We start from the raw sequence: 57,671 nt of genomic DNA on the forward strand, positions 1-57,671 counted from the left end.
GACATTTGTAATCTTTTTGTAATATTGCTATGAAAAAAATCTCTAATCAACCCCCATAAAAAAACATACTATTTGTAAATATTTCAAAAAAACATATTACAGAACAGTTTAATGTGTTATAATTCCATATTGTAATGTCGAAAAGTAATGAAATTCTATGAAATATTTCAACAATCTTAGACAAAACAAAACTATATGGGGGTACCAAAATGGAAGAAACGATTTCCCTGAAAGAGATATTCGGGGTTTTGAAAAAGCACTTTTTAAAGATTACGGCCTTAGTGTTTGGCTTTGCGCTTGTCGCTGCACTTATAAGTTATTTCGTATTAACACCTACTTATCAATCCAGCTCACAGTTCATTGTAAATCAGAAGCTACAGGATCCGTCTGAACTCAGTACAAACAACATACAAACAAACGTCCAAATGATAAATACTTATAATATAATCATAAAAAGTCCTGCCATTTTAGACGATGTGGTGGAGCAATTAAACTTGCCTTATTCTTCAGCAACACTTTCTGAAAACATTCAAGTATCCAGTGCGGATAATTCTCAGGTTGTTACCGTAACAGCTACAGACGAAAATCCGGCAACAGCCGTGGATATAGCCAATGTAACGGTATCTACCTTTGAAACGAAAATACCGGATATTATGAATGTCGATAATGTAAGCATACTGACAGAAGCGCAACTTAGTCCGAACCTGACACCGGTTGCGCCAAACCCGATCCTTAATATTGCCATTGCAATTGTACTTGGCGCAATGTTTGGTGTAGGTATCGCCTTCTTGCTTGAATACCTGGATAACACAGTTACTACAGAAGAAGATGTCGAAAAGAAATTGGGGTTGCCAGTACTTGGTGTCATCTCATTAGTGAGTGAAGAGGATATCAGAGGTAACCAATTCAACTTTGAATCAAGCCGGAAGCAAAGGAGTGGCTACGATGGCGCGCAAAAGAAATCAATTTAAAGCAAGCAACAAGATGAGAAATCTCATCACTAAGCTAAACCCTAAATCACCGGTGTCTGAGCAATATCGTACGATTCGTACGAATATCCAGTATGCCTCCGTGGATAACGAAATTAAATCACTGCTTGTGACCTCTTCCGGACCGAGTGAAGGGAAATCTACGACGATTGCAAACCTCGCAGTTGTGTACGCTCAAACCGGTAAGAAAGTATTGATGATTGATGCCGACCTTAGAAAACCGACGGTACATTATACGTTCCGCCTTGATAACTTAAGAGGATTGAGCAATATATTGGTTGGTGAGAATACATTAGTTGAAACAGTCAATGCTTCCGATGTGGAAAACCTGGATGTCATTTCATGCGGGCCGCTCCCTCCGAATCCTTCTGAGCTGCTTGCTTCAAAAAAGATGGCGGCCTTTATAAAGGAAGCGACAGCAGTATATGATATTGTAATATTCGACACCCCGCCTGTATTGGCAGTTACAGACGCTCAAATCCTGGCTAATGTTGTCGATGGTTCTTTGCTTGTTGTAAGAAGTGGGCATACAGAATTGGAAGCAGCCGAAAAAGCAAAAGAAATCTTAGAACCAGCCAAGGCCAAATTGCTTGGGACTGTTTTAAACGGTCGTGAGAAAAAAGCATCAAACTATTACTATTATTACGGGACAAATTAATAAATAGATAAACCTCTCTGCTAGGCAATGCAGAGAGGTTTATTTTTTTATAAGGAATGAATTGGAAATCATGTCCAGTTATGATATGATTTTATTTATAGTCCATTTTACCTACTTTCCCCGAAAAATCGTCAATTGTAACAAAGATAAGTCTCTGATATAATAATAGCTTAATAAGATGCTATATTTAAGAGAGGAAGTGTCAAACAATGATTGATATTCATTCCCATATCCTGCCTGGTGTTGATGATGGAGCAATGACGGAAGAAGATAGTTTGGCAATGGCAAGAGAAGCAGTGGCTCAAGGCATCACCACTATTGTCGCAACCCCTCATAATAAGAATGGTAAGTATGATAATGATCGCCCATCCATTATAAATAGTGTGCAAATTTTAAGTGAACTGTTTGTGAAAGAAGATATCCCGCTAAAGATTCTTCCTGGACAGGAAAATCGCATCAATGGAGATATTTTGGAAGATATTGAAAATGGGAGCCTGCTGTCTATCAATGACTCCAAATATCTTTTTATCGAGTTTCCATCCGCAAACGTGCCGCGCTATGCAAGCCAAATGTTGTTCGACATCCAAGTGGCGGGCTATACGCCTGTCATTGTTCACCCGGAACGTAATCAGGAGCTTATTGAACATCCGGGCAGACTGTATGAATTTATCAAAAAGGGCGCATTAAGCCAGGTTACAGCTGCAAGTATTTTCGGAAAGTTCGGCAAGAACATCCAGAAGTTCTCCTATGATCTTATCGAGGCGAACCTGACGCATTTTGTTGCATCGGATGCACATAATACGACAACGCGTGGTTTCTGCATGAGAGATGCTTTCCATGAAATTAAAGATAAGTATGGTAGCGATTATTTTTATATGTTTTTAGAGAATAGTCAATTATTGATCGATAATATGAATGTCAACCGGATGGAGCCTTCCCAGGTGAAAAAGAAAAAGTTCCTCGGTCTGTTTTAACTCTGGATGCATCCATAAATTTCAGGCAATACGTTTATTTGTACATCCCAACGTTTACTATATAAATAGAGAAGGTTTTAGGGGGAGTATAGATTAACCTATGTAAAAGGAGCATTTCAGTGATTAAAGTTCTTTTAGTGGAAGACCAACATTTATTCCGTGATGGAGTTGAATCAATCCTGGAGCATACAGATGACATTCAAGTTATTGGTGCAGCTGACAATGGAGAAATCGCCATCAAGGAAATCAGTCATAAAAATCCTGACGTCGTTTTAATGGATATCCATATGCCCGATATGGATGGGATTAAAACGACGAAATTCATCAAAGACAATTATCCCGATATGAAAGTGGTTCTGCTGACAAGTACAGCAGAGGATGATCAAGTAATTACCGGGATTAATTTTGGTGCAGATGGGTTTCTCATAAAAGCGCTGTATGCAGACCAGCTGGTAGACTCCATCCGTATGGCATATCGTGGGGAGGTTGTCTTCTCGGGCGAAGTGGCTCGTCTACTGGCAAAACGAATACGTGAATTGACCATGGACAAGAAGCAGATTTTTGCGATGGGTCTGGAAAGAATGGGATACAAATTCTCAAGGCGGGAGATTGATATCGCATACTTGCTGATGGAAAATTATACTAATCAACAAATTGCCAAGAAGTTATTCCTTGGTGAAGGTACCGTTAAAAATTATATTAGTGAAATTTATAACAAATTAGACATCCATAACCGTACAAAAGCTGTCGCCTATTTTAACCATATATTCCAAAAAAAGGACTAAATGCCCAAATATGACTTTTTTTTCCAAAAGTCACTAATAATATGACTCGTGCTATTGTACTATTAGAACATATCTTTTTAGATATGGACTATTTTTTTAGATGAATAGGCGGGGAGTTTCATATGACTACTGTTGCATACATAAGCAAGATTCCATTCTCTAAACAAGTTACCGAAAAAATAGAGAATTATGGAAGCTTAAAGTTGATAGATTGTATAGAATACAAAAGAGATGCGATTTTGACCATTCAACAGATGAAGCCTGAAATTGTTATAATGGATATGGAAGAAATGCAAATCGAAACAATCATCAAAATGATACAATGCATTAAATCAACTGTTCCAGATGTAAAATTAATTACTTCGGCAAACAATCTTCAGTCTGTCTATTATTTCCAAATCATTGAAGCCGGAATTGATAGTATAATAGAAAAGCGTTCAGATTTTGCAAATAATTTGATTCGTACGATTATCTACGCCCAAAACAATTATTTTGTTATCCCTACTGCTTTGACTGCGGAATTTGTGGAGAGATTGGATGAATTAAGACATGATAACTTTGATTTCTTTAATAAGAGACTGAATGAATATAGTTCCAACTTGTCCGTAAAGGAAGTGGAAGTAGCCTATTATTTAAGGCAAAATATGCGGAATGGCGAGATCGCAGAGAAGCTGAACATTACCGAAGGAACGGCAAAAGTACATATAAGTAAAATTTATAAAAAAATTAACATAAAAGGCAGGAAAAATATGGTAGAATACTTGGATAGGATTATGTCGAATGGAAGAGAATCTGTTGAAGTGTAGTGGATTATAAGGAATGCGCATTAAGTTATTTAAGGAAAGGAACTGAATTTATGTCGTATCGTAAAAGGCTTGCATTGCTTATATTGTTGGACTCTCTCATTGTAAGTACAGCGATATTTATTGCATTTTGGGTAATTTACCCATCTTATCCAAATATATTGCTTATCGATGAACTTTTCATCAGTGCAGCCGCACTATTAGTCTTTCATCATATGTTTGCTTTCATATATAAGCTGTACAATAAAGTTTGGGCCTATGCCAGTGTGGGAGAGCTGGTAAGTATTGTAAAGTCGATCACCTTTTCGATTATCGCAGTCGGTGGTGTCCAGCTGCTTGTAAATGGAACGGTGTACAGAAGAGCACTGCTCATCACCTGGATGCTGCACATTATCCTGATTGGTGGCTCCCGCTTTGTTTGGCACATTGTCCGCGATCGTTATATAAAAAAAGATACAACCAAAAAAAGCACATTAATCGTCGGTGCTGGATCTGCGGGTGCGATGATCGCCCGGCAACTCCGAAATGAACATAGCAACACCGATTTACGTCCGGTTGCCTTTGTGGATGATGATATTAACAAACAAAAAATGCAGGTGTACAATTTACCTGTGGCAGGAACAACAGTAGATATTGAAGAAGTAGCAATAAAACTTGAGATCGAACATATCGTTATTGCCATTCCTTCGTTACGTAATGGCCAACTTGAGAAAATTGTTGAAGAGTGTAATAAAACCAATGCAAAAGTACAAATGATTCCAAAAATCGAGGATCTGATGACAGGGAAAGTATCTGTCAGCCATCTGAAAAATGTCGAAGTCGAGGATCTGCTCGGTCGTGAGCCGGTCAAGCTTGATATCGATATGATATCCGAATATGTCACTGGGAATACGGTGATGGTTACTGGTGCAGGTGGATCAATCGGTTCCGAAATCTGCCGTCAGCTAATGCGTTTTACGCCGAAGAAAATTTTGCTTTTGGGACACGGAGAATACAGCATTTATAATATTGATATGGAATTGAAACGTGTCTATGGCGATACCGAAACAGAAATTATTCCGATTATCGGGGATGTGCAGGATAGGGAGCGCATCTTTGATGTCGTAAATCAGCACAAACCAGAAATCATTTACCATGCAGCAGCACATAAGCATGTACCATTAATGGAATATAATCCGCATGAAGCGGTAAAAAACAATATTATCGGTACGAAAAATGTGGCAGAAGCTGCCGATGCCTTCGGTGTGAATAAATTTGTGATGGTATCGACAGATAAAGCAGTTAACCCAACAAACGTGATGGGCGCCACAAAACGTGTTGCAGAAATGGTTGTTCAGGATATGGCACAGCGAAGCAAGACGAAATTTGTCGCCGTACGATTTGGTAATGTGCTTGGAAGCCGTGGTAGTGTTATTCCACTGTTTAAAAAGCAGATTGAGCGTGGTGGACCTGTTACGGTTACCCATCCGGATATGACGCGTTACTTTATGACGATACCAGAAGCATCGCGGCTTGTGATTCAGGCAGGGACATTGGCGAATGGTGGGGAGATTTTCGTATTGGATATGGGTGAGCCTGTGAAGATTGTGGATTTGGCTCGAAACCTTATTAAATTATCTGGATATACAGAAGAAGAGATTCCGATTGAGTTCGCTGGAATACGGCCTGGGGAGAAGATGTATGAGGAGCTTTTGGGTGAGGATGAAGTGCATCCGGATGCGGTTTATGAGAAGATTTATGTTGGGCGGACGGTTGAGGTTGATAGGGAACTGCTTGATGAGTTGATTGAGAGGTTTGCTTGTTATGATCAAGAAACTTTGAAAAATGAACTTATGAATATTGTTTATGCGGAAAGAAAAATGTTAGCCGTAAAAAGTTGATTAATGATAAACTATATAATTAAAATTTATTACAGAAAGAAGTTGTTGAAATGAATTTTGCCATTGTTGGATGTGGCTTTATAGCCAAGAAACATGCGAAAGCAATACAGGATGTTGAAAATGCAAATCTAGTAGCTGTAAGTGACAAACTCCCTACCGCAATGGAACCCTATGTTAAGGAGTATGGTGTCGAAGCATATGAAGATTTAGATGAAATGTTACTTAGAGAGGATATAGATGTTATATCTGTATGTACACCAACTGGGTTACATGCTCCACTAGCTATTAAAGTAGCAAATGCAAATAAACATGTCATTTTAGAAAAGCCCATTGCAATGACTTTAGAAGAAACAGATAAAATTATCGAAGCTTGTGATAGGAACGAAGTAAAGCTTTCTATTGTACACCCTAATCGTTTCAGACCAGTTGTAAAAGAGTTACGTAAATTACTGGATCAAAATTTGTTAGGTAAAATAAGCCATGCCAATGCAATTGTAAATTGGAATAGAAACCAAGAGTATTACGATCAAGCACTTTGGAGAGGTACTAAGGAGTTTGATGGTGGTGCATTAATGAACCAAGCAATTCATAATTTAGACTTATTATTGTGGTTTATGGGTGAACCTGAACAAATTTTTAGTATGGAAGCAACAAGATTACGCAAAATTGAAGCTGAAGATGTATCAACAGGTGTAATCAGATTTGAATCTGGTGCACTTGGATTAGTAGAAGCTTCGACTACAGCTTATGGACAAAACTTTGAAGAATCAATTACACTTTTTGGTGAAAAAGGTACTGTCAAGATTGGCGGAAAGAATGCAATCTACTTTGATCACTTAGAAATCGAAGGTATGAACGAAGATGAAATCAATGAAATTAAAGAAAAAATAAACGAAGATCCGTTTGGTATACCAGGCCATCAATGTATTATTGATGATATGGTAAAAGCTATTGAGGAAAACAGACAACCGGCTGTTTCTGGTGAAGAGGGTAGAAAATCGTTAGAATTAGTACTTTCATTCTATGAATCTGCTAAAAAGAATCAACCAATCCAACTAAAAGGAGAAAGAATATGTTAACAACTAAAGAAAAAGGAAATCAACTTGCTGAAAAATTAATTGAAAAACTAAATAATAAAACAGCTGTAATTGGTGTGGTTGGGCTAGGCTATGTAGGTTTGCCTTTAGCTGTTGAAAAAGCAAAAGCTGGTTATAATGTAATTGGATTTGATGTACAGGAATCAAAAGTTGAAGAAGTTAATCAAGGAATAAACTATATTGGAGATGTAGTTGATGAAGAACTAAAGGAATTAGTAGCAAATAAAAAGCTAAAAGCGACAACGGACTATTCATTTATTAAAGAAGTAGATGCGGTTGCAATTTGTGTACCGACACCTTTAGATATTTATAAACAACCGAACACAAATTATGTTGAAAGTTCTGCTCATGATATTTCAGATTACATTCATGACGGTATGCTAGTGGTTCTAGAGAGTACGACATACCCTGGAACTACGGAGGAATTATTAAAACCAATTTTAGAGCAAACTGGATTAACATGTGGCGAAGACTTCTTCCTAGCCTATTCACCAGAACGTGTTGACCCAGGTAACAAACAATTTAAAACAAAGAACACGCCCAAAGTAGTTGGTGGAGTAACTAAAAATTGTACAAAAGTAGCAGCGACAATGTACGGGAATGTACTAGAAAGCGATATTCATCAAGTTTCCAGTCCAGCTGTAGCTGAGATGGAAAAAATTCATGAGAATACTTTCCGAAATATTAACATTGCTCTAGCAAATGAAATGGCAGTTTTATGTAATAAAATGGGTATTGATGTTTGGGAGGTAATTGATGCAGCTGCTACAAAACCTTATGGATTTATGCCATTTTATCCTGGGCCAGGATTAGGTGGCCATTGTATACCTATTGATCCCTGGTATTTAACTTGGAAGGCACGTGAATATAATTATCATACAAAACTTATAGAAACTTCTGGTGAAATTAACAATGAAATGCCACATTATGTTGTTTCACGTATTATGGAAATTTTAAATAAAACAGGTAAGGCTCTGAACGGTTCTAAAATCCTTGTTTTAGGTGTTGCTTATAAGAAAGATATTGATGATTATCGTGAATCACCAGTATTGCCTATATTAGAAAAACTTGATGAAGGCGGAGCTGATTGGACTGTTGTGGATCCAAATGTGAGAGAGTTTAAATATAAGAATGGGAGTGAATATCCACATCAAGTTATAACCGAAGATTTGTTAGAGAATACTGATTTAGTAGTAATCGCCACTGACCATAGTGGATTTGACTATGAAGAAATTTTGTTGAAATCGAAAGTTATTTTTGATACTAGAAACTCTTACAAAAATATAGAAAAAAATAAAAAATATTATAGATTATAAGTGAAATACAAGATGGCTAATAAAAAGAAAAATGAATTTAATAGTAACGTAATGAAGTTATTGACTGGCGCTTCCATAGCGCAGGCAATCCCGATAGCTACTTCACCTATACTAACCCGCTTGTACTCACCAGAAGATTTTGGTGTCGTAGCTATTTTTCTTGCTATAACAGGAATATTTGGAACGATTGCTAACGGAAGATATGAACTTGCTATAGTAATACCAAAAGATAAAAGAGATTCAATTAATTTAGTTGCCTTATCAATATCGGTATCACTCAGTCTTAGTGTTTTATTGTTATTGCTAATTCTTATCTTCCAAAACGAGATACTTATTTTACTGGGGAATGAGGAAATTAAATTCTGGCTCTATTTTATTCCTGTTGTTATTTTCTTTAGTGGGTTATTTAATGCACTTAACTATCTAAATACAAAATATAAAAATTTTGGACTGATATCGAAGGTGAAAATTATAAAATCTACTTCTTTAGTAACGGTTCAAATATTCTTTGGATTTATAAAAGCAGGTGCGAGTGGGTTAATAATTGGTCAGATTGTATCTCATATGTTTACAAATTTTACTTTGGCAAAAAATATTCTTACAGATAAAAAACTAATTAGTAATATAAATTTTAAAAAGATGAAAAAATTAGCTTGGGAATATAAAAAGTTTCCACTATTAACAGTTTGGGGTACTCTTTTTAGTGTATTAACTAGGCAAACTATTAATATATTTATTTCTATTTTATATACAGCAAGTGCAGTGGGGTATTACTCCCTTGTACAAAGGACAATTGGTTTACCGAGTACTATAATAGGTCAGTCAGTGGGTCAAGTTTTTTTTCAACAAGCTAGCCAAGAAAGAAATGAAATAGGAAATGCTAAAAAAGTGTATATTTCTACACTTATAAAGATGTTGGTCATATCGATACCAATATTCACGTTCCTATATTTATTCATAGAAGAGATTATTGTGTTTGTTTTTAGTGAAGAATGGAGAGTAGCTGGAACTTATGCCAAATATCTAATACCTTTATTTTTATTGAGGTTTATAGCATCACCATTAACCTTAATATCAATAATTTTTGGAAAGCAAATTGTGGACCTGTTATGGCAATTATCGTTATTGGTATTTTCAATTTTAGCTTTTGTATTAGCGTATTTTTACAATCTATCAATAACTAATTACTTGTTATTATATAGTGTGTTTTTGGGAATGCATTATTTAATTATAATTATTATCAATTATTATATTGCTAGAAACAAAACTAGCGATTTGTAGTGAAGTTTTGAAAATAATACTAGTGAGGAATTTATATGTTATCTATATTATTTGTAACATTATTTTTATTAACTTTGCTATTTTTTTTCCTCTTAGTAAAGTTATCAGCTATTGATTTATTAAAGCCAAGTATAACTAGTATCTTCTTCCTGGGTTATCTCCTGTTTAGTTATATAGGACTCTTGTCTTTGTTCTTTGGAATGGATGATTATAGAATACTAATTGGGATAAATAATCCTTATAAGGTTCTTAGGTTATGGTTTTATTGTAGTCTTTCTCTATACCTTGTTATTATTGGCTTTATTTTTAGTAATAAGGTATTAGGGATGCGGGATATTAATAAAAGTAGTTTCGAAATACAAACTTTAGGTTTTTCCACTAAAGGATCTATATTCCTATTATTCGGTGTTAGTTTAATTGTTTTTATAGTTTACTTAAGTAAGCTACCAGCTATACCTATAGTTGAATTTTTAAAGGGGTCTTCTGAGGCAAATTTGCAAGTTTTAAGGAGTTTAGCAACAAATGATTTTAGTGGAGACTATCACTGGTATACATTATTTTTTTCCACAATACTAACTCTGTTAACTTACCTTACATTTGCCGAGCTTTTAATTAATAAAAACCTGAAGAATCAGTTAATATTTTGGATGGTTTTTCTAATAGCTTCATTTGCAGCTATCGTTCCAACGCATAAAGCACCTTTTATATGGTTGATTTTTGGTCTTTTATTTACTTATTTAATTACAAAAAGAAAAAGGGTTTCTTTGATACAATTAATTTCTCTTGGTTTTTTAATTATTGTGATTCTCTTTTTCATGTTTAAGTACTTCATGGGATTAGAAAATAGAACAAATGCAGAAATCTTTAGTATGATTTTTAACAGGACTACATCTGGACAACTAACTCCAGCATATTTTTACATAGATATTTTTCCTAATGAGATTGGTTATCTTCTTGGATCTTCATTTCCTAATCCTGGGGGAATTTTCCCGTGGGATCCATTTAACCTTAAAGCTTTCGTTGCAAACTATATTAATTCAGGGTTAACAGGGCAAGGAATAGTGGGATCTGCACCGACAGTTTTTTGGGGAGAAATGTACGCTAACTTTGGATTTTTTGCAGTAGTTATTAGTTCATTTGTAGTTGGAATATTATTATATTCAATTCAATACTTTGTTTCTAGGCTTTCTAATAACTCAATCACAATTGCGTTAAATACTTGGCTAATAATAGAGTTCCATAAACTAGCTTTAACTGGTTTAAGTAGTTTTATCATAAATATTGATATAATTGCGGTCGTATTAATAGTTGGGTTTCTACTGTTACAGCAAAATTCAAGAAAAAGAGGGGCATCAGTATAGAAACTTTTGTTTACTGAATTTTTATATTTAAATTATTTGAACAAGGAGAAGGTTAAATGTATAGAGTTATTCACATTGTTTTAAATGAGTTTAATCCTGATTTTAGGATTTTGAAAGAAGTTATTTCTTTGAAAGAAAATAATTATGATGTAGCAGTAATAGCAATTAATGATAAGTCAAATAGTAAAAAAAATACAGAAATAATGAGTGGGGTTACAGTTTATCGTTTAAATATTAAGAGTCGGAAATTTAAAAGTAAAATTATGCTGCCTTTTAAGTATTTAGAAATTCTTTATAAGAGTTTAAAATTGGTGAAAACTTTAGAACCAGATGTTATACACGTACATGATTTTCAAGCACTTCCAATTGGCTATCTTACTAAACTCAAATTTAAGTGTAAGTTAATTTATGACTCACACGAATTTAGAGAAGATTCGAATATGACTAAGGAGTTTCCAAGTGCACTGAATTCTATCTTTAACAAGGTTGAATATTTTTTAGCGAAAAAAAGCGATAGGATAATTACAGTATCAGAAGGGATTGCTGATTTAATTCATAAGAGAGTCAACGAAGACCGTCCTGCAGTTATTCTTAATTCTCCTTACTTAAATAATGAAAATCAAACGCCATTAATAAATGTAAGAGAGAAATTTAATATTAGTGAAGATTCAGTAATAATTACATATGTTGGAGGTATTCTTCCTACTCGTGGTTTTGACTTAATCTTAAATGCTTTTATAAAATTAAATAATCCAAAACTGCATTTGTTATTAATAGGAAACGAAGATATTCCTAATTGGTTGAAAAGTAAATACGATTTAGAAGGATTTGAAAGAAATATTCACTTTATTCCTCCGGTTCATCCAGTAGAAGTAATATCACTAGCTTCCCAGGCAGATATTGGTGTTCATGCTATTAAAGGTGAAAGTTTAAGCCATCAATATTGCATGCCAAATAAACTGTTTGAATATATTCAAGCGGGATTAGCATTATTAATGACTGATCTAAAAGAAATGAAGAAAGTAGTGCACGAAAACAAAATTGGTCTTACCTTTAAAGATAGAGATGAGGAAGATTTGATAAATAAACTATCATATTTAGTTAATAACCCAGATATTATTTTTGAATATAAAGCTAACTCAAAAAGAGTAGCAAAAAGTTTAAATTGGGAAACTGAAGAAATAAAACTAATAGAATTATATAATAAGGTGGTGGAACATGGTTAGCAAGAAGATATTTCAAGACGTTCAAAAATTTCTTTCAGGTAAGAAAGAATACACTTTTATTAACCCTGGAGAAAATTTTATGTATCCTATAGACTTAGATTTCACTCTCGACAATGAGTTGATATACTATCATCCTAAAGACAAGATGGGAGTACCTTTAAAGGAATATAAATCAGTAGGTTCAAAATATAACCCAACAAGGGTAGCTGCCTATGGATTAAGTCATTGGAATAGATATCAACTTGGTAATAACAACTATAATTTAGAAGAATACAAAAAGGTGTTAGGTTGGTTTGAAAAAAACCATGAGGAAGGTAAATGGTATTATTATTTTGATTGGGAAGAGTTATCGTCTCCTTGGATTTCTTGTATGGCTCAAGGGGAGGCAATTAGCATATTAACAAGAGGTTATTTTTTAACAAAGGATCCTAAGTACCTAGACATAGCAATACTTGCTTTATCACCATTTGAAAAGTCAACTCTTGGTGGAGGAGTACTAAGCTTACTAAATAAAAATGATATTTTTTTCGAGGAATACCCCGTCAAAGATGCAGTACACGTACTAAATGGTTTTCTTTACTCTTTGATTGGAATAATTGAATTAAGAAAGATATTACCTGAAGATCATAGTAAATTTGAAAGAGTAAACTCCTTACTCAGTAAAGCTATAGGAAGTATCGAAAGAAATATAGGTAGATGGGAATTTAGTAATTGGTCAACTTATGATTTATCCAATGAAAATACTAAGATAAGAAATTACTGTACCATTAGCTATCATTCACTACAAGTCTCACAGCTAAAGTATATTTCTAATGAGGTAGGTAGTAAAAAGTTATTAGACGTTTCAAATAGATGGGAAGGGTATATGAATTCTCCTTTAAATAGAATTCATGCTCTTATTGGAAAAAGCTACTTTCGATTAAAAAATCCTGCTCAGAGGTAATTATTATGAAAATATGTCATTTAACATCATTACATAGTCCAGAAGATATTCGAATTTTTATTAAAGAATGTAGTACATTAGCCGTGAAGGGAATTGATACGAATTATATTGTGCCTTTTGAAAAGTCATATGCTAAAAACAAAGTAAAAATACACGGTATAAATATTGGGAGTGTAAACCGTCTGAAAAGAATGACACACACAACTAGTTTAGTTTATGAAAAGTCAATAAAAGTAAATGCGGATATTTATCATATTCATGACCCAGAACTAATACCTATTGCATTAAAACTAAAAAAATCCGGAAGAAAAGTGATATATGACGTTCATGAAGATATGCCCCGGGCTATCATGTCGAAATATTGGATACCAAAATGGCTAAGAAAGATAGTTTCTACTTTATTTGAATTATATGAAAATAAGCAGGCGAAGAAATTTGATTTTGTAGTTGGTGCAACACCTCATATTGCAAATAGGTTTCTTAAAAAAAATAAGAATACTATTGATATAAATAATTACCCTCTACTTAATGAACTTGTTAGCACAGACAAAACAGAATCAAAAAATAGACAAGTTTGTTATGTAGGAGGAATTAATACTATTAGAGGTATTCATAGTATCATAAAAGCGTCAACCTTGGTTGAAGGTGATATTGTACTTGCCGGACCAACCTCCTCTAGCGAATTAGAGAATGAAATTAAACAATCGAAAATAAATTATGTTGGGCTACTTAGTAGAGAAGAAGTAAATTCATTGTTAAATGAATCTATTGCAGGTCTAGTTCTATATTTGCCAGAACCTAATCATGTTAATGCACAACCAAATAAGATGTTCGAATACATGTCAGCAGGTATACCAGTTATTGCATCTAATTTTCCTTTATGGAAAGAAATCGTTGAAGTTAATAATTGCGGTATTTGTGTTAATCCTACAAGACCAGCAGAAATCGCAGATGCAATAAAATGGTTAATTGAAAACCCAAATAAAGCTGCTGAAATGGGAAGGAATGGTAGGCAGGCAGTCGAAGATAAATATAATTGGGAAGTTGAAAGTGAAAAATTAATTAAAATGTATAGGAGTTTGGAAAAGAAAATTGGTGAAAAATAAATAATAAAGATTAATTGAAAACAGATTTTTCAATCAAATTTATTACTATAATTCAATAAAGAAACCAACTTTTGTAATTCAAAGTTGTTCTTATCATAAATTAAGTATGATACTTTATTAGATTTTAAGTATATAGGATATAAATCAATTACAATTATACAGATTGTATAAATTTATTTTACTTGTGAATAAAATATATTGAAAATAGAGTGGATTTGAATTACAAATTATAGAAAAAGGGTGATCTTTTGAAATTATTAACAATTGCAGGTACTCGTCCTCAATTAGTGAAAGTTGCAGCTGTATCTAGAGAGTTAAGAAAACATTTTAATGAAGTACTAATTAATACAGGACAACATTATGATTATAATATGGCTGGTGTTTTTTTCGAACAGCTTCAAATACCAAAACCTGATTATGATTTAGGTGTTGGTTCAATGCCTCATGGTAAACAAACTGGTACCATGATGATTAAAGTTGAAGAAGTGATAGAAAAGGAAAAACCGGATGCTATTATAGTGTATGGAGATACAAATTCTACATTAGCCGGGGCACTTGTTGCTAGTAAGTTACATATCCCTGTAATCCATATTGAGGCAGGTCTTAGAAGCTATAATAAAAGAATGCCAGAAGAAATAAATCGAGTTATGACAGACCATGTATCTGAATTATTATTTGCTCCGACTAATCTTGCTGTTGAAAATCTAAAAAAAGAAAGCATTACAGATGGTGTTCATCAAATTGGGGACGTTATGTATGATGCTGTTTTATATAATATGGACATAGCAGAAGAAAATCATTCATTGACTGATTTTCAATTGACATCGAAAGATTTCATTTTAGGTACAATTCATCGCGCTGAGAACACTGATAACTTGGAGAGAATGAGAGCTATTGTAAATGCACTAATATCAATAGACCATAAAGTATTTTTACCTTTACATCCTAGAACAAAGAACAAATTAAAAGATTATAGCTTGCTTGAAAAGCTTGAAAATGCATCCAATATAGTTTTATCTGAGCCCATATCATACTTAGAAATGTTACTGCTAGAAAAACATGCTACTGCAATAGTAACCGATTCTGGAGGCGTACAGAAAGAGGCTTACTTTGCAAAAGTGCCTTGTTTTACATTAAGAGATGAAACTGAGTGGATAGAGACCGTAGAGATTGGTTGGAATCAATTAGTAAATCCACTAAATGATAATTTAGTAGATTTAATTAATTCTTTTGAAGAAAAGGATTATGAAGAGAACTTATATGGTGATGGAAAAGCTAGTGAAAAAATAGTCCAAATTATAAAAGAGTATTTCTCTGGGAAGAACTAGGAGGACAATAATGGATAAACCTCAAATTGGAGAAAATGTAATTATAGAAGAAGATGTAATATTTGGCGACAATGTAGTTGTAGGACATAATGTTATTATTTATGCTGGAACTGTAATAGGAAACAATGTAATAATACAAGATAATGCAGTGATTGGAAAACAACCAATAAGAGCAAAAGCTTCAATTCTCCCTAAAACGAATCAACTACCTGCAGCCAAAATTGGTTCCGAAGTTACTATTGGAACTTCTTCTGTAATCTATGCTAATTGTAATATTGAAGATAATGTATTTATTGCTGATCTTGCTACTGTCCGGGAGCGTGTAACTATTGGAGAATATACAATAATTGGACGAGGAGTAGCAGTTGAGAATGATTGTAATGTAGGCAAAAGGTGTAAATTAGAAACGAACTGTTATATTACTGCGTATTCGGAACTTGGCGACTATGTATTTGTAGCGCCTTGTGCAGTAACTACTAATGATAATTACATGGGAAGAAGTAAAGAACGATTTAGTCAATTTAGAGGTGTAACTGTTAAAACAGGAGGCAGAATTGGAGCAAACGCAACAATCTTACCAGGAAAAATCATTAAAGAAGATGGTGCTGTTGGAGCTGCAAGTGTTGTGACTAGAAATGTAGAAAGTGAAGAACTTGTTTTAGGTTCACCTGCAAAGAAATTTAAATATGTTGATGACAATCAATTGCTGCGCAATCAAGAAAGGTAGATTTAAGTGAATATATGGATATACAATCATTATGCAGTAGGTCCGAATTCCAATGGTATTACAAGACATTTCGATCTAGCTAAGTATTTAATTAAGAAAGGTCATAATGTAACTATTTTTGCTTCCTCTTTTAATCATCAGGCATTAAAAGAGGAGCATTTAAAAGATTCCTCAGAAAAATACACTGAAAAAGATTATGAAGGTGTAAAATTTGTTTGGTTAAAAACGTTTCCTTACCAAAACAATAATTGGCGTAGGGTAATAAATATGCTTAATTATACAATAAAAGCATATTTATATGGTGAAAAGAGAAAGGATAATCCTGATATAGTGTTAGGATCACTCGCTCATCCGCTTGCGGCCTATGTTGGATACCTAATAGCTAAGAGGAAAAAAGCTTTATTCTATTTTGAAGAAAGAGATTTATGGCCACAATCATTAATAGATTTAGGAAAGATGTCTCCTAAAAATCCAGCAATTATTGTTTTAAGTAGGTTAGAAAAATACTTATATAAAAATTCACAACGCATTATTTTACTCTTTGATAAAGCAATCAATTATGTAGAGAGTAGAGGAATTACTAAAAACAAAGTAGTTTATTTACCAAACGGAGTAGATTTTACTAGATTTGATAAAATTACTGAACTGCCAAAGGATATTACGAAAAAACTTAGCGATTTAGAAGATAAAATAATTGTCGCATATACTGGAACACTAGGTTTAGCAAATAATATAGATACAGTTTTGGACGCAGCAAAATTAATTATGAACGCTAATCCACAAGTCCATTTTATTTTTGTTGGCGGTGGTCCTCAAAAACAACATTTAATAAAACGAAAAGAAAAAGAAAAAATAGATAATGTTACATTCTTTGATCCACTCCCAAAAGAATATATACCAGTAATTTTAAAAAAAACAAATATTGGCCTACTTCCATTAAAAGAGTCTCCAGTGTTTAAATGGGGAATTAGTCCAAATAAACTTTATGATTATATGGCTGCATCATTACCTGTATTATTAATGTGTGACTTAGATGACACCCCTGTTGAAAAATATAAAGCGGGAAAAGTATTTAAAAAAGAATTTGTTCATAACTTAGTTAACTTTTTAAGAAATGTTAATTTAGAAGAGTTACATATAATGGGAGAGAATGGCTATAAATATGTGCATGAAAACCATGACTGGGAATTATTAGCTAACAATTTAGAACGAATTATGTTGGAAGATGCAGAAAAGTTAGTTAAATAATTTCAAGTCTTTTATATTAAATTATGTTTAAGGGTGTTTTATATGGACATTGAAAAGTTGTTAATAGATGAATTAGATTATTTGAATAGTTATAAAATGAAATCAATTACTATTAGTACGACGGCTAAACATGCATTAGACTTTCGTATTCTCCCTAGACGTATAATTTCAAATTTGGCTATGTCTTGTTTTATGATTAATAATGAAGAATATTTAAAGGAGACACTTTCCTTTTTTGATGGTAAGGTTGATTATATATACATAGACGTAGAACAAAAACAAAATATAAATTTATATAAAATTGCTAGAATTATTGTTAAAGAGTCACGAATAGTAAATGTTAAACCAAATGATATTACACTAGAATCATGTGACCTATTAATTCGCAACTATTATAAAGATGATCTGGCAAACAAAAAGGTAGTAGTAATAGGTACAGGTAATCTGGCAAGTAAAATTGCAATTAGAATTGCAGAGAGACAAGCACAAGTATATATCAAGGGCAGAAAGATACCAAAAGAGCAAGTAGTAATTAATGCTCTAAATTTCATTCTTCCAAAGTATAATTATCCGTTACAATCGTTTTCTCTATTGCAGGGACATGAAAATGTAGATGTAATCATATCGTTTTTGTCAGGACAATTTACTGAAGAAGAATCCCTAATACCGCATATTGGTAAGCATACACTTATCATTGATGGCGGAATTAATAACTTTAGTAAAGATTTCATTCAACAGATGTTAAATAAAAAAATTAACATCACTAGACTTGATACAAGAATAGCTCTGCCATATCAAATGCTATCCACTCATGATTATACAATAGGCTTTTTTAATGAAATATTTGGTCAAGCTCAAATTCAGGGGGTAAAAGTGGCCTCTGGAGGTTATATTGGCTCTGAGGGTACTGTAATTGTGGATAATATAAAACAACCAAACCAAGTGATCGGTATTGCAGATGGTAGGGGAGGAGTAAAGGCGAGTGAGCAGCTCAGTGAAACAGACAGAAACAGAATACATGAAATCGAAAAAGCCATTTCAAGGTATTATTAAGAGAACTTTTGACATAATCCTTAGCATGATTGCAATGCTAATCCTTTTGCCAATCTTTCTAGTATTAACAATTCTAATTGTAAAGGAAGATGGACGACCAGTTTTTTTTAGGCAAAAAAGAAGTGGACTAAATGATAGAGTATTTGAGATGTATAAGTTTCGCTCCATGAAAAATAACCAAGTCCCTGTACCATCTAATTCTCATAGTGAGTATAACTGGAGAAATGGTGTGCCAGATGATTTCGTATTCAAAACGCGTTCTGAGAGCAATCCAAATATCACAAAGGTAGGTAGCTTTATAAGAAAGTATAGTTTAGACGAATTACCGCAGTTTTATAATGTTTTTAAAGGTGATATGAGTATAATTGGTCCACGTCCAGAAATTATAGCTATATCAAGTTGTTATAATAAAAATCAGAAAAGAAGATTAGAGGTTAAACCAGGTATTACTGGATGGGCACAGGTAAATGGACGAAGTGATATGGAGCATGGGAAGAAAATTGAATATGATTTGTATTATGTGGATAATTTTAGCTTGTGGATTGATATAAAAGTGTTTTTTAAGACTGTAGTACAGGTTATTAGGGGGAAAGGATCGGTATAACATCATAGATTCAATGTAATATAGCTATTTAGCTAAAACCTAATAAAATATTTTAATTACCTCTCCCTTCCTAAATTATATAGAATAATAATATGAAGGAAGTATACATAGGCCATTATGTATAAAAAATAAGAATATAATTTTCAAAGTTTCATGTTAACATTTAAGGTAAGTAGTTAAATTAAATTTGCAAGTAATATCTTAATAACAGCACGGAGGGTCTAATATGCAATTCAGAGATTTAAAAACGCAGTATACTACATATAAAGATGAAATTGACTTAGCAGTTCAAGAAGTAATGAATAATGCCAGTTTTATTGGTGGTCCAATAGTGAAAGAGCTTGAGGAAGAATTAGCTGCTTACGTAGGTGTAAAACATTGTATTTCTTGTGGAAATGGTACAGATGCGCTTTCCTTAGTACTGATGGCTTGGGATGTAAAAGAAGGCGACGCTGTATTCGTACCTGATTTTACTTTCTTTTCAACTGGCGAAGTTATTTCCTTAAATGGTGCAACACCTGTATTTGTTGATGTAGAGGAAACCACTTTTAATATTGATACTAATAAACTTGACAAAGCTATCCAAAAGACGATCGAAGAAGGGAAATTATCTCCAAAAGTGATTATTCCTGTGGATCTATTCGGATTACCAGCAAACTATCAAGAAATTGAAAAAGTAGCTAAAAAATATAATGTATTAGTTCTTGAAGATGGGGCTCAAGGATTTGGAGGAAATATTGATGGAAAAATGGCATGTAGCTTTGGAGATGCTGCAACAACCTCTTTCTTCCCAGCTAAGCCATTAGGATGCTTTGGTGATGGTGGAGCCATTTTTACGAACGATGATGAATTAGCAGCATTGTTAACCTCTTTAAAAATTCACGGAAAAGGCGAAAATAAATATGATAATGTTCGAATTGGAGTAAATTCAAGACTAGATACAATACAAGCAGCAATATTGAAGATTAAGCTTAGAGCCTTTAGAGAACATGAGTTAGATGATGTTAATCGAGTATATGAATTGTACAACAATAAGCTAGCAGATTGTGTAGTAAAGCCAGTGATTCCAAATGGTTATTATTCTAGTTTAGCACAATATACAATACAGCTAGACTCTAAAGAACAACGAGATGGTTTGCAAAGCTATTTAAAAGAACAAGGAATTCCTAGTATGGTATATTATGTAAAACCAATGCATAAACAAGAAGCATTTTCTGATTTGAGTTTTAACGAGAGTGATTTTGAAGTTACCAATAAATTATGTGATACTGTTCTATCCTTGCCAATGCACCCTTATTTAAAGGAAGAAGAGGTTGAAAAAGTTTCTAAGACTGTGAATGAGTTCTTAGGTTAAGTAAGTTTTACAAAGAAAATATAAGTGCAAGTTTGTAAGAAGTAATGCAAACTTTGCACTTATTTGTTTTAATATAATCATTAGGAGAAAAGAATTTTCTACTGTGGCTTAGAGGAATTATTAAATTTAAAGTGGTGATAATTGACTAACTACTACTAATATAAGACATAAATGGGTTGTTGCTTTATAAATTACTGTAATTCCATGAAATTAATATTGCTTGTATACCTTCTAACATAAAGGATAAAATAATATGAAAAAAATCTTAATTTTACTTTCTGCCTCTTTATGGTTGTTGTTTTACTTATTATTACAACAAGATTCCAAAATTATAACAGAAGAATTATATAATGATTTATATGATGAGCAACTATGGTCGATTGATCAATTTCCTAAACAAAATTCAAATTACAATGCATCTTATTATGCTTGGGGTTGGAGCTATGTTGCGAACTCGTTAGTGGATATGTACAGAGTTACAGAAAATGAAAAATATTTAGATATACTTACACAACAGATAGACTTTATCCTATCAAAAACAGATGAAAAACTTGGAATAGAAAGTTTCACTGGTGAAGGTCTATCTCTTCCAGCCTGGTCTGATCGGGAACACTATACTTCTGGTGAATTTAACTATACATACCCAGTCCATACAGGGATGATCACGCTACCTATTCTAAGGTTTGTTGACACAGTTTATACAAATAACCTTATCCAATATAAAGAAGAAGCTGTTCGCTTCTTAGCAGCATCAGGTGAGGCGCTTGCTGTCCATAATCAGGATAATATGTGGGTGGACTTTTCTGCTACAGAAGGCTTTTATCTAGGACACCCTTATGGTGAGGATTATGTATCAGAAGCAGATAAAATAGCAATACCAAATAGAATCAGCGTTTATCTAGCATCTGCAGGTCTGTATGATAAGTTAACTGATGGAAATATTTACGGTGAACGAATTGAGAAAAGTCTAAATTACTTTAAGGATTCTTTATTTAAATATGATGAAGAGTTTGATTCATATTACTGGAGTTATTGGGAAGAGCAAAATATTCAAAAACCCTGGGAAGATATAAGTCATGCTGCGCTTACTGTATATGGAATTTTCTTACTTCATGATGAAGTGGGATATTCTGTATTTAAAAAAGAAGACTTTGAGAAGATCGCTAACAATGTCTATAAAATAATAGACGATGAAAGCTCGCCATTACAAATGAGAAAGCATATTCATCAAAGAGGAGTAGAAGAAAAAGCATATTATCCTTCAGAGGAAAACCCATATTACTATGATGTGCTAAGATGGGGCTTTTTGGGTGTATATGATAAAAGTATACTCGATGTATTAGAAAACGCTTATGCAAAAATAAATACGGAAGAAATGCTACCTCAAACAAGGCTAAACAGTATAGCTAGCTATTTGTATGCGAAGGAGAAGAACGGCTGGTGGTAGTATCTTGGGTGAAAGTTTCCTATAGAGCATCGAAGTGTAATGTGACTAACTTGTAAATCTTTTTTTGAAAGTTTCAAATGCGGGTGCCTGTGATATTATCCCCTTATAGTAGACACCAGATATGCGGGAGTGTTAGGGGAGTATACAAAATGAGCGGTAAAAGATATACAAAAGAGTTTAAAGAGAAGTTGTAAAATATTACTTTGATCATCCAAGTTTGGGGTATTTGAGTGTTGCTAGAGAATTTAATGTTTCTTCAGATGAATCCGTTCGACTATGGGTTAAAAACGAAGGAGGAAGAAGGTGAGCAAGCATTTCTACCTAAGAAACCAGAGTCTAAGGTTCGTCTAAAAAGAAAGTACAGAAGCCCACTTCCATCTTATCTATAGAGAACTGGGATAATCCCAAAGATGCGCAAGAGCGCATTGCTTTTCTGGAGGCGCTGAGAATGCTTATTTAAAAAAGTTGGTAGCGTTACGGAAGGAGGAATGCAAATAAATCAACAGATTAATTATGAAATTATACAGGAATTGTCGTCTAAGTACCCAGTCACACATTTATGTATAGTTACGGATTTAAACCGAAGTAGCTTTTATAAGTGGAGAAAACGTCAAACACGGCCATTAACACCAAAAGAGTTGGAAGATGAGGAGTTAAAGCAAATACACATATCGATCGACAAAGAGGTCAATCATATTTATGGTTGCCCACGGCTAACTATGGAATTGAATGCGAGGTACAATAAAGCTGTGAATCACAAACGTGTTGATTAAAGAACGAATTATTCATACAAGCAAAAATCTTTAAAAAGAAAAGGAAGTTTAAGTACGAAGAACAAGTTGCAGAGAACGTATTACAACGCAATTTCACCGCTGATAAGCCAGATGATAAATATGTTACAGATATCACCTATTTAACTGGAAATCGTACGAGATTATATCTTTCTACGATTCTAGATGTGTGTACAAAAGAGGCAGTAGCTTATCAAATAAGTGAAGTGAATGATAATAAGGTGGTTATTGATACATTAAAGAAACTCAAAAAAAAGAGAGATGTAAAAACACCCTAATACATAGTGATAAAGGTCATCAATATACATCTCACAAATACACTAATCAGTTAGAAGAATATCAAATGATCAAGAGTATGTCTAGAAAAGCAAACTGTTGGGATATTGCCTTAATAGAGAGCTTCTTTGGAAAGCTTAAAGAAGAATCTATGAGAGTGATGAAATTACAAACGAAAGCTGAAATTCATAAAGTAATAGATAAATATATTAAATTTTATAATACGAAACGAAGACAAAAGAAACTTAATGGGATGACACCACAAGAATTTAGTAGGGCAATAACAGCTGCATGCCCTCCATAATTTTCATGTCTACTTGAGAGGGGTAAGCTCACAGACCCCCGCTACGTCAATAATTATTTTTACTTTTTTAGAAAATCCTCAATCATTATATAAGAAACCCCCAGTGGAATGCTGTATGGACCTAAATTGGAAATTCGTATCTCGACTTCTTTTTGGTGGAATGGCAATGTTCTTGATTTTATAGTTTCCTTTAGTGAATCTTCAATCCAAGTTTTGCTGGAAGCGATCCTATTTCCGATAACTACACTATCAGGATTAAAAATATTGATTACATTGGATATCCCAATACCAAGCTGTTTGCCAATTTCATTAAAAATGTGAATTGCTTTTTGATCTTGCTTCTTCGCTTTTTCGACTAATTCTAAAAAGGAGATTTCTTTTTGATATACTTCTTTGGTCTTATTTAAAATAGCTTTTTCAGATGCATAAAGTTCCCAACAGCCTTTTTTCCCACACGTACAGACGATCCCATTGTTTTCTATACTCACGTGTCCTACCTCGCCTGAAAATCCGTTGATACCTTTATAAAGAGTATCATTAATTATAATGCCGCTTCCTATTCCCATACCTGCACTGATAAATATCATAGTTTCTACATGATTCTTGTTTCCGAATTTAAGTTCGCCATAAGCTCCAGCGTTTGCTTCGTTCTCTACAGTAACGTTCAGTGAATATTTTTGTTGAAGATCATGTTTCAAATTAATGTTTGTCCAGTTTAAGTTTGGGGCAAATAACACAAAACCTTCGTTGCTTACGATGGCTGGAACACTGACACCAATTCCAATAATATTATAGGTAGAGGAAGGTGTTTGGTTGATTAAGAAGTCAATCACTGTATAAATGTTTTCTTTAACGGATTGGTAGTCGGTAACACTTAAAGATATTTCTTTTTTTGTAATAATTTTACCGGAAAGATCAGTCAGTAAGCCAAATATATAATTCACCCCAATGTCAATACCAATTGCATATCCACATCGCTCATTAAACATTAGCATGATAGGGCGGCGTCCACCACTGGATTTTCCTGTACCTGTTTCATAAACTAAATCATTATGGATTAACTCAGATACCAAATTAGAAACAGTCCCCTTATTTAAACCAGTTATTTTTGAAACTTTTGCTCGTGAAATAGGCGTGTTATTACGTATGGTATTTAATACCAAGGCTTTATTCATTTTTTTAATATACATTGCATCCCCTGTTACAGACATGTTATCAGCCCCAATTAAAAGTGATATATATTAATAATAACCTAAATATTTTTTTAAAACAAACTTAGTTTGTGTATTGTCTGAACTAAGTTTTTATGCTAATATATTGATAATTAGAAAAGGAGGAAAAAAAATGAAAAAAATCTTAAGTATCTTTTTTTTGCTGTCTTTGATAGCGCTTTCTGCATGTGGCTCCAATGAAAATGGAGGTGCCAGTAATGAAGAACTTATCTTCTGGTCATATATTTCACCTACTAACCCGGATGGAGAATTACTGGAAGAGATGATAGATGATTATAATGAATCCCATGATGGGAAAAATGTGAAGCATGAGTATATTCCGCATGGTGATTACCATCAGCAATTATCTACAGCCGTGGCAGGAGATAGTCTTCCTGATATCTTGATTCTGGATAATCCGGATCATGCCCGTTATGCGTCGATGGGAGTTTTGGCTGATCTTACAGATGAAATCGACGAGTGGGGAGAAAAAGAAAATTTCCTTGAAGGTCCATGGGATTCTACTGTTTATGAAGGTAAAAATTTTGGCGTTCCTTTTTACAGTAATGCTTTAGCTATGTTTTATAATAAAGACATTTTTAAAGAAAATGGAATTGATAATCCTCCTGAAACCTGGGAGGAATTAAAAGAAGAATCAACAAAACTAACGCAGGGATCTACTTTCGGTTTTGCTATGGCAGGTACCAGTGGCCCTGAAGGACTATTCCACTTCTTACCTTTTCTTTTGTCAACGGGAGCAAATTATGACAAGTTAGATAGTCCAGAAGCAGCAGAGGCTTTTGAATTTTTAGCAGGGTTGATAGAAGACGGTTCAATGAATAGTGAGATGTTGAACTGGGGTCAGGGCGATGTATTAAATCAATTCTCCGCAGGAAACGCAGCAATGATGGTTAATGGCCCCTGGCAAATAAGCAGTTTAGAGGAACAGAGCCCAGATTTGAATTTTGGTATTGCCCTGTTGCCTAAAGATGAGAAATTTGCCTCTGTTCTAGGCGGGGAGAACTTCGCTGTTCCTAAAGGAGATAGTGAAGATGCAGCTTGGGAATTTGTGAAATGGATGACCGAAGCTGAACAAATGGAAAAATTTACTGTTGAAAGCGGACAATTCCCATCAAGAACCGATGTTGCTGAATCAAATGATCACTGGGAAAAGGATGCACATTTAAGTGTATTTTTAGAAGCAGTAGAAAAGGCTCAGCCTCGCGGACCGCATCCTGAATGGAATAAAATAGCTGAAACCATTCAAAATAGTGTTCAAAATGCACTTACTGGGTCGCTTACACCTGAAAAGGCAGCAGAAGAAGCAGCTAATCAGGTCACTGATCTTCTCGAAAAATAAATTAGGTTTTAATTAATTAGTGAAATAAGCGACATGTACCTCTGATAATAAAAAAATAGGTTACTGTCTTGTAATCAATAAATATTGACACTGCAGATTTAAAACAAAACTATTTTTAAGTTTGCAAGGAGGTCTACAACAATGAGATTCAAAGGAAACACTATTGGTTATTTGTTTATTTTACCTGCAGTAGCCGTTATGGCTACCTTAGTTGGATATCCAATAGTTTATAATATCATTTTAAGTTTTCAGGACGTTACGCTGATGAACCTAGGTAGTGGTGCGAAGTCCTTTATTGGGCTGGATCATTATAAGCAGATATTTAGTGATGAATTATTTATGAAAGCATTGTGGCAAACAGTTTACTATTCGGTGGCTAGTATAATCCTTCAATTTGTAATAGGGTTCGCGCTTGCACTGTTCTTTAGTCTGAATTTTAAACTTGCTTCATATCTTAGGGGCTTGATGATGGTAACCTGGTTAGTGCCTTTAACAGTGGCGGCATTATTATTCCAATTTATGCTAAGTCCCAGTGTAGGGGTACTGAATTATCTTCCAATGGAATTAGGAATCCTCAGTGAACCAATTGCATGGCTCAGTGATACAAATTATGCACTTTGGGGCTTGATCCTCACAAATGTGTGGATAGGAATACCTTTTAATATGCTGCTAATCGCAACAGGAATTAATAGTCTTCTAAAAGAGGTATTTGAAAGTGCACAAATTGATGGGGCAAATTGGTTCCAACGATTTGTAAAAATTACTCTTCCTATGTTGAGACCAGTTTTATTAATTGTGTTGATGCTCGGGATGATTTATACGTTCAAAGTTTTTGATTTAGTATTCGTGATGACAAATGGGGGACCTGCCAACTCTACAGAAGTACTATCAACTCTGTCGTACAGATATTCATTTGACCATTTTAATTTTGGTTTAGGAGCATCAGTAGCCAATGTTCTTTTCCTAATACTTTTAGTCATTGCATTCTTCTATATTAAAATGACCAGAGATGATGAGGTGATAGAATGATCAGGAAAAGTATTAAACATAACGGGTGGCTACTAAATATTATCGGGTTGATAATCGTAATAATTTATCTATCACCTATATATTGGATGATTATTACTTCTTTTAAGTCCCAAAGTGAAATTTTCCAGGCTGTTCCTACTTTGATACCAAAAGATTTTCAGTTCAATAGTTATATAGACCAGTTTGGTTCAGGACTAGGGCAGATGACTTTGAACAGTTTTATTATTGCGATTTCTTCTATGATAATTGTAATCATTGTTTCAATTCCAGCAGCATATGCCCTTGCGAGATTCAGGGTTAAAGGGGCGAAATTAATATTATTATTCTTTTTAATTACACAAATGATGCCAACTACAGTAAGTCTGGCACCCTTGTTCATCCTGTTCAAGAATTTAGGGATTCTTAATACTTATATTGCACCTATTCTTGCAACCTCAACAGGGGGGATTGCATTCTCTATTTTATTATTACGACCTTATTTCCTAAGTGCTCCTAAAGCACTGGAAGAAGCGGCATTATTAGATGGCTGTAATAGATTTACTGCCTTTATCAGAGTTATGATCCCGGTTGTAATGCCAGGTATATTAGTTTGTGCGGCAATATCATTTTTATTTGCCTGGGGAGATCTAATCTCCAGTTTAACGTTTATCAGAGACCAAGAATTATGGCCTTTAACAGCGGGAATATATAACGCTATTGGACGTTACGGAACAGAATATAATTATCTTATGGCATTTGGAACCATTGCAGTAATACCTGTAATAATTTTGTTTGTCGCTTTACAAAAGTATTTAGTGAAGGGGCTGGCAGCTGGCTCAGTCAAATAAGGAGGTTATTGTTCAAATGAACCATTTAAATCAGGAAATTGATTATTCCGGGGAATTTATAAATACAGAGAATTCCTATTATATGGCATCAAATGTTACAGACTTTTCTGCTGAAAATTTAACAGGAAATATAAAATGGGAGTCATATAGAAGAAAGAAAAGGTTCTCTTTTAATCAAGTTGAATTTCCGTTTGCAAGAGAAGAAAAACAATGGATTTTCCCGAAAGCTTATGTAACAGAACCTGAGGCTTCCTTTAAAATAGAATTTTACACACCCTATACATTCAGGGTTCGTATATCTACAAGAGAAAATGAATTAAAAAACAAAAAATCATTAATGATTGAAAAATTGAATGCAAAGCAACCAGAAGAATGTGGTTGGGAAGTTAAGTCATTTGAGGGTGGAGTTCAATATGAGAGTGTGGCAGGGAAGCTAATTATAAATTTCAATCCTTGGAGAATTACTTTACAAGATAGAGAGGGAAAGGTTTTAACATCAACGCAAAATATAGTTGATACAACTTCATTGAAAAATGATACACCAATTCCTTTTTCTTTTATAAACAGTGCAGGAAACAGAAGAAATATTCTGGCAGCAAGCTTTACTTTATCACCAGGCGAGAATATTTATGGAACAGGTGAATCTTTTACGAGGTTAAATAAAAGAGGGCAAACAGTAAATTTATTTACAAAGGATGCTATGGGTGCTCTCAGCAAAGGAATGTATAAACCTGTACCTTTTTTCATGAGTAGTAACGGCTATGGGATGTTTGTACATACATCTGCACCATTGACTTTCGATTTTGGTGACACGTATGACAGTAATAATGTTATATATTCCGGTGACGAGGAATTTGACTTTTTCATGTTTATAGGTGAGCCAAAGAAGATTTTGAATGAGTATACAGAAATTACTGGGAAATCACCTATGCCGCCGCTATGGAGTTTTGGGAACTGGATGAGTAGAATATCTTATTTTTCAGAAGAAGAAGTAAGGGATGTTGCAGCAAAACTTAAAAAATATGAAATTCCAGCAGATGTAATTCATATTGATACAGGCTGGTTTGAAGAGGATTGGAAATGCAACTATAAATTTTCAGAAACAAGATTTGAAGATCCTGAGCAAATGATAAAAGACCTGAATGCCCAAGGTTTAAAAGTATCTTTATGGCAGATACCATATTTCACTCCGGAAAATGAGCTTTACCCTGAGATTGTTGAAAGAGGATATGCAGTGCAAAGTGTACACGGTGGTTTGCCTACAGAGGATGCTATTCTTGACTTTTCTAATCCCGAAGCTGTGGAATGGTATCAGAAAAAAATTGCAGATTTACTTGATATAGGAGTAAGTGCAATTAAGGTGGATTTTGGTGAGGCTGCACCATTCGATGGTGTATATTCTAATGGCGAAAGTGGTTTGTACGAGCACAATATGTATCCTCTGAGGTACAACAAAGCAGTACATGATATAACCAAAAAAATAACTGGTGAAAATATAATCTGGGCTAGAAGCGCATGGGCAGGAAGTCAGCGATACCCACTTCATTGGGGCGGAGATGCAGAAATCACTGACAATGCTATGGCATCAAGTCTAAGAGCTGGACTTTCTCTGGGATTATGTGGGTTTTCTTTCTGGAGTCATGATATTGGAGGATTTACTCAAAAGAGCCCGAAGGATCTTTATTCCCGTTGGTTAGGATTTGGAATGTTAAGTTCCCATAGCAGAATGCACGGGGAACCCCCAAAAGAACCGTGGGAATATGATGAAGAATTTACGGATTTATTCAGAAGTTTTTCCGAATTAAGATATACTATGATGCCGTATATATATTCTCAAGCTCATGTCTCTTCTCAAAATGGCTGGCCGATGATTAGAACACTTTTCTTTGAAGAACCTGATGATCCTACTAATTGGCTAATAGAGAACCAATATTTCTTTGGATCAGATATCATGGTTGCTCCTTTAATGGAAAAAGGGAATTCGAGAAAAGTTTATGTTCCAAAGGGAGTTTATATTGACTATCAAACAAACGATAGATATGAGGGAAACCGGTGGTATGAAATAACTGCTGATAAATTGCCTGTAATTATATTAGTTAAAGAAGGTTCCGTAATTCCCCATGCTAAAAAAGCTTTAACCACTAAAGATATTAATTGGGAAAAGATTGAGCTTCGCTTATTTGGTGAGGAAGATAAATATTCTTGTGATTTTGTAAGCCCTGAACAAAATGACAGTAAGGGAACTGTAATTGTTCATTCGGCTGGTGATGAAATAAAAATTGAGCGTCAAAATATTAATGAGAATATTACTTTTTACACTACTTGAGACAGGTTGCGTTCAGATAAATTAATTGAAGGAGAATCATAATGAGTTACTTTAGCAACGTTAATAAAATCAACTATGAAGGATCAAAATCTTCAAATCCATTAGCTTTTAAATTCTATAACCCAGAAGAAAAAGTCGGTGGCAAGACCATGGAGGAAATCCTGCGTTTCGGTGTCGCATATTGGCATACATTCACAGAAGATTTGTCCGACCCATTTGGTACAGGCACAGCTATTCGCCCATGGGATAAATACCATGGGATGGACCGTGCAAAAGCTCGGGTTGAAGCGGCATTTGAATTCTTCGAAAAACTTAATGTTCCATACTTCTGCTTTCATGATGTAGACATTGCTCCAGAAGGAGATACCTTAAAAGAATCTAACGAAAATCTGGATACGATTGTTGCGATGATCAAAGATTACATGAAAGACAGTAAAACGAAATTACTATGGAATACTGTAAATAACTTTAGCCATCCACGATTTGTACATGGTGCGGGATCTTCCAATAATGCGGATGTATTTGCATATGCAGCTGCAAAAGTAAAAAAAGGTTTGGAAGTTGGAAAAGAACTGGGCGCTGAAAACTATGTGTTCTGGGGCGGACGTGAAGGGTATGAAACGTTATTAAACACAGATATGAAATTGGAAATGGATAATCTTGGACGTTTCTTCCATATGGCTAAAGACTATGCAAATGAAATTGGTTTTAATGCACAATTTTTAATTGAGCCAAAACCAAAAGAGCCAACATCTCATCAATATGACTTTGATGTAGCAAGTGGATTTGCGTTCCTTCAAAATTATGATCTGCAGGGTGTATTCAAATTCAATATTGAAGCAAACCATGCAACATTAGCGGGTCATACATTTGAACATGAGCTTCATTACGCACGTATTAATGGTATGCTAGGTTCCGTTGATGCTAACCAGGGACATCCTTTACTCGGATGGGATACGGATGAATTTCCGACAGATTTATATTCAACTACATTAGCAATGTATGAAATTTTGAAAAATGGCGGACTCGGCAGTGGTGGCTTAAATTTTGATGCGAAAGTCCGTCGTGAATCTTTCACACCAGAAGATTTATTCCATGCACATATTGCCGGTATGGACAGTTTCGCAGTTGGACTTAAAGTAGCACAGCGTTTAATTGATGATAATGTACTTGATGGTGTGGTAGAAGACCGCTATAAGAGCTTTAAAAATGGAATCGGTCTTGAAATTGTACAAGGAAATACAGACTTCCATAAACTTGAAGAATACGCACTTGGCTTAACAGAAATCAAGAATGAGTCTGGTAAACTTGAAAGAATCAAAGCTGCCATAAATCAATATCTGTTAACTACATTTACTGAAGAATAGAGATAGATTTGTGCCTAGCATAACAATTCACATACAGCAGGGTATCTGCTGTATGTGTTTTGTTTCATTTTATGACGGATACAGGAGTGGAATTATGATGAAATACGTAATTGGAGTGGACCTTGGGACAAGTGCTGTTAAAGTTTTGCTGATTAATCAACATGGTGAAGTAGTTAAAGAAATTTCTAAGTCTTATCCTTTGATCCAGGAAAAAACAGGGTACAATGAACAAGCTCCAAATGATTGGGTGGAACAGACTATTACCGCTATCTCCGAATTGATAAAAGATTTTGAAGGAAATCCAAATAATATTGAAGGAATAAGCTTTTCGGGACAGATGCATGGATTGGTTCTGTTGGATGAAAATCAGGAAGTTTTGAGAAATGCTATTTTATGGAATGATACTCGCACAACCGAAGAATGTGAAGAAATTTATGAGCGGGTTGGTAAAAATCATTTGCTTGATATTACCAAGAACCTGGCTTTAGAAGGATTTACCTTGCCAAAGATTCTATGGGTTAAAAATAATGAACCCGATATTTTCAATAAAGTGCAATCATTTGTATTACCAAAAGATTATGTGCGTTATAAGCTGACAGGTAAGTTGCATATGGAATACTCGGATGCGGCAGGTACACTATTATTAGATATTACAGAAAAAGCTTGGAGTAAGGAAATATGTGAACTACTGGATCTTAATCCAGAAATTTGTCCGCCATTAGTTGGCTCCCATAAGGAGGTAGGAACCGTTACTGAAGAGATTGCCGAAGCTACTGGCTTAAGTACTTTAACTCGTGTTTTTGCTGGTGGGGCAGATAACGCATGTGGTGCAATTGGTTCAGGTATTTTGGAAGATGGAAAAGCCTTAGCAAGTATAGGTACTTCCGGTGTAGTTTTGTCTTACGAAGCAGATGGGGAAAAAGTCTTTGAGGGAAAAGTCCATTATTTTAACCATGCTGCACCAGATGTTTTTTATACAATGGGAGTAACTCTTGCTGCAGGTTATAGTTTGTCATGGTTTAAGGATACCTTTGCAAAAGAAATCAGTTTTGATGAACTACTAGTTGATGTGGATTCCGTCCCAGTAGGTTCAAATGGAATAATCTTCACTCCATATATTGTTGGTGAAAGAACCCCACATGTGAATGCAACTATTCGCGGAAGCTTTATTGGAATGGATTCTTCTCATGAAAGAAAACACTTTGCTCGTGCGGTACTGGAGGGGATTACTTTCTCCTTAAATGAATCAGTAGATATATTCCGTGAAAATGGCAAGAGCATTGATACCATTGTATCTATTGGTGGAGGAGCAAAAAATGAATCATGGCTGCAAATGCAGGCGGATATTTTTAATGCGAATATTATAAAACTTCAAAGTGAACAAGGTCCTGGAATGGGTGCCGCCATGTTGGCAGCTTATGGTTGTGGGTGGTTTAATTCATTGAAGGAATGTGCGGATGAATTTTTGAAAGAAGATAAGGTCTATCAGCCAATTTCTGAAAATGTGGAGAAATATAAAGAACTATTTGCTATTTATAAAGAGGTTTATGGAAAAACCATGGACTTGAATAAGAGACTAGTGGGCTATCGCAATTAAGGATAGTGAAGCTACGTATATAAGAGTAGATAATTGATGTTTGTGAGATTTATAATTGTTAAATTTCTGTTCACAGTACTGTTCCTAATAGAAGAGATAAGGAACTTGTTTATTAGGCTATATCAAATTTTCAATGAGACTAGTTCATGAAATTCGTTGTAATGAGTTCAAAAATAATGTTAGTAATGAAGCATCTTGGATAGTATTCAGAAGAACAAGAATATTCAGTAAAAATTTCAACGAGCAATGTGGAAATACATGCCAATCTAAGATCTAGTCTGGATCTGTGGTATACCCCCATTACGCAAAATTTGAGTGGAACAGGAATGAATCCCGTTGAACTTCTTCTATCCTCATTAGGTGGATGTCAATCAATTGTCGCAAGAACATACGAAAAGAAATTTAAGATAGATTAAAAAAATTCTGGGTTGAATTAGAAGGGGATATTAATATGGATGGACTTTTAGGAAAGGGAGGCGTACGAGCTGGATTCTATTAAGTCCGATATATCTTCCATATTGAAACAGATGCTCCATCTGAAAAGGTGGAGCATCTGTTTCCTTCTCCCTTGGTATAGGTGCTTTCTGTTGTCCTCGTGATGTTTTACTTTTTTTGATGTAATTCTTCCATGAATTCGTCAAATGATTTGTACATAAACATTCTCATTAACCTTAAAAATGGCCGAAGTTTCTTTTTTGATTTTGTCTGTAATTGTAGTATCAATGTCATACCATATGCGGCTAAGGCAAGGAACATTTGTCCAAAAGGTTTCAATCATTCATCAATATCGGAGATCCATAATTTCTTCTAGATAAATCCCATCTTGTTGTCATTAATCGATAAAGTCTCTGTTCATCTTTAAATTCTACTAGACGAATCGGTTCCTTCGCATAGCTATATTTTACTTTTCATCTCTAAGAATAGCTGAGTGCTTGGTCTTGTAAGTTTCGATAGGTACAGCTCTAATATTCTTTGTAATTCGGACGACAAAGGAGATTTCTTGTTTCTGCCATGTCATCAGATATTTCACTGATGGATAGCAACAATCCAATAGATTCATTGCATCATCTTTTTCAAAATAAGGTGTTTCCACATCACCTACGTTACCTGGGAAGGCACAATAATGTCTAGGTAGGATATATCTTCTAAAACGACCACGAGACGGGTATGCATTTTTACCACGTTCCATCCTTTTGTGGCAAATGTCCAGTCACAAAGCTCTGGAGGGAGCTTTAAATGCATTGAATCGATAATTTTCAATTGCCCAATTTCTAGAGTTATTCCTTTATAATCTTTCGTTAAATCATGAATATATGTACCGCTCATTGAAACAAGGCCAATGCCGTTGGTCCCCATTGTGCTAAAGTGCACCAATGAAATTACGGTTGGCTGTTGTCAAAATGAATTTATATTTTTGTGGATATAATCTGTGAATTCTGTTAAGATTAAAATTACAGAAAATAATGAGTGTCGCAATCATTTAAAGGAACGCTTAAACCGATTAAATTGTAAATTTTATCCAATCTGTTTAACTAATAGAAGATGAAACTCCTCAGTCAAAAGACAACCCTATTTTTCGCAGTATATTCTTCTGGGAAAAATTATTTTAGCGAAAAAATTGTAAGTATTAACATTGTGAAAGCTTTATTATCACTTATATAATTATAATTCATCTGAATATTTGTAAGTTAGTATTACAGAATACATTTTTACTATTTAAACCGTTACTATTATTTGAAATGATATTTTGAAAGCGTTTCCCTTTTGGCTTAATGGTCATTGGGATTATCTTAATAGTGGATGAAGGTTGCAGGAAAGCATATATGATCAGTCGCCGACGGAGCAAACTCCAAAGAAGACCCTTGGGGTGAATCTCTCAGGTAGAAAAAACTGCAGCTGGACACAACTCTGGAGAGAACGTGTGAATACGTCACCGAAGGGGAAGGGCCCTATTGGGCTAAACTCTCAGGTAAAAGGACAGAGAAGGGCAGAGAAAAACACAGGATACATGTTTTTTTCTCTGTCCTTTTTGTTGTGTTAAAATTACCATCACTGGAGAGTTATAGTACATTCAATTGAACAGTTAATAAGAGGAGATGTTACATGGAACAAGCTATAAAGGTAGAGATTAGTTAATGATTTTATCTTGTTTGACAAAGTAAAGAAGCATTTATACAATACCAAACTAATGGTTAAATATGATAAAAACAAAAATTATCATTTAATTTCACTTTTTTGAAAAGGGTTTTCTTTTCTTTGATAAATTGAATTTACACAAAAAGTCATTTAATTGTAGGAGGAAGATTTGATGGATGTATTGATAGGTACGATTTCTCTTTTAGTCGTTTTAGCGTTGTTCTCTTTATTTACGTTTAAGGCACCGTATGGATCTAAAGCTATGAGTGCTTTGGCAGCTGCTGCGGTAGCTAGTTTCTTAATTGAGGCTTTAATCGGTTCTGTTTTAGGGGATATGTTGGGAATTGCTGTCTTTCAGGAAATTGGTGATTTAGCAGGAAGTTTATCCGGTATTGCAGCAGGTGCGCTGGTTGCTATGGCATTAAAAGTTCAACCAGGCTATGCATTAATGATATCGCTTCCGCTGGCTGGTATGGGTATTTTACCCGGTTTCATTGCCGGATATTTTGCCTCATTCCTTGTAAGATGGTTCCAAGATAGAATCCCTAATGGAATCAATTTACTAGCTATTATTTTTATTGCAACACCATTAACTTATTTCATTGCCGCTATGATTGCTCCACCAGTTGACGGAATACTGTTGAATGTAGGAAGTATCCTGGAAAGTGCGCAAGCTCAATCAGCTATTGTAATGGGAATTATCTTAGGTGGGGTATTGACTGTTACTTCTACAGCTCCGCTTAGTTCAATGGCTTTAACTGCGATTATGGGTCTTACAGGTCAACCAATGGCTATCGCTGCAATGGCCATTTTCGGTTCCGGGTTCTTGAATTACACATTCTTCCGTAGAATGGGATTAACAACACCACAAGAAACTATTTCAGTTGCGATTGAAGCTTTAACAAAAGCTCATGTTATTTCAGCCAACCCAATCCCAGTATACGTTACAAACTTTATTTATGGGGGAATAGCAGGTGTTGTAGTAGCTATATCAGGCTTGGTAAATGACTCTCCAGGTACAGCTGCGGTTGTTCCAGGGCTTGCATCTACGTTTGCTTGGAATCCACCTATACAAGTGCTCCTAGTCGGCGTTATTGTTGCCGTTATAGGAGTAACAGTTGGATTGGTTTGCTCATTTATATTTAAAAACTACCCGATTAAAACTGAAGAAGAGCTGTTAACTGGTGGTGATGAGGAAATAGAAGAGAAAGATGAAGCAAGAGCGAAAAAATCAGATTTAGAACCTGAAAGTGTGAATGCATAGGATGGGTAATAGCGTACCTTGTTCGATAGGGGGAAACACTAGGTTCTGAATTCGTTGGAACGTCCATTACCTCAGGTGGGGACGGAAGTGATTGAAAAACGCCAAGATACCGATGCGATTCTGGAACTCAATCCACACATCCAATTTTTCAATGATTTCCGTGGGTAAGTCCGTTGTACGGTAACACCTGAAAAATGGACAGCAGATTACCGTGTCGTTCCTTATGTGACCCAGCCTGGAACCCCTATCCATACGAGGGCAACCTTTGAAATTAGAAACAATCAGCCTGGACTGGTACTTAAGAAAGATCAGCCTATTTCCACGAAAAAACCGTCCAAGGAAGTGGAAGAAGGCGAATCAAGCCGCTAGAAAAAGCGCACGAAAAACAACTACAAAAACAAGGCCAGGTGAAAGAAGGAAATTAACTTCTATCTTTATTCCTGGAAAAAAGGTCCGTTTCATATTTGATACGGACTTTTTTTTGCATGGTGCCTGTCACTTCCCGAATTTTGTCATAATATGTCGTAAGCAAAAGGACAAAGGGAGAGGTACTGTCCCTTTGTCCGCGTGTCCTTCCCCCTGGCAAAGTTTCAACAGCAGGGAAGGAAAAGGAAGCAGGAGAACCGTCCCCATGCTTCGCAACCTAAATTAAGAAGTCGGCCATTTGTTGGATGTTTTCAATGATCCCCATAATATAACCCTTTATAATTATATAAGAAATAAACATGGCGAGGGCTGAGGACCCTAGGGCCAGGTATACTTTTTGATCCGAAGTGTTTCTTGTTTTCTCTAGAACCATAACTGCTGGAATAATGATAGTTACATAGACTAATGAAAGTAACATGAGAGTCAGTGTAATTTGAATAGATCCAGCTAAGGCTGATAATAGTCCCAATATATTTATGACGATAAATGGCGTTAACAGCCCGCCAAATTGTGCAACAAGTTCTTTGCTCGTAACAGTACTCTTTCCTAATTTACTTATAGCAAGGGTACTGACCCACGAAATCGCAAGGAATAGTAAAGTAATGAAAAAGACTCGAAAAACAATGGCGAAGAAAGGTACATTAAAATTCATTTCACTACCTAACATACTCCCGAACCCCATTGCAGATTTTGCAAATGAGTTAATCAAAAAATATAAACCAAGTGCGATGGCAACCACATATAAAGCAATGTTAATTAGTCCGTTTACAAACAGATTCTCTCTAGATACCAATGCTATTGAAGGATTTTTCAATAAACCAATAAAGTAAGTTCCAAAATTCTGTAAAACAACTTTAACTTCATTATTTGCTTGCTGGGTTGCCGTATTCATTGCAGCTGTTGCAGCTGTTTCCTGGTGAGATGGGGCAACTGCTGCTGTTCCTCCATTGCCATCCAAGACCATTGCTGTTCCGCATGATTCGCAAAATTTACCGGATATTTGTTCATGACTACAATTGACACATATACTCATTTTCATACGCTCCTCTTAATCTCTATTTGTTTCCACATAATCAATACTAGAAATCTTATAACCTTCTTCAGTTACATTCAGTGTGTATGTCTTTTCACGGTCATAATCTATTTGTTCATCCAGATGGTTAGTAAAAACGAATAATTCCTTTGTGATTACTTCTATTGTACTATCATCAATTTTTTCGGTACCTTTAACCTCGTTTGATGTAAATTCATAATGATAGGCAGTATCTTTAAGATCTCCAACATATTCATTTAAATCATTATATGCGTGACTTCCTGGTTCCAAATAATTTTCTATCAAACTAAAATCCTTTGAATTCAGCGCTTTCTCATATGCATCCCGGAAATCTTTCACGAACTCTCCAGCATCAACATCTTCCGCATTCGTGGCCGCACTACTGGCTGCTTCTCCATCAACCCAAACGGACTTATGTATTACTGGTTCTTCTACGGTATATTCTTTGACATTTTCTTCTCCAATGCCCCAGCCGTTTTCTTGTTTGCTAACGAGCCATACAGCTGAATCTTCATCATATTGCAATTCATAATTATAGGACCACTCGGTATTATCTTCAGCATATTCGGGATATTCAATGTCATAACTTGTGAAGTTTCCCGTTATATCCACATCCATTCCAGCTGTCCAAATACCTTCAACATTAGATAAATAGATGGAATCCAGATCAAAGGCTGATCCCTGAAATTCCATTTCCAAGACTTGTTCATTCTCCATGTTATATGTTGCATCTTCCAAGATATTTTCCTGCATTGCTTTAGTGGCTGAAGTTAAATTGCCTGTATCAACGGAAGTAAGAGCTTTACTCCACTCCTGATTGTACTTATGTACAGTATCCATTAAAGTCGTCTGCAGCTCATCATTCATCAGGTTTACATCCACATAGTCACGTTCAATCGGCTGTTCTTCCGTTTTCATTGTTCCCCATGGTAGCTCAATTTCTACGGATAATGTCATCGATCCGTCAGTTAGAACAGGGCCAAAAGTGGGGGTTTCCAAAGGATTAATTCCAACATCGTTACCATTAATATATAATTTAGCAACTTCACTGCTTTCAGGTGCAGGCATATCTACCGTTACTTCATCAGCTTCTAAATATAGTCCAATGGTTTCCGTACCATATTCAGGCATTAGTAAGATTTCTTCTTGCCGTTCCAAATCTACAAAGTCAGCCTTCAGTTCCGCCTTGACATTATGGTGACCAGGAAGGAACGGTCCGAATGTTTGAGAAAAACCTGCCGTATCAGTTGTAGCAATTTCCTTATCGTCAACGAAAAGGGTGGTATCCTTATAATTTGTTTCTATTGTAAGATACACAGGATCTACTGCAAGTTTATAACGGTCATAGAATAAAAATTTCCCATCCTTTTGTAATTGCACAAGATTATAACTTCCCGAATCAATTGCTAAGGCAAAGTTTGGCTGATCCATTAATTGTGATTGTTCGTTCAGCCCTGTAACAACCTTATTCGTGACATCAGGATTTTCTTTAAAGTATCTAAGCAATCCAGCTACAGATTTTTCGTCTATCTTCAGTTCTTTATCACTGGATGTTAAATATTCTGCAATATCCTCGGCATTTTGATCAATAAGTGCAGTATGAAATCCATCAATTAAACGTTCTTTAGATAATAATGAATTAATAAGTACATGTACTCCAAATAGTAATACAAAAGCTGCCCCGATCGATATCCACATCATTTTAGTTTTTTTGGACATCGGTTGTTTAGGAACCACTGGAGCACTATCCTGCTTCGAAACTGCTGGTTCAATCTTGGTAGACTCGTTTACAGGTTGCCCGCATTCCTTGCAGAATAAAGCTTTCTCCTGCAACGGTGACCCACATTCTTTACAAAAATTCATTCTTTCCCCTCCATGATAATTTTCCTAACCTTTTTAGAAGTATAAATATATTAATGGTTAATTTTACCTCCTTCTCAAGGACTAATTATACATAAATCATGAGTATAATAACACAACTTATGGCAATTTTTACAAAAATTTAGCGAAGGACAGAGGGACAGGACCTTGTCCGGTATAAGGGTTGATTATTTAATCCTATAAGTTATTTAGATAAATTGGTTTTTGATTTTCTACCAAAATCAATATATGTGCTTAATATAAATATAATGCAACCATCTCCAATGTATCTTGCAAAAAGGAAGGACGAGGTACCTGTCCCTGCGTCCGTCTCCAAAAAGTATAAATTTTAAAAAAACATTTAACTTTTAAATTCTATTATAGTAACATGGTAAATATGTACTGGGTAATTTATCTTTATGATTATATAAAATAATATTTCCCCGGTATTTCATTTTGATTAACAATAAAAAAGAAAGGTGGGATGATATGAAAGTTTCATTAAAGAATGACGCTGGTGTAGGTAAGGAAGTTAAGGTTGGATTTAGCTGGACTACTTTCTTCTTCGGGTTCTTCCCGGCACTGTTTCGCGGAGATTTAAAATGGGCTGCTATTATGTTCGTCATTGAAGCAATACTTGGCTCATTTACTTTGGGTATTGGTGCTTGGGTAGCTGCAATTGTATTTTCTTTTGTCTATAATAAAATATACATAAAAGAATTATTAGAAAAGGGTTATAAACCAGCTGATCAATCAGCAAAGGATATATTGCAGCAAAATGAGATTTTAACAGCTTAATTGTTTCTCAAACTTAACCGATCCTAATAAATTATGAGGATCGGTTGTTATATGAGGGAAGGACAAGGGACAGGTTTGTAGTGCACCCCAAAAGTTAGAGTAAAAAACTAACTTTTGGGGTGTTCTATTATGGTCAAAAAATATAGCGATGATTTAAAGATAAAAGTAATTAAGGAGTATCAAAATGGATATTTAGGAATTAGAGCTTTAGCTAAGAAGCATAGTATAAAATCAAAAATCACAAGTCGGTAGATGGATACAAATATATGAGGGTTTTGGTGAAGATGGCTTGAAAAGTACAAAAAAGAAGCAAACTTACTTTGTTCAATTGAAGCTAAATGTATTAAGCTTTATGGAGAGAACAGGTTATAACGGAAACAGCCCTTCATTTTGGAATGAAAAATCCTACTATGATAGCTAATTGGAAGAAAGCTCTTCGTAAGGGGGAATCAGGTGCCTGCCCCCCGCCGCTATAAAGCACTAAAGTACCATTATGCCGCCATTCGGAGCCGCATAAAAGAATCCAAACTGTAAGTAGTATTTTGTTCACACCACAAGGGATAAGCTTGATATTCGAGAAAAAATTTTCGCTCACCTTCTGGACCAATGCACCCGCGATTGAAATTTCCCTATTGACTATTAACCACAATATGATATTATCTGTATAAATCCTATGAAATTAATATGATTAATTTCTTCTTATCAAGAGAGAGGGAGGGACTGACCCTGTGAACTCTCGGCAACCAGCGCCTTAAAAGGTGTCCCGGTGCCAAATTCAGAGGAATGATATGAATTCCAAAGATAAGAAGGTCGAGCAAATAGTACGTTCATACGTATGAATCATTTTGTGAACCCTTCTCTATTCTTTGGAGAGGGGTTTTTAGTTTTTCCAAAAAATAAATCGGAATGGAGAGATGTGAAAATGGCTTTAACAACGGTAAGTGCAAAAACATATTTAAAAGAAGGTGTCTTAGTAGAAACAGAAGCTCGAGGGCATAAGGTAATTGTGGATGAACCTCAAAATTTGGGTGGGACAGATAAAGGAATGAATCCAGTTGAACTTCTTCTATCCTCATTAGGTGCATGTCAATCGATTGTAGCAAGAACATACGCAAAGAAATTTGAGATAGATTTAAAAAATTTCTGGGTTGAATTAGAAGGGGATATTGATTTGGATGGATTTTTAGGAAAAGGAGATGTACGACCTGGATTCTCTGATATCCGATATACCTTCCATATTGAAACAGATGCTCCAGCTGAAAAGGTGGAGGCTTATAAGGAGTTTATTGAAGCACACTGCCCCGTCGGTGATACAATTGCAAACACAGTTTCCCTAGAATCAACAAAAGTAGTTGTAGAAAACCCTGTAAGCTAATACGAAATATACTAAGGTAGATCCATTTGAGATGATTCGTAAAATTTCGCTTGAATAGCTTACTACATAATTTTGGCGGATAAATCGTATCATGATAAGTTGTGTAAACTTTCGTGGATAATTGAAGCAAAATAGTAGAAAAAAGGTAGAGTAAGGACGGTGCTCGTTTGTCATGTGATAAACGGGCGCCGTCTCTTTTTTTGCAATAATATAGAAGGACAGAGGGACAAGGACATAACTCCGTCTGCAGGCAACAACGCACTAAAGCTATTTACCCACCCCAAGATAATCACTTTCCACCTCCAAAGAAAATGTTGACAGACAAATCAACGTGCGTTCCATTTGTTTTTGTAAAAAGGAACTTGGAACATCTACCAGTATTTCTGCACCGTTGGAGAAGGTAATCTTAGATGAGGGTGCTTTTTCTGCTAGGTGGGTGGTAGGGTTTATATTTCGGACGTGCGTAGCAAAAATCCAGCTGCAATCTGGATCATTCGTTGCGTGTGTAGGAAATACATAGATGTTTTTCCCGGCGTCAATCGGGAGGGGGATTTTCCGTTGAAACCCGGTCTTATGGATGACGGCTTGTTTTCTTCCTTCATAGGTGGCACCGTATTCTAGGCATGCTGCTTGAATAAGCTGCATGGGAGTCTGTCTGATAAAAAGGGTTCTTTCCTGTTCGAGTGCTATCGTTTGATAATTGCTATGATAAGCCGGCATCAGTGCCATGGTTTGTTCATGAATGGTATAATGCGCTACTATTTTACTCATGGAAGCTATCTCCTTTTTGGGGAATTCAGGAATAGACAGGATTGGAATAAATGGCAGGTGAATATGATTTTTCCGGTGGAGGCGAGGTAGAGGAGGGGAGCGAAGATGAAAGAGGTATTTGTTTTTATTGATTTTCGAATTCCTTATCCAATTCGGCGAATAATTCATCGTAAATTCCTAATGCCTTGCAAAGCTTATAGTAGGTATACATATTGGGTAATGTATTTCCATTCCCAATTTTGCCTAAATATTTATCGCCCAATTCTGCTGTTTCCTCTATTTCTCCTTGTGTTTTCAGCTGTTGCCTTCTCTTTTTCTCTAATAGTTTCCCTGCTAAATGATCAAATGAATGTTTATCCAATGCTATCTTCCTTTTTAAACCAATTATCAGATTCAAGGAAAGGAGAAAGAACACCATATATAACCACTTTGATGTAAACGGTAAAATCTTTTTACTTGATGCAAATAATAAAGTAAGTAGTATCAAGTTTTTCAAATTATGGGCTAACTTACAAAAATCCCGGTGAAAATACAATTTTCGCCAGGATTTTTGCATTTTTAGAGAAGTCAAATGGACTTGAAATTGGATTTTGACCGTAAATCGTGAAGTTAGCAAAGGTGATGAGATGGCATTTTTTTATTAGGATGAATCATGAAGTAGGACATACAATCTATCAACCCTTAGGAGGAATGTAAATGAAAAATGATAATGAGCGAACGTTCGAGGAGATTTTCAAGCAGAATGAGAACCGAATTTACTACCACATCCAGAAGCTGGGCATCCGAGATGTATACAGGGAATTTTATATGGAAGGGTTGTATGCCATGTGGATGGCCTATAAGAAATACGAACCGGATAAAGGCCCGCTCGCCACATACTTCAACTATACGATCCGCAATCGCCTCATTGACACACTCCGAAAGAAGACAACAGACCACAATCATGAAGAAAAGTTCCGCGAAATCGAGATGCTCCGCCAGACTGCTGGCAATACTTACGGTGACAGGAAACTCCCCATTTTTGAATCGACTGGAATCACATTGGGTAATGAGCAGGTGGATTGGCAGCAAATTAAAGCGAAGTTAACGGAAAAACAATGGAAATGGGTGTATTACCACATCGTTGAGGGCATGTCTCTAAAGGAAATTGCCGAACAGGAAGGTACGAGCCTGGAAGCGGTCAAGAGCTGGGGGAAAGCGGCGAGGCGGAAACTGAGGAGGGGTGATGGGTTGTAGATTGGAATGAGATTGGTGGTGGTTGGGAAGGAAATTACGTATATACATTTGTGCCAAGTGTAAAGAATGCTATCGTATTGGGCCGGCCGGATGGGTGGACTAGCTGTGTGGAGGAGTAAGTCGATGAGAGAATCGGTCGGCCCTTTTCTGATCAAGCAGCAGAATACTAGTCCGAGTGAGACCCAATAAATATGCCGTTCGAACGGGAAATCTTCTCGATTCGATCGGCTACATAGAATAGATTGAAAAAATCATAAAAAATGGGAAGGTTGAAGAAACATGAATTACATTAAAGAAATTAACGCATTTTACGATCAGGTTGAACGAAACCCGCTATCTGCATCAGCTGTCACCTTATGGCATACCCTGATGCACATCAATCATAAAGCGATGTGGGTCGATCAATTTACAGTAGCTGCGCCAGTTCTTCGGCAGAAATCGGGTTTGAAGGAAAGCTCCTTCAAACGGGCAAGGGCTGAATTGAGAGAAAAAGGCTATATTAATTTCAAGTCTCGAACGAATAATCAGGCACCAATCTATCAAATGAATAGCCTCGTTGTTGAAATGGAGCAAAGTATGAATTACATAACGGAAAATTCAGGTAGTTACTCAAATAATTCAATTAATCAGGTTACAAACCGGGCTTTTGTTGAGCCTACTGCTTGTGAAGGTTCAAATGAACGGTCTCGTCATGGCGGGCAGGACTTTTCCACGGACCGGTCCACTAACAGGCCAGTAACCCAGCATATTACCGCCCCAGGTGCCCGAGATATGGACCAAGGTGTGGACCACCATATGAACCGGCAAGCAGCACATCTAGAGAACCGGAATGCGGGCACATTAATTAAACATAAACAAGATGACAAGAAAATTAAACAGAACGAATCAGCTGCATCCGATGTATTTTTATTTTATCGGGAAAACTTTGGTACCATCAGTCCATTTGTCGCAGAATCACTAATGAACTGGGTGAATGATTCCGGTGAGGCCCTCGTTCTGGAGGCAATGAAGCGAGCATTAAACCGCAATAAGATAAGCTTTGGCTATGTGAAAAGCATCCTGCAGTCATGGGCGGAAAAGGGAATCGTAACGATAGAGCAGGCAAAGTCAGAGGAGATAGACTATCGGAAGCAGCGTGGAATCGGACCGCGGTATGGGAAATCTCATGACGTGGGAGCTCGGGCGGAGGTAGTGCCAGAGTGGTTTTCGAAGCATCAAGAGGAAGCTAGGGCGAAGCGAGAAGGAGAGAAGCGAGTGAAGGCGGATGTGGCGATGGTGGAGAGTGTTCAGGCGAGGTTGGAGGGATATGGAAAGTAAGGAGGGTAGAGGAAGAGGTACCTCGTTTTGGTGGGGAACTTGGATAGTGGACCTGTCCTTCGTGCGTACATAGAAATGATCTTCTTTAAGGCGATGAAGATCAAAATTAGCTGGAGAAGCTGAAGAAATGATTTATCTTGTTAATAGTCTGTTTATTTCCCTATGTAATCAGAAACAAGAAATATCCAGTCCATTTAAAAAATAATCAAAATTCACAGATAATGTGATATGATAAAAATAATTATCCAGACTGTTTTTTAATAAGTTTCACTTGTTTCATCAAACTTTCGTCTTACTGTCTTAGGGGGAGAGAAAAAATGAAAGGCAGAGTTTCTTTACAAACAAAGATTCTTGTACTGGTCCTAGGAACAGCAGTTGCTACAACTGTTTTGCTAGCGGGAATTTTTTCCTATCATGAGTTCGTTGATACTGAAAATGAAATCGGAACGAAAGCTTTAGATACGGCGAAAATCGTTACACGCATACCGACATTAATTAATGCATTCTATCATGAAAACCCAGAAAAAACGATCCAACCGTTAGTCGAGGAAATCAGAAGGTATACTGGAGCAGAATATATCGTAGTAGGTAATACGGACAGTATTCGGTATTCACATCCTGATCCAAAAAAGATTGGAGAAAAAATGGTTGGTGGGGATAACGATCAGGCACTAATAGATGGAGAGTCATACATATCAAAGGCAGTTGGCAGTCTTGGGCCAGCTTTAAGAGGGAAAGCCCCAGTACTCGGTGTGGATGGAGAGATTATTGGTATCGTGTCGGTGGGATTTATGATTGAAGACATTCAGTCCATGATCTACAAACGACTTCTTAAAATTAGCGGGATATCATTGGTTGTAGTGATAATCGGTATTATAGCGGGAATTATACTCACAAGAAATATCAGAAAAGACACGCTGGGTCTTGAACCTTATGAAATAGCTAACTTATTCAAAGAAAGAGATGCCATTCTTTCTTCTGTCCATGAAGGAATTATTGCTGTAAATAAAGAGGGGGAGATTTCTCTCATGAATAATTCAGCAAAAAAACTAGCGGGAATTGACGATAAAGAAAAGTTAACGATTGATCAAGTATTTCTTGATATAAATAGCAATAGAATGTTAAATGAAACGAATAACCTTAAAAATATAGAGACGGTTGTTAATGAGAGAGATGTTATTGTTAACTCACAAACTTTTATGCAGGATAATGAAGTTGTAGGAGCAGTTGTAAGTTTTCGTGATAAAACAGAATTAAAGGAACTCGTTAACACTTTGTCGGAGGTTAGAAAATACTCTGAGGAGTTGCGAGCACAGACGCATGAATATACGAATAAGTTATATGTAATTTCAGGTTTGTTGCAACTTGGTAATTTTAATGAAGCAATTGATTTAATTCAAACAGAATCAGAAATAGCAAAGAATCAGAATAGGATACTATTTGAGCAAATTAAGGACTCAACGATTCAAGCGATTCTTTTAGGGAAAATTGGACTTGCTTCAGAAAGTAAAATAGATTTGACGATTGATCCTAATTGTTATTTAGACAAGGTTCCAGATTATATTCAAGCTGTACAACTGATTACGATTGTAGGAAACCTATTAGATAATGCGATTGAAGCAGTAAAAGATATACCAAATGGAGAGGTGATTTTTTCTGCCACAGATTTAGGAAATGATATAGTCATCGAAGTTTCAAATAATGGAAATAGCATTCCTGGTAAAAGAGTGAAGCAATTATTCCGAAGAGGTTTTTCAACTAAACAGAAACATGGGAGAGGGTATGGATTATCGCTTGTTAAAGATACACTTGAGGATTTAAATGGTCAAATTGAAGTGCAAAACCAACCAACCGGAGGGGTTGTCTTCTCCATTTTCATACCGAAGTATCAATCATTGCCCGAAATGAAAGGTGTGAATTCATCGTGATTCAAATTCTTATAGTTGAAGATGATTATCGGTTAGCAGACATTCATCAAAAATTTCTAATGGAATTAGACTATGTACACATTGTTGGAAAAGCATTGACAGGAAAGGAAGCAATCGAGATAGCTTCAAAAAAAGACATTGATCTCGTTTTATTGGATTTATATTTACCTGATATGATGGGGATAGAAATTATAAAGGAATTAAGAAACTATCAGCCAGATGTTGATGTTATCATTATTTCCGCTGCATCTGAAAAGGGAGTTGTTGGAAGGGCTATACGAAGTGGGGTTTTCGATTACATTATAAAACCTGTTATTAAAGAAAGGTTAATAGATACGGTTGCTCGTTATAATAACATACAAAGTAAATTAGTAGAACAAAATATTATAGATCAGAGAGTGCTTGATAATTATTTTGGACTTTCGGCGGACCATAGCATAGAACCATTGAAAGCCACACCTAAGGGTATAGATCCATTAACGTTGGAAAAGGTTAAAGAGATTATGGAAGAGATTCAACAAGGAATAACTGCAGAAAAAATGGGTAAAAAAATTGGTGCTTCCAGAACAACTGCACGAAGATATCTTGAATTCCTAATCTCTCAAGGAAAAATTGTAGCTGATTTGGAATATGGAACAATTGGCAGACCCGAAAGAATTTATCATTTTAATAGAAATATAAACTAGAGCCACCTGTATTTAGGTCGCTCTTTTTATCATTATTGTCATTAGAGGCGTGATGGTGAAAAATGAAAGTTTTTTCTTTTAAAATATCTCCTGTAAACAGTATGAACAAAGAGGCTGGGACAAAACTAGTCTAAAATAGTGTAAAAAAATGGTTCTAAGCATAAAAGTTTGCTTAGAACCATTTTTTGTGGAGTGATTTCCACCCTCAGAAGTTAGATTGTACTTTCTGGCGGTATACTTTCTTAAGTTTACCGCCAGAAATGCAAATCCTAATTCATTATTCACTTTCTCTTTACCCCTAACGGACATTCGAGTGAAACCCAAATTAGCCTTCAGAAATCCGAACACTGGTTCCACATCCGTTTTACGTTTCCCGTAAATTTCACCAGTTTTCTCGTCTGAAAGCTTCTCTCTGATATATTCTTTTTGAGATTCCCACTTTTCATTGAGGTATACCTTTCGATTGTTTCCCTCTTTCGCCTTCGTACACATGGAGCGTAGAGGGCATCCGGAACAATCTTCGCATTCATATACTTTAAATTCTCGTTTAAATCCGTATCTGTCGGTTCGATGGGACACATGGCTGAATAATACATTCTTTCCATTTGGACAGATGAATGCATCTTCCTCTTCATTGTATTCCCAATTATCTACATGAAAAGCGTTATTTTTGTGATTCTTTTTCTTCTCCTTTCGATACTGATTGTATGTAATTAGTGGCGTCCGATTCCGGTTTTCGATAATATCGTCATAATTTTGTTCACTGCCATATCCTGCATCCGCCACGAGATATTTCGGCAGCTTAAAGTAATTTTCTTCGATTGTATTTAAAAAAGGAATCAAAGTACGAGTGTCGGTTGGATTAGGAAAAACATCGTAAGCGAGCGCATATTGACCTTCTGTCGCAACTTGAACGTTATAACCTGCTTTCAGTTGTCCGTTTCCCATATAGTCATCTTTCATCCGCATAAAAGTGGCGTCATGATCGGTTTTTGAATAACTATTGCGGTCTTCGAAAATCTCCATATCTTTTTGGTACTTTTGATTGCGCACAATTAAATCTTCAAATTGCTTACGATATTGTTTTGGTGCTTTTCGTTCGGAACTCAGCTGCTTCCGTTTACTGCCAACGTTACTCGCTTCAATTTTTTCGTCGTATGCTTCGATCTTTTCGCTTAGTTTTTCCACAATCTCTTTCATTTCTTCAACGGAAAGCTCTTCGAAATCGTCTCGCTCTATTTCAGGAATGATCTGCTTCTCTATTAATTCATCATACATTTGATTGGACTTTTCAATTAATTTTTCACTATAATTTTCAACCGATTTCCGCCAAACAAACGTGAATTTATTCGCATTGGCTTCAATCTTTGTGCCATCAATAAAAATAGCCTCTTCTTCAATCAACTCTTCTTTTACCAGGTGAGAACGAAATTGAACAAAACACTTCCGTAATAACTCCTTAGCTAGAGGATGCACACGAAATCGATTAATTGTTTTATAAGAGGGTTGACGCTCCTGAGCTAACCACATCATTCGTACACTGTCTTCTAATAAAGCTTCGATTTTTCGTCCAGAAAAGGCAGATTGCGTATAACCGCATAAAATAATCTTCATCATCATTCGAGCTGGATAAGGAGGACGACCGGTTTCCTTTTTGAAGGGTTCAAAAGCTTTTTCAGGTATACTCTCTACCAAGTCATTAATCGCAAAGGCTATATCGTTTTCTTTTAATTTAACTTCCAAATCCATAGGCAAAACAACTTGTTTCATGTTACAATTACGCATAAGGATACCTCCCAAAAATTATTGTGTCGTTACTTTAATTTTATCAAAAGGTATCCTTTTTGTTTATTCAAATGTAACTAAAAATAGCGTGATGCTTTTCGAAGCACCACGCTATTTTTTTACTTACCGGAGTTTTGTCCCAGCCTCATGAACAAAACAATCTTAATAAACAAATTGCACATTATAATGGAAACGTTTACATATCAGAAAAATTAAACTATATTTAATGCAAAGTACTTTTAGTGCTTAAATACAGTTAATTAAGGGGGATAAAAATGAAAAAATATTTATTGCTTTCCATTCTAGCGATGATGCTATTTTTTGTTGCTTGTGGATCAGGGGAGAATGAGGAAGAGGAAGAGGCTACGGAAGCATCAGGGTCAGGTTCTGATTCCTCTGATTCGGAGGATGTGGCAAGTGATTGGGAGCCAGAAGAATCTATTGAAATAGTCGCACCAGCAGGAGCAGGTGGCGGGTGGGATACAACTGCAAGAATGGCTGCACAAGTATTCTCGGAAGAAGGAATTATTGATCAGAATATCGGAGTGGTAAATAAAGAAGGCGGAGGAGGAGCTGTTGGTTGGGCATATATAGCTGGCTTTGAAGGCAATCCGCATAAACTTTTCGTTGCTTCACCACCAATTATTTTTATTCCTTTAAATGGACAGTCGGAATATAGTTATGAAGACTTTACTCCAATTTCTAACTTAATTGCTGACTATGCAGCATTTGCAGTTCGTGAAGATGCAGAATGGGATAGCATCAATGATTTATTTGATGATATGAAAGAAGACCCTGAAAGCATTACAGTGGTCGGAGCATCATCACCTGGAAGTATGGACCACATGCAGTTTGTACAGATCGCAAAAGCAGCAGGTGTAGACATTTCTAAGATTAAATATGTCTCCGCTCAAGATGGCGGCGGGCTAACACAATTATTAAACGGTAGTGTGGATGTATATTCTACAGGTGTAGCTGAGACGGTTGAGCAAGTTAGAGCAGGTAAAATCAAAGTACTGGGTGTCTCATCTGAAGAAAGATTAGAAGGTGACGTATTAGAGGACTTCCCGACAATGATTGAACAAGGTATTGATGAAACATTCATTAACTGGAGAGGGTTCTTTGGACCTCCTAATATGGAGGCAGACGCTCTCGCATATTATGAAGCTAAATTTAAAGAATTAAGTGATTCAGATGCTTTTGCAGAAATTCGCAAACAATTTGGCTGGGAAGAACTCTATTTGACTAGCGAGGAATACATTCAGTTCTTAGATGAACAAAATGAGAGTCTAGGAAATCTAATGGATGAACTTGGACTCGGAAATTAAATGAGTGAAGTCAATGACTTATGTCATTGACTTCAATTACTACATAAACAGCATGCAAGTAAGGAGTGAGTCGATGTTAAAAACCGTTAATAAGAAAGTAAGCTTGGTGCTTTTAGCGATTGGCACAGGTTATCTCATTTTGGCGTATCAAATTCCGTCATATCCATATACACAAATCGATGCGGATGTTATTCCAAAAACTCTCGGATATTTACTAATCTTCCTTTCTGTTCTACTGTTTATATCGAAGGATTCAGAAACAGAAGAACAAAAAGCTAGACGAAATATACCTAAAAAAGAAGTGGGAATGCTGCTGGTGGTCGCTGGGCTTATACTTCTATACATTATCTTATTGGAAATAATTGGATTTGTATTAGTGACAGCGGTATTTATCTATTCTTGCTCCCGGTTTTTAGGATATAAAAGTCACATAACAAATGGAGTTGTATCGATTTCATTACCTGTACTTATGTATCTGATGTTTACAGAATTACTGAAAATTAGTTTACCAAGCGGGATATTGCCTTTTTAGGGGGGGAGTTTATGGGGTCAATAGAAGGGATCATTACAGGATTTCAGACAGCGTTTAATATAGAGTCTATATTATTTGTCATGCTTGGTGTATTTGCGGGTACCATTATTGGAATGTTGCCCGGGTTAGGTCCCATTAGTGCAATAGCTGTTATGATTCCGATGACGTTCGGAATGGACCCTAGTGTGGCACTAATTATGATGGCTGGAGTGTATTACGGAGCAATATTCGGTGGTTCCACATCAGCTATTTTGCTGAATGCACCAGGGGTTTCTGGTACCGTTGCAACGGCGTTTGATGGTTATCCGATGGCACAGCAAGGCAAAGCCGGAAAAGCACTTGCAATTGCAGCGATATCTTCTTTTGTAGGAGGAACAGTCAGCGTTATCTTATTAATGTTGTTGGCGCCAATATTATCAAGTGTTGCTATTTCTTTCGGTCCACCAGCCTACTTCGCTTTAATGGTACTAGGTTTAACGGCGATTGCGAGTCTTTCTGAAGGTTCAACAATTAAAGCATTAATTTCAGCTGTTGCTGGATTTATGGTTGTTACAATTGGTATTGACCCGCAGTCAGGGACACAACGGTATACATTTGGTAATGTAAATCTTCTTGAAGGCTTAGACTTTTTGGTGATTGCATTAGGGTTATTCGCGCTTGCTGAAGTGTGCACATTAGTACTAAAACGCAAAGATCAATCATTCAGAAATCTCCACAATATTGGAAGTCTTAAGCTTACGAAAAAGGATTTTAAAGAAATGTCTGGGCCGATGTCCAGACAATCATTTCTTGGGTTCCTAATCGGAGTATTACCGGGAGCAGGAGCAACGATTGCCTCATTTATCGCTTATATTTCAGAGAAAAAAATAGCGAAGAACCCAGAGGAATTCGGCAAAGGCTCGGTAAAAGGATTAGCTGCTCCTGAAACTGCAAATAATGCTGCCACAAGTGGTGCTTTTGTTCCGTTATTAAGTTTAGGAATTCCAGGTTCAGGAACAACGGCTGTTATGCTTGGTGCGTTTTTAGTGCTTGGCGTACAACCAGGTCCTATGTTGATGACAGAGCGTCCCGAGATTTTCTGGGGAGTTATTGCAAGTATGTATATCGGTAATATCTTTTTGCTTATTTTAAATTTGCCGCTGATTCCTTACTTTGCAAAAGTGCTCAAGATACCTAGGCCACTGCTTATTTCACTCGTCATTATCTTTAGTATGATTGGGGTTTATGCAGTAAGTTTTAATACCTTTGATCTGTATATGCTATTGTTATTCGGTGTCATTGGATTTATTATGCGATTATTTGCGTTTCCTGCCCCGCCTTTTATACTGGCGTTTATTTTAGGTGGAATGCTTGAACAGTCACTCAGACAATCATTAACAATTTCAAATGGTGATTTAATGATTTTCCTGACAAATCCAATCTCATCTGCATTATTAATCCTTTCCCTGCTTTCATTCGTTTTCCCATTAATAGGGCAAATACGTAAGAGAAAAGGATAGTTGAATGTGAAGAAATTGCGGATTGGATTAGGTTCTATATTACCCATCATAGGTTTTTTATTAGTGGGCGTTATAATTTCCAAAACATCTTTTCTGGAACATTTTTCAATAGAACAGCAATTAACTCTATTGCTATTATTTATCGCAATTTTTCTATGGATTACTGCTCCGATTCCGACAGCGGCAAGCAGTATATTGATTATTTCATTAATGATGGTGTTTAATATTGCCGGTTCTGTGGAAGAAGCATTCGCGGGTTTCTTAACACCCGCACTTTATTTCATTTTAGTTTTGTCATTAATAAGTAAAGCACTAGTGGAAGTTGAAGTCGATCAGGTATTTGCGAAACTGCTGATTAAGTTCAGTAAAGGTGGTCCTATTCTTATTGTATTGGGGCTACCGATTGCCATTTTACTTATGCCGATTATCCTTCCTTCTGCAGTAGCGCGATTTAAAATAATGTTTCCTTTAATGAACAGTATAAATCACTTTTATGGATATCAGGATAAAAGCATTTTTCATAAATACAGTATTTTCCTTATTGGTATGGTGAATCAAAATGCAACACTGGTCATTTTCACGGGTGGCGGGTTTCCGATTCTCGCACATCAGATTTTAAAAGATTATAACGTTACAAACCTTAGTTGGCTGGAATGGATACGTTTATTAGCACCGCCATTATGGATTGGATCCATTTTAATGGTGCTAATTATATGGTACTTTTTAAAAATTTTACACCCAAACGATAACTTGGCTAAAGCGAGTAGTTTCAGTCAAGGTAAGATAGAGAGCCAAGACAAGAAATTACCTTTCAAATTTTGGGTGACGCTGCTTAGTTTTTTCATTATGATTCTTGCTTGGATTTTTACCGATGAAGAAATAGTGCCCCTTATTTTGCCACCGATGCTGTTAATTGTTTTTTATGCGATGCCGAAAATGGGTTTAATTACGAATAAAATGATTCGAGAATATGACTGGGAGAATTTCCTTATGCTTGGAGCATCATTTTCGCTCGGGATGCTGCTTATGAAAAACGGAACAGCTGAGGCAGTTGCAAATTTATTAATTACTTTCATTCCTGGAAATACCGGAATCGTAATTAAAGTAATTATAATCGCAGTGATTGTATTTATTTTGCGTTTTTGTTTTATCGTTCCTTCTGCAGCTATCGTTGTGATTTTTCCAATTGTTATGTCTTACTCCGAATTAATAGGAATCCCGCAGATTCAATTAGCATTATTGGTGATTATAATCGTTGGAAGCGGAATGGTGTTGCCTATCCATTCCACAACAATCTATTTAGCTTTTGAAACAGGGATTTTATCAAAGAAAGAACAATATAGCATGGGCTTTTTATTTAGCTTAGTACTTATGGTTATTTCAATTTTGTCCACATTATATTATTGGTAGAGGAGATATAAAAAATGATACAACAGACAGATGGCTTACTGGTAGAAATTGCAGACTATGTTGTTGATGGGAAAATAGAGAGTAAAGAAGCAATGGAGACAGCTAAAAATGTTTTAATTGATACATTAGGCTATGGCTTCCTAGCAATGCGCTACCCGGAATGTACAAAGCATCTCGGACCTATTGTACCTGGTATATATGTGCCATGGGAGCAGGGTTCCTGGCACATAATTTGAATTAGACCCTATTCAGGCAGCTTTTAATATTGGAACAGCAATTCGCTGGCTAGACTATAATGACACGTGGCTTGCAGCAGAGTGGGGCCATCCTTCTGATAACCTAGGAGGGATTTTGACCAGCTAAGAGATAAGATGGAAGTTGTAGAAAATGAACAGTATTCAGCGGACTATTTAGATTCGGAGAAGCGGTCGATTGCAAATGCTGTTCAACTATTTTTTGCTGACGGATCATCTACGGAAAAAATAGAAAGACAGTATCCACTTGGACACCGATTCCGACGAGAGGAAGGAATACCGAATCTGGAAGAAAAGTTTAAAGAAAATCTTAAGACACGTTTCCCTGAAAAACAAGCAGAGGAAATATATATAATGTTTCTATAGATTTAGAGAATCTGAAAGATGAAAGTGTCAGTTCATTTATGGAAAAAATGATGATCTAGGGAAGGTGAAAAGTATGAGCTGGTTTATTCAACAACATGTATCTCAGGAAGAACTTGCGAAGCAGTTTTTATAATTAGTAAACGAAGAAAAAATCCTGAAGGTTCCTGGTGCACATGATGGGATGGCTGCATTGTTTGCGAAGAAAGCTGGGTTTAAAGTACTGTATTTATCAGGTGCTGCATACACAGCGAGTAAAGGCCTTCCTGATTTAGGTATTATTTATTCCAATAAAATGGCAGAAAAGGCAGAGGAGCTAATTCGAGCAACGAATCTTCCTGTTTTGGTAGATATTGATACGGGATATGGTGGTGTTTTGAATACGGTCAGAACAGCACTCGAGATGTATGAAAAGAATGTTGCTGCTGTCCAAATCGAGGATCAGCAGCTCCCAAAAAAATGCGGTCATTTGGATGGCAAGCAACTGGTTTCACCAGAAGAAATAGCACAGAAAATTCGAGCAATTAAAGAAGCTGTACCCTTATTAGTTATTGTAGCGAGAACAGATGCACTAAGTGTAGAAGGGCTTAATTCTGCAATCGAGCGTGCCAAATTTATGTGGAAGCAGGTGCTGATATTATCTTTTCAGAAGCTTTAACGAAAGAAGAGGAATTTCTTGTATTTAAAGAAAAAGTAGATGCACCACTACTAGCAAACATGACCGAATTTGGGAAAACGCCTTATTATACAGCAGATGAATTTGAAGCGTTTGGCTACAGCATGGTTATGTATCCAGTTACTTCATTATGCGTGGCAGCAAAGGCTATAAGCGAGTATTCAGTGAAATTATGAATAACGGAACACAAAAAGCCATTGGATGACATGCAATCACGCAAGGATCTCTATGAAACGATTGATTATTATGACTATGAGGATTTGAATAAAAAAATGGCAAAAACTACTGTTAGCGATTATTATGATTGATTTGCGGAGTGATACATTAACACAACCTACAGAAGTAATGCGAAAAGCGATGTATATTGTGGAGGTGGGTGATGATGCAAGAACCAACGATACTGGTCATGGTGAAGTATGGTGGAACATGTCTCCCAGTTGGAAAAGTAAATAAAATTGTTGCACTGGCTAAGAAGAAGGATGTACCTGTTTATTTAGACGGTGCCAGGGTTTTTAATGCTTCGGTTGGATTGGATGTCTAGATTAAGGACTTATGCTCTTCTGTTGATTCCATGATGTTTTGTTTGTCAAAAGGGCTCGAAGCTCCGTTAGGGTCTATGCTCTATGGCAATGCTGATTTTATTAAAGAGGGAAGAAGTACTGGGAAGCTGTTAGGTGGTGCAATAACGACAGGCAGGGATTATCGCTGCAACAGGTATAGAAGTACTGCAAAAATTTCATCAGCGATTAAAAGTAGACCATAAAAACGCACAGTTGCTTGCCAGAAAAATTGAGTCCAATGATACCATATCGATTGACTATCAATCCGTACAAACAAATATTGTGAAAATTAATATTATTAATAGTGGGATTACACCGCAAAAAATGGAAGAAGAATTATTTGAACGAGGACTCCGAGTAAAGTGCTTGGGCAATCGTTATCTACGCATGACCGTTTATCATGGAATTGATAATGAACAAATCCATAGAGCAGCAGATGTATTTAATAACTATACTGCAGGGTTAAGAAATAGAAAAGCTTGATTAACAATATAAACGAACCTCATGAAATATAATTGTTTCATGAGATTCGTTTATTACTTGCTACTCTTCGTATGTAGTTCTAATCATTTCACTAGGAAGGACAGAGGACAGGCACCTCATGCTGCTGAAGAAACTTGAACAGTGTATGAAGTGACCCTCCGGCCACATTTCGATGAAGATTAAAGTGAACTGGAAATTCCGAAGAAGTGAAGTTTATCATGGCGACGAACATAAGGACTGAAGGACAGGCACAAACTCGTCCTGCTGAGAAAACTTTGATAGTTTACCTGTCCCTTCATCAGAGAAAAGGACTACTGTTTCACTCAATAATTGTCTATTTTCAATTATAATCCTATAGAATATTCCATAGAACTTTTATATTCACAACGCTTGTAAAAAGTTAAATTTACCGTACTTTCCTTTATATATCTGAGTCACATTAAATTGATAAACTTCTTTAATTCGGGTAAGTCTTGTGCCGTTTGCCAAATCTCTAACTTAACATCATCACAAATCGTATATTCAAAGGTATTTGCACCCAAATGTCCCATGAAAACATGAGAGCGATTCGTAATATAAGAATTTTTACTCCACTTATCCTTCATGAGGGGTGCAGTAATTGCTAGGAGTCGCAGAAAGTAGTCTCCTGTTCATAGCGATAA

At 35.8% G+C, this 57,671-nt stretch carries 49 protein-coding genes, 4 pseudogenes and 2 riboswitches; of the genes and pseudogenes, 46 read left to right on the forward strand and 7 right to left on the reverse strand.

From position 1 onward, the window contains the following. Positions 1-209 precede the first annotated feature (209 nt). The 23 genes from A4245_RS14190 (at position 210) to A4245_RS14295 (ending at position 23,551) form a co-directional block, all read left to right on the forward strand. Positions 210-971, forward strand: coding sequence for a YveK family protein (locus tag A4245_RS14190; RefSeq protein WP_067729049.1), 762 nt, complete (start codon positions 210-212; stop codon positions 969-971). Continuing rightward, positions 946-1,647: a CpsD/CapB family tyrosine-protein kinase gene (locus A4245_RS14195; RefSeq protein WP_067729050.1), complete on the forward strand. Its 702-nt coding sequence runs from the start codon at positions 946-948 to the stop codon at positions 1,645-1,647. The genes A4245_RS14190 and A4245_RS14195 overlap by 26 nt, the downstream gene beginning before the upstream one ends. Positions 1,648-1,856: 209 nt before the next feature. Continuing rightward, complete coding sequence (locus tag A4245_RS14200; protein ID WP_067729051.1) at positions 1,857-2,621, forward strand: tyrosine-protein phosphatase; 765 nt, start codon at positions 1,857-1,859, stop codon at positions 2,619-2,621. Between the two features lie 119 nt (positions 2,622-2,740). Then, the gene (locus A4245_RS14205; protein ID WP_084268815.1) at positions 2,741-3,406 is read left to right on the forward strand and encodes a response regulator; all 666 of its coding nucleotides are present in this window, start codon (positions 2,741-2,743) and stop codon (positions 3,404-3,406) included. 122 nt (positions 3,407-3,528) lie between these two features. Next, positions 3,529-4,212 (forward strand): response regulator transcription factor, encoded by a 684-nt coding sequence (locus A4245_RS14210; protein WP_067729058.1) that lies wholly within the window; start codon positions 3,529-3,531, stop codon positions 4,210-4,212. 50 nt (positions 4,213-4,262) lie between these two features. Beyond that, positions 4,263-6,089, forward strand: coding sequence for a polysaccharide biosynthesis protein (locus A4245_RS14215; RefSeq protein WP_067729060.1), 1,827 nt, complete (start codon positions 4,263-4,265; stop codon positions 6,087-6,089). A 50-nt stretch (positions 6,090-6,139) separates the two neighbouring features. Then, entirely contained in the window at positions 6,140-7,168 is a 1,029-nt protein-coding gene (locus A4245_RS14220) for a Gfo/Idh/MocA family protein (protein ID WP_067729061.1), read from the forward strand. Next, complete coding sequence (locus A4245_RS14225) at positions 7,162-8,502, forward strand: nucleotide sugar dehydrogenase (protein WP_067729062.1); 1,341 nt, start codon at positions 7,162-7,164, stop codon at positions 8,500-8,502. Before A4245_RS14220 ends, A4245_RS14225 begins: the two co-directional genes overlap by 7 nt. Positions 8,503-8,514: 12 nt before the next feature. Beyond that, positions 8,515-9,783 carry a lipopolysaccharide biosynthesis protein gene (locus A4245_RS14230; protein ID WP_067729063.1) on the forward strand — a complete coding sequence of 423 codons (1,269 nt, stop codon included), beginning with the start codon at positions 8,515-8,517 and terminating at the stop codon, positions 9,781-9,783. Positions 9,784-9,818: 35 nt separating this feature from the next. Further along, the gene (locus A4245_RS14235) at positions 9,819-11,144 is read left to right on the forward strand and encodes an O-antigen polymerase (protein ID WP_067729065.1); all 1,326 of its coding nucleotides are present in this window, start codon (positions 9,819-9,821) and stop codon (positions 11,142-11,144) included. A 56-nt stretch (positions 11,145-11,200) separates the two neighbouring features. Next, positions 11,201-12,370 (forward strand): glycosyltransferase family 4 protein, encoded by a 1,170-nt coding sequence (locus A4245_RS14240; RefSeq protein ID WP_067729067.1) that lies wholly within the window; start codon positions 11,201-11,203, stop codon positions 12,368-12,370. Next, positions 12,363-13,313, forward strand: a complete 951-nt coding sequence (locus tag A4245_RS14245) for a D-glucuronyl C5-epimerase family protein (RefSeq protein WP_067729069.1) — start codon at positions 12,363-12,365, stop codon at positions 13,311-13,313. Before A4245_RS14240 ends, A4245_RS14245 begins: the two co-directional genes overlap by 8 nt. Positions 13,314-13,318: 5 nt before the next feature. Then, positions 13,319-14,419 (forward strand): glycosyltransferase family 4 protein, encoded by a 1,101-nt coding sequence (locus A4245_RS14250; RefSeq protein WP_067729071.1) that lies wholly within the window; start codon positions 13,319-13,321, stop codon positions 14,417-14,419. 248 nt (positions 14,420-14,667) lie between these two features. Further along, positions 14,668-15,747, forward strand: coding sequence for a non-hydrolyzing UDP-N-acetylglucosamine 2-epimerase (wecB, locus tag A4245_RS14255; protein ID WP_067729073.1), 1,080 nt, complete (start codon positions 14,668-14,670; stop codon positions 15,745-15,747). Positions 15,748-15,757: 10 nt separating this feature from the next. Next, on the forward strand, positions 15,758-16,474 hold the full coding sequence (locus tag A4245_RS14260) for an acyltransferase (RefSeq protein ID WP_067729075.1): 717 nt from the start codon (positions 15,758-15,760) through the stop codon (positions 16,472-16,474). Between the two features lie 6 nt (positions 16,475-16,480). After that, entirely contained in the window at positions 16,481-17,722 is a 1,242-nt protein-coding gene (locus tag A4245_RS14265) for a glycosyltransferase family 4 protein (protein WP_067729076.1), read from the forward strand. A gap of 42 nt (positions 17,723-17,764) precedes the next feature. Beyond that, positions 17,765-18,775 (forward strand): hypothetical protein, encoded by a 1,011-nt coding sequence (locus tag A4245_RS14270; RefSeq protein WP_067729077.1) that lies wholly within the window; start codon positions 17,765-17,767, stop codon positions 18,773-18,775. Next, the gene (locus tag A4245_RS14275; RefSeq protein WP_234402422.1) at positions 18,717-19,379 is read left to right on the forward strand and encodes a sugar transferase; all 663 of its coding nucleotides are present in this window, start codon (positions 18,717-18,719) and stop codon (positions 19,377-19,379) included. The genes A4245_RS14270 and A4245_RS14275 overlap by 59 nt, the downstream gene beginning before the upstream one ends. A 226-nt stretch (positions 19,380-19,605) precedes the next feature. After that, positions 19,606-20,733, forward strand: coding sequence for a DegT/DnrJ/EryC1/StrS family aminotransferase (locus A4245_RS14280; RefSeq protein ID WP_067729078.1), 1,128 nt, complete (start codon positions 19,606-19,608; stop codon positions 20,731-20,733). Positions 20,734-20,986: 253 nt separating this feature from the next. Beyond that, positions 20,987-22,180 (forward strand): hypothetical protein, encoded by a 1,194-nt coding sequence (locus tag A4245_RS14285; protein WP_067729079.1) that lies wholly within the window; start codon positions 20,987-20,989, stop codon positions 22,178-22,180. A gap of 488 nt (positions 22,181-22,668) precedes the next feature. Next, a complete protein-coding gene (locus A4245_RS20965; protein ID WP_067729080.1) occupies positions 22,669-22,953 on the forward strand; it encodes an IS3 family transposase in 285 nt (94 codons plus the stop codon). 26 nt (positions 22,954-22,979) lie between these two features. After that, positions 22,980-23,249, forward strand: a complete 270-nt coding sequence (locus A4245_RS20970) for a DDE-type integrase/transposase/recombinase (RefSeq protein ID WP_407668389.1) — start codon at positions 22,980-22,982, stop codon at positions 23,247-23,249. A 65-nt stretch (positions 23,250-23,314) separates the two neighbouring features. After that, positions 23,315-23,551 (forward strand): IS3 family transposase, encoded by a 237-nt coding sequence (locus A4245_RS14295; protein ID WP_067729085.1) that lies wholly within the window; start codon positions 23,315-23,317, stop codon positions 23,549-23,551. Positions 23,552-23,610: 59 nt separating this feature from the next. Here the strand turns inward: A4245_RS14295 and A4245_RS14300 are convergent, their stop codons facing one another. Next, positions 23,611-24,762: an ROK family protein gene (locus A4245_RS14300; protein WP_067729087.1), complete on the reverse strand. Its 1,152-nt coding sequence runs from the start codon at positions 24,760-24,762 to the stop codon at positions 23,611-23,613. 133 nt (positions 24,763-24,895) lie between these two features. On the opposite strand from A4245_RS14300, the gene A4245_RS14305 reads away from it, so the two are divergent. From A4245_RS14305 to xylB, 6 genes are all read left to right on the forward strand, one after another. After that, a complete protein-coding gene (locus A4245_RS14305) occupies positions 24,896-26,122 on the forward strand; it encodes an ABC transporter substrate-binding protein (protein WP_067729089.1) in 1,227 nt (408 codons plus the stop codon). 141 nt (positions 26,123-26,263) lie between these two features. After that, positions 26,264-27,151 carry a carbohydrate ABC transporter permease gene (locus A4245_RS14310; RefSeq protein ID WP_067729090.1) on the forward strand — a complete coding sequence of 296 codons (888 nt, stop codon included), beginning with the start codon at positions 26,264-26,266 and terminating at the stop codon, positions 27,149-27,151. Continuing rightward, positions 27,148-27,978: a carbohydrate ABC transporter permease gene (locus A4245_RS14315; RefSeq protein ID WP_067729092.1), complete on the forward strand. Its 831-nt coding sequence runs from the start codon at positions 27,148-27,150 to the stop codon at positions 27,976-27,978. The genes A4245_RS14310 and A4245_RS14315 overlap by 4 nt, the downstream gene beginning before the upstream one ends. A 16-nt stretch (positions 27,979-27,994) precedes the next feature. Continuing rightward, complete coding sequence (locus tag A4245_RS14320; RefSeq protein WP_067729094.1) at positions 27,995-30,304, forward strand: glycoside hydrolase family 31 protein; 2,310 nt, start codon at positions 27,995-27,997, stop codon at positions 30,302-30,304. Positions 30,305-30,345: 41 nt separating this feature from the next. Continuing rightward, positions 30,346-31,671, forward strand: a complete 1,326-nt coding sequence (xylA, locus tag A4245_RS14325; RefSeq protein ID WP_067729096.1) for a xylose isomerase — start codon at positions 30,346-30,348, stop codon at positions 31,669-31,671. 97 nt (positions 31,672-31,768) lie between these two features. Beyond that, entirely contained in the window at positions 31,769-33,268 is a 1,500-nt protein-coding gene (gene xylB / locus A4245_RS14330) for a xylulokinase (RefSeq protein WP_067729164.1), read from the forward strand. 1,098 nt (positions 33,269-34,366) lie between these two features. Here xylB and A4245_RS14335 read toward each other — a convergent pair. Then, positions 34,367-34,624, reverse strand: coding sequence for a hypothetical protein (locus A4245_RS14335; RefSeq protein ID WP_067729098.1), 258 nt, complete (start codon positions 34,622-34,624; stop codon positions 34,367-34,369). A 542-nt stretch (positions 34,625-35,166) separates the two neighbouring features. Then, positions 35,167-35,259: riboswitch (glycine riboswitch) on the forward strand. Positions 35,260-35,576: 317 nt separating this feature from the next. On the opposite strand from A4245_RS14335, the gene A4245_RS14340 reads away from it, so the two are divergent. Next, positions 35,577-36,668, forward strand: a complete 1,092-nt coding sequence (locus A4245_RS14340) for a PTS sugar transporter subunit IIC (RefSeq protein WP_067729099.1) — start codon at positions 35,577-35,579, stop codon at positions 36,666-36,668. Between the two features lie 41 nt (positions 36,669-36,709). Next, positions 36,710-37,093 (forward strand): annotated as a pseudogene (locus A4245_RS20660) (alkaline phosphatase D family protein); the annotation flags it as partial. 218 nt (positions 37,094-37,311) lie between these two features. On the opposite strand, the gene A4245_RS14350 reads toward A4245_RS20660, so the two are convergent. Next, complete coding sequence (locus A4245_RS14350) at positions 37,312-38,127, reverse strand: hypothetical protein (protein ID WP_067729102.1); 816 nt, start codon at positions 38,125-38,127, stop codon at positions 37,312-37,314. Positions 38,128-38,142: 15 nt separating this feature from the next. Then, positions 38,143-40,011, reverse strand: coding sequence for a zinc ribbon domain-containing protein (locus A4245_RS14355; protein ID WP_067729104.1), 1,869 nt, complete (start codon positions 40,009-40,011; stop codon positions 38,143-38,145). Positions 40,012-40,497: 486 nt separating this feature from the next. Here A4245_RS14355 and A4245_RS14360 point away from each other — a divergent pair, with 486 nt between their 5' ends. Continuing rightward, complete coding sequence (locus tag A4245_RS14360; protein WP_067729106.1) at positions 40,498-40,806, forward strand: hypothetical protein; 309 nt, start codon at positions 40,498-40,500, stop codon at positions 40,804-40,806. A gap of 696 nt (positions 40,807-41,502) precedes the next feature. Continuing rightward, positions 41,503-41,614, forward strand: a riboswitch (SAM riboswitch). Positions 41,615-41,728: 114 nt separating this feature from the next. Next, entirely contained in the window at positions 41,729-42,181 is a 453-nt protein-coding gene (locus A4245_RS14365) for an OsmC family protein (RefSeq protein WP_067729108.1), read from the forward strand. Between the two features lie 267 nt (positions 42,182-42,448). Here the strand turns inward: A4245_RS14365 and A4245_RS14370 are convergent, their stop codons facing one another. Both A4245_RS14370 and A4245_RS14375 read right to left on the reverse strand, forming a co-directional pair. Continuing rightward, positions 42,449-42,952, reverse strand: coding sequence for a competence protein ComK (locus A4245_RS14370; protein WP_067729110.1), 504 nt, complete (start codon positions 42,950-42,952; stop codon positions 42,449-42,451). Between the two features lie 124 nt (positions 42,953-43,076). Beyond that, on the reverse strand, positions 43,077-43,313 hold the full coding sequence (locus tag A4245_RS14375) for a helix-turn-helix domain-containing protein (RefSeq protein WP_157087731.1): 237 nt from the start codon (positions 43,311-43,313) through the stop codon (positions 43,077-43,079). Between the two features lie 335 nt (positions 43,314-43,648). On the opposite strand from A4245_RS14375, the gene A4245_RS14380 reads away from it, so the two are divergent. From A4245_RS14380 to A4245_RS14395, 4 genes are all read left to right on the forward strand, one after another. Then, complete coding sequence (locus A4245_RS14380) at positions 43,649-44,188, forward strand: sigma-70 family RNA polymerase sigma factor (protein ID WP_067729113.1); 540 nt, start codon at positions 43,649-43,651, stop codon at positions 44,186-44,188. 279 nt (positions 44,189-44,467) lie between these two features. Then, positions 44,468-45,505, forward strand: coding sequence for a DnaD domain-containing protein (locus A4245_RS14385; RefSeq protein WP_067729114.1), 1,038 nt, complete (start codon positions 44,468-44,470; stop codon positions 45,503-45,505). A 317-nt stretch (positions 45,506-45,822) separates the two neighbouring features. After that, positions 45,823-47,433 (forward strand): ATP-binding protein, encoded by a 1,611-nt coding sequence (locus tag A4245_RS14390; protein WP_067729116.1) that lies wholly within the window; start codon positions 45,823-45,825, stop codon positions 47,431-47,433. Then, positions 47,430-48,119, forward strand: coding sequence for a response regulator (locus A4245_RS14395; protein WP_067729119.1), 690 nt, complete (start codon positions 47,430-47,432; stop codon positions 48,117-48,119). The genes A4245_RS14390 and A4245_RS14395 overlap by 4 nt, the downstream gene beginning before the upstream one ends. A gap of 78 nt (positions 48,120-48,197) precedes the next feature. Here A4245_RS14395 and A4245_RS14400 read toward each other — a convergent pair whose 3' ends face one another. Then, the gene (locus A4245_RS14400; RefSeq protein WP_067729121.1) at positions 48,198-49,904 is read right to left on the reverse strand and encodes an IS1182 family transposase; all 1,707 of its coding nucleotides are present in this window, start codon (positions 49,902-49,904) and stop codon (positions 48,198-48,200) included. A gap of 275 nt (positions 49,905-50,179) precedes the next feature. Between A4245_RS14400 and A4245_RS14405 the strand changes: the two genes are divergently transcribed. The 9 genes and pseudogenes from A4245_RS14405 (at position 50,180) to A4245_RS20860 (ending at position 56,729) form a co-directional block, all read left to right on the forward strand. Next, positions 50,180-51,232, forward strand: coding sequence for a tripartite tricarboxylate transporter substrate binding protein (locus A4245_RS14405; protein ID WP_067729123.1), 1,053 nt, complete (start codon positions 50,180-50,182; stop codon positions 51,230-51,232). Between the two features lie 73 nt (positions 51,233-51,305). After that, a complete protein-coding gene (locus A4245_RS14410) occupies positions 51,306-51,764 on the forward strand; it encodes a tripartite tricarboxylate transporter TctB family protein (protein WP_067729124.1) in 459 nt (152 codons plus the stop codon). A gap of 11 nt (positions 51,765-51,775) precedes the next feature. Beyond that, on the forward strand, positions 51,776-53,263 hold the full coding sequence (locus tag A4245_RS14415) for a tripartite tricarboxylate transporter permease (RefSeq protein ID WP_067729126.1): 1,488 nt from the start codon (positions 51,776-51,778) through the stop codon (positions 53,261-53,263). A 6-nt stretch (positions 53,264-53,269) separates the two neighbouring features. Further along, a complete protein-coding gene (locus tag A4245_RS14420; RefSeq protein ID WP_199860692.1) occupies positions 53,270-54,673 on the forward strand; it encodes an SLC13 family permease in 1,404 nt (467 codons plus the stop codon). 14 nt (positions 54,674-54,687) lie between these two features. After that, a pseudogene (locus A4245_RS20975) lies at positions 54,688-55,027 on the forward strand (MmgE/PrpD family protein); the annotation flags it as partial. Positions 55,028-55,044: 17 nt separating this feature from the next. After that, positions 55,045-55,293 carry an MmgE/PrpD family protein gene (locus tag A4245_RS20980; protein ID WP_067729132.1) on the forward strand — a complete coding sequence of 83 codons (249 nt, stop codon included), beginning with the start codon at positions 55,045-55,047 and terminating at the stop codon, positions 55,291-55,293. Positions 55,294-55,366: 73 nt separating this feature from the next. Beyond that, positions 55,367-56,274, forward strand: a pseudogene (gene prpB, locus A4245_RS14435) (methylisocitrate lyase). Positions 56,275-56,311: 37 nt separating this feature from the next. Beyond that, on the forward strand, positions 56,312-56,419 hold the full coding sequence (locus A4245_RS20985) for a hypothetical protein (protein ID WP_407668390.1): 108 nt from the start codon (positions 56,312-56,314) through the stop codon (positions 56,417-56,419). Further along, positions 56,373-56,729 (forward strand): annotated as a pseudogene (locus A4245_RS20860) (beta-eliminating lyase-related protein). Before A4245_RS20985 ends, A4245_RS20860 begins: the two are co-directional and overlap by 47 nt. Positions 56,730-57,671: the final 942 nt, after the last annotated feature.

It is taken from the genome of Oceanobacillus damuensis (genome assembly GCF_001618145.1).
Lineage (GTDB): Bacteria > Bacillota > Bacilli > Bacillales > Amphibacillaceae > Oceanobacillus > Oceanobacillus damuensis.

Excerpts from the sequence above, each read along its gene's own strand:
- A4245_RS14235 (WP_067729065.1), top strand. The coding sequence starts at position 9,819 with ATGTTATCTATATTATTTGTAACATTATTTTTATTAACTTTGCTATTT.
- A4245_RS14250 (WP_067729071.1), top strand. The coding sequence starts at position 13,319 with ATGAAAATATGTCATTTAACATCATTACATAGTCCAGAAGATATTCGA.
- A4245_RS14305 (WP_067729089.1), top strand. The coding sequence starts at position 24,896 with ATGAAAAAAATCTTAAGTATCTTTTTTTTGCTGTCTTTGATAGCGCTT.
- A4245_RS14355 (WP_067729104.1), bottom strand. The coding sequence starts at position 40,011 with ATGAATTTTTGTAAAGAATGTGGGTCACCGTTGCAGGAGAAAGCTTTA.
- A4245_RS14285 (WP_067729079.1), top strand. The coding sequence starts at position 20,987 with ATGAAAAAAATCTTAATTTTACTTTCTGCCTCTTTATGGTTGTTGTTT.
- A4245_RS14225 (WP_067729062.1), top strand. The coding sequence starts at position 7,162 with ATGTTAACAACTAAAGAAAAAGGAAATCAACTTGCTGAAAAATTAATT.
- A4245_RS14405 (WP_067729123.1), top strand. The coding sequence starts at position 50,180 with ATGAAAAAATATTTATTGCTTTCCATTCTAGCGATGATGCTATTTTTT.
- A4245_RS14220 (WP_067729061.1), top strand. The coding sequence starts at position 6,140 with ATGAATTTTGCCATTGTTGGATGTGGCTTTATAGCCAAGAAACATGCG.
- A4245_RS14335 (WP_067729098.1), bottom strand. The coding sequence starts at position 34,624 with ATGGGGACCAACGGCATTGGCCTTGTTTCAATGAGCGGTACATATATT.
- A4245_RS14295 (WP_067729085.1), top strand. The coding sequence starts at position 23,315 with ATGATCAAGAGTATGTCTAGAAAAGCAAACTGTTGGGATATTGCCTTA.
- xylA (WP_067729096.1), top strand. The coding sequence starts at position 30,346 with ATGAGTTACTTTAGCAACGTTAATAAAATCAACTATGAAGGATCAAAA.
- A4245_RS14320 (WP_067729094.1), top strand. The coding sequence starts at position 27,995 with ATGAACCATTTAAATCAGGAAATTGATTATTCCGGGGAATTTATAAAT.
- A4245_RS14365 (WP_067729108.1), top strand. The coding sequence starts at position 41,729 with ATGGCTTTAACAACGGTAAGTGCAAAAACATATTTAAAAGAAGGTGTC.
- A4245_RS20980 (WP_067729132.1), top strand. The coding sequence starts at position 55,045 with ATGGAAGTTGTAGAAAATGAACAGTATTCAGCGGACTATTTAGATTCG.
- A4245_RS14270 (WP_067729077.1), top strand. The coding sequence starts at position 17,765 with ATGGACATTGAAAAGTTGTTAATAGATGAATTAGATTATTTGAATAGT.
- A4245_RS14280 (WP_067729078.1), top strand. The coding sequence starts at position 19,606 with ATGCAATTCAGAGATTTAAAAACGCAGTATACTACATATAAAGATGAA.
- A4245_RS14215 (WP_067729060.1), top strand. The coding sequence starts at position 4,263 with ATGTCGTATCGTAAAAGGCTTGCATTGCTTATATTGTTGGACTCTCTC.
- A4245_RS14200 (WP_067729051.1), top strand. The coding sequence starts at position 1,857 with ATGATTGATATTCATTCCCATATCCTGCCTGGTGTTGATGATGGAGCA.
- A4245_RS14360 (WP_067729106.1), top strand. The coding sequence starts at position 40,498 with ATGAAAGTTTCATTAAAGAATGACGCTGGTGTAGGTAAGGAAGTTAAG.
- A4245_RS14240 (WP_067729067.1), top strand. The coding sequence starts at position 11,201 with ATGTATAGAGTTATTCACATTGTTTTAAATGAGTTTAATCCTGATTTT.
- A4245_RS14310 (WP_067729090.1), top strand. The coding sequence starts at position 26,264 with ATGAGATTCAAAGGAAACACTATTGGTTATTTGTTTATTTTACCTGCA.
- A4245_RS14370 (WP_067729110.1), bottom strand. The coding sequence starts at position 42,952 with ATGAGTAAAATAGTAGCGCATTATACCATTCATGAACAAACCATGGCA.
- A4245_RS20985 (WP_407668390.1), top strand. The coding sequence starts at position 56,312 with ATGCGAAAAGCGATGTATATTGTGGAGGTGGGTGATGATGCAAGAACC.
- A4245_RS14210 (WP_067729058.1), top strand. The coding sequence starts at position 3,529 with ATGACTACTGTTGCATACATAAGCAAGATTCCATTCTCTAAACAAGTT.
- A4245_RS14190 (WP_067729049.1), top strand. The coding sequence starts at position 210 with ATGGAAGAAACGATTTCCCTGAAAGAGATATTCGGGGTTTTGAAAAAG.
- A4245_RS14410 (WP_067729124.1), top strand. The coding sequence starts at position 51,306 with ATGTTAAAAACCGTTAATAAGAAAGTAAGCTTGGTGCTTTTAGCGATT.
- A4245_RS14300 (WP_067729087.1), bottom strand. The coding sequence starts at position 24,762 with ATGTCTGTAACAGGGGATGCAATGTATATTAAAAAAATGAATAAAGCC.
- A4245_RS14350 (WP_067729102.1), bottom strand. The coding sequence starts at position 38,127 with ATGAGTATATGTGTCAATTGTAGTCATGAACAAATATCCGGTAAATTT.
- A4245_RS14315 (WP_067729092.1), top strand. The coding sequence starts at position 27,148 with ATGATCAGGAAAAGTATTAAACATAACGGGTGGCTACTAAATATTATC.
- A4245_RS14195 (WP_067729050.1), top strand. The coding sequence starts at position 946 with ATGGCGCGCAAAAGAAATCAATTTAAAGCAAGCAACAAGATGAGAAAT.
- A4245_RS14390 (WP_067729116.1), top strand. The coding sequence starts at position 45,823 with ATGAAAGGCAGAGTTTCTTTACAAACAAAGATTCTTGTACTGGTCCTA.
- A4245_RS20965 (WP_067729080.1), top strand. The coding sequence starts at position 22,669 with ATGCAAATAAATCAACAGATTAATTATGAAATTATACAGGAATTGTCG.
- A4245_RS14415 (WP_067729126.1), top strand. The coding sequence starts at position 51,776 with ATGGGGTCAATAGAAGGGATCATTACAGGATTTCAGACAGCGTTTAAT.
- A4245_RS14260 (WP_067729075.1), top strand. The coding sequence starts at position 15,758 with ATGGATAAACCTCAAATTGGAGAAAATGTAATTATAGAAGAAGATGTA.
- A4245_RS14400 (WP_067729121.1), bottom strand. The coding sequence starts at position 49,904 with ATGCGTAATTGTAACATGAAACAAGTTGTTTTGCCTATGGATTTGGAA.
- A4245_RS14340 (WP_067729099.1), top strand. The coding sequence starts at position 35,577 with ATGGATGTATTGATAGGTACGATTTCTCTTTTAGTCGTTTTAGCGTTG.
- A4245_RS14380 (WP_067729113.1), top strand. The coding sequence starts at position 43,649 with ATGAAAAATGATAATGAGCGAACGTTCGAGGAGATTTTCAAGCAGAAT.
- A4245_RS14385 (WP_067729114.1), top strand. The coding sequence starts at position 44,468 with ATGAATTACATTAAAGAAATTAACGCATTTTACGATCAGGTTGAACGA.
- A4245_RS14230 (WP_067729063.1), top strand. The coding sequence starts at position 8,515 with ATGGCTAATAAAAAGAAAAATGAATTTAATAGTAACGTAATGAAGTTA.
- A4245_RS14245 (WP_067729069.1), top strand. The coding sequence starts at position 12,363 with ATGGTTAGCAAGAAGATATTTCAAGACGTTCAAAAATTTCTTTCAGGT.
- xylB (WP_067729164.1), top strand. The coding sequence starts at position 31,769 with ATGAAATACGTAATTGGAGTGGACCTTGGGACAAGTGCTGTTAAAGTT.